48 protein-coding genes and 1 pseudogene (2 of these 49 cut by a window edge) are annotated in these 57,476 nt (G+C 62.1%); 21 read left to right on the forward strand and 28 right to left on the reverse strand.

Annotated elements, in window-relative coordinates; genetic code table 11:
- Positions 1-63, reverse strand: partial view of a sugar-binding transcriptional regulator gene (locus tag P2T68_RS21480; RefSeq protein ID WP_024075078.1) — the start only. 918 nt of this gene lie to the left of the window's left edge; the window shows 63 of its 981 coding nt (coding positions 1-63); it begins with the start codon at positions 61-63; the stop codon falls past the left edge of the window.
- A 63-nt stretch (positions 64-126) separates the two neighbouring features.
- Positions 127-588 carry a ribose 5-phosphate isomerase B gene (gene rpiB / locus P2T68_RS21485; RefSeq protein ID WP_016969738.1) on the reverse strand — a complete coding sequence of 154 codons (462 nt, stop codon included), beginning with the start codon at positions 586-588 and terminating at the stop codon, positions 127-129.
- Between the two features lie 283 nt (positions 589-871).
- On the opposite strand from rpiB, the gene P2T68_RS21490 reads away from it, so the two are divergent.
- From P2T68_RS21490 to dhaL, 7 genes are all read left to right on the forward strand, one after another.
- Positions 872-2,359 carry a sugar ABC transporter ATP-binding protein gene (locus tag P2T68_RS21490; RefSeq protein WP_168233106.1) on the forward strand — a complete coding sequence of 496 codons (1,488 nt, stop codon included), beginning with the start codon at positions 872-874 and terminating at the stop codon, positions 2,357-2,359.
- Entirely contained in the window at positions 2,356-3,333 is a 978-nt protein-coding gene (locus P2T68_RS21495; protein WP_024075075.1) for an ABC transporter permease, read from the forward strand. The genes P2T68_RS21490 and P2T68_RS21495 overlap by 4 nt, the downstream gene beginning before the upstream one ends.
- A gap of 36 nt (positions 3,334-3,369) precedes the next feature.
- The gene (locus P2T68_RS21500) at positions 3,370-4,377 is read left to right on the forward strand and encodes a substrate-binding domain-containing protein (protein WP_024075074.1); all 1,008 of its coding nucleotides are present in this window, start codon (positions 3,370-3,372) and stop codon (positions 4,375-4,377) included.
- A gap of 149 nt (positions 4,378-4,526) precedes the next feature.
- Positions 4,527-5,282, forward strand: coding sequence for an SDR family oxidoreductase (locus tag P2T68_RS21505; RefSeq protein WP_069076369.1), 756 nt, complete (start codon positions 4,527-4,529; stop codon positions 5,280-5,282).
- A 26-nt stretch (positions 5,283-5,308) separates the two neighbouring features.
- On the forward strand, positions 5,309-6,424 hold the full coding sequence (locus P2T68_RS21510) for an alcohol dehydrogenase catalytic domain-containing protein (RefSeq protein WP_024075072.1): 1,116 nt from the start codon (positions 5,309-5,311) through the stop codon (positions 6,422-6,424).
- Positions 6,425-6,489: 65 nt separating this feature from the next.
- Entirely contained in the window at positions 6,490-7,491 is a 1,002-nt protein-coding gene (locus tag P2T68_RS21515) for a dihydroxyacetone kinase subunit DhaK (protein WP_277378252.1), read from the forward strand.
- A gap of 3 nt (positions 7,492-7,494) precedes the next feature.
- The gene (gene dhaL / locus P2T68_RS21520) at positions 7,495-8,142 is read left to right on the forward strand and encodes a dihydroxyacetone kinase subunit DhaL (RefSeq protein ID WP_024075070.1); all 648 of its coding nucleotides are present in this window, start codon (positions 7,495-7,497) and stop codon (positions 8,140-8,142) included.
- On the opposite strand, the gene P2T68_RS21525 is transcribed toward dhaL, so the two are convergent.
- On the reverse strand, positions 8,099-8,995 hold the full coding sequence (locus tag P2T68_RS21525) for a LysR substrate-binding domain-containing protein (RefSeq protein WP_277379767.1): 897 nt from the start codon (positions 8,993-8,995) through the stop codon (positions 8,099-8,101). The genes dhaL and P2T68_RS21525 overlap by 44 nt on opposite strands.
- 150 nt (positions 8,996-9,145) lie before the next feature.
- On the opposite strand from P2T68_RS21525, the gene P2T68_RS21530 reads away from it, so the two are divergent.
- A complete protein-coding gene (locus tag P2T68_RS21530) occupies positions 9,146-10,654 on the forward strand; it encodes an MFS transporter (RefSeq protein WP_193690555.1) in 1,509 nt (502 codons plus the stop codon).
- Positions 10,655-10,767: 113 nt separating this feature from the next.
- Here the strand turns inward: P2T68_RS21530 and sohB are convergent, their stop codons facing one another.
- Positions 10,768-11,793, reverse strand: a complete 1,026-nt coding sequence (gene sohB, locus P2T68_RS21535; RefSeq protein ID WP_024075067.1) for a protease SohB — start codon at positions 11,791-11,793, stop codon at positions 10,768-10,770.
- Positions 11,794-11,988: 195 nt separating this feature from the next.
- On the opposite strand from sohB, the gene P2T68_RS21540 reads away from it, so the two are divergent.
- Both P2T68_RS21540 and P2T68_RS21545 read left to right on the forward strand, forming a co-directional pair.
- A complete protein-coding gene (locus P2T68_RS21540; RefSeq protein ID WP_024075066.1) occupies positions 11,989-12,699 on the forward strand; it encodes a histidine phosphatase family protein in 711 nt (236 codons plus the stop codon).
- 56 nt (positions 12,700-12,755) lie between these two features.
- A complete protein-coding gene (locus tag P2T68_RS21545; protein ID WP_024075065.1) occupies positions 12,756-13,070 on the forward strand; it encodes an SCP2 sterol-binding domain-containing protein in 315 nt (104 codons plus the stop codon).
- A gap of 129 nt (positions 13,071-13,199) precedes the next feature.
- Here the strand turns inward: P2T68_RS21545 and P2T68_RS21550 are convergent, their stop codons facing one another.
- Both P2T68_RS21550 and P2T68_RS21555 read right to left on the reverse strand, forming a co-directional pair.
- Positions 13,200-15,836 (reverse strand): glucosidase, encoded by a 2,637-nt coding sequence (locus tag P2T68_RS21550; protein ID WP_277378253.1) that lies wholly within the window; start codon positions 15,834-15,836, stop codon positions 13,200-13,202.
- Between the two features lie 68 nt (positions 15,837-15,904).
- A complete protein-coding gene (locus P2T68_RS21555; protein ID WP_069076364.1) occupies positions 15,905-17,314 on the reverse strand; it encodes an OprD family outer membrane porin in 1,410 nt (469 codons plus the stop codon).
- A 289-nt stretch (positions 17,315-17,603) separates the two neighbouring features.
- Between P2T68_RS21555 and P2T68_RS21560 the strand changes: the two genes are divergently transcribed.
- Positions 17,604-18,980: a VOC family protein gene (locus P2T68_RS21560; RefSeq protein ID WP_069076363.1), complete on the forward strand. Its 1,377-nt coding sequence runs from the start codon at positions 17,604-17,606 to the stop codon at positions 18,978-18,980.
- 167 nt (positions 18,981-19,147) lie between these two features.
- Here P2T68_RS21560 and P2T68_RS21565 read toward each other — a convergent pair whose 3' ends face one another.
- Complete coding sequence (locus P2T68_RS21565; protein WP_024075060.1) at positions 19,148-19,372, reverse strand: DUF465 domain-containing protein; 225 nt, start codon at positions 19,370-19,372, stop codon at positions 19,148-19,150.
- Positions 19,373-19,545: 173 nt separating this feature from the next.
- On the opposite strand from P2T68_RS21565, the gene tkt reads away from it, so the two are divergent.
- Complete coding sequence (gene tkt, locus P2T68_RS21570; RefSeq protein WP_277378254.1) at positions 19,546-21,609, forward strand: transketolase; 2,064 nt, start codon at positions 19,546-19,548, stop codon at positions 21,607-21,609.
- A 351-nt stretch (positions 21,610-21,960) separates the two neighbouring features.
- Here the strand turns inward: tkt and uvrA are convergent, their stop codons facing one another.
- From uvrA to lexA, 6 genes are all read right to left on the reverse strand, one after another.
- On the reverse strand, positions 21,961-24,480 hold the full coding sequence (gene uvrA, locus P2T68_RS21575; RefSeq protein WP_168233118.1) for an excinuclease ABC subunit UvrA: 2,520 nt from the start codon (positions 24,478-24,480) through the stop codon (positions 21,961-21,963).
- A gap of 55 nt (positions 24,481-24,535) precedes the next feature.
- Positions 24,536-26,251: an ATP-binding protein gene (locus P2T68_RS21580; protein ID WP_069076374.1), complete on the reverse strand. Its 1,716-nt coding sequence runs from the start codon at positions 26,249-26,251 to the stop codon at positions 24,536-24,538.
- Between the two features lie 126 nt (positions 26,252-26,377).
- Positions 26,378-29,449, reverse strand: coding sequence for an error-prone DNA polymerase (locus P2T68_RS21585; protein WP_277378255.1), 3,072 nt, complete (start codon positions 29,447-29,449; stop codon positions 26,378-26,380).
- Between the two features lie 43 nt (positions 29,450-29,492).
- Positions 29,493-30,905, reverse strand: coding sequence for a DNA polymerase Y family protein (locus P2T68_RS21590; RefSeq protein WP_150054571.1), 1,413 nt, complete (start codon positions 30,903-30,905; stop codon positions 29,493-29,495).
- A 7-nt stretch (positions 30,906-30,912) separates the two neighbouring features.
- Entirely contained in the window at positions 30,913-31,527 is a 615-nt protein-coding gene (gene imuA / locus P2T68_RS21595) for a translesion DNA synthesis-associated protein ImuA (RefSeq protein ID WP_024075054.1), read from the reverse strand.
- Positions 31,527-32,144 carry a transcriptional repressor LexA gene (gene lexA, locus P2T68_RS21600; protein ID WP_024075053.1) on the reverse strand — a complete coding sequence of 206 codons (618 nt, stop codon included), beginning with the start codon at positions 32,142-32,144 and terminating at the stop codon, positions 31,527-31,529. Before lexA ends, imuA begins: the two co-directional genes overlap by 1 nt.
- A gap of 494 nt (positions 32,145-32,638) precedes the next feature.
- Here lexA and P2T68_RS21605 point away from each other — a divergent pair, with 494 nt between their 5' ends.
- Positions 32,639-33,889 carry an IS256 family transposase gene (locus tag P2T68_RS21605; protein WP_102625793.1) on the forward strand — a complete coding sequence of 417 codons (1,251 nt, stop codon included), beginning with the start codon at positions 32,639-32,641 and terminating at the stop codon, positions 33,887-33,889.
- 127 nt (positions 33,890-34,016) lie between these two features.
- On the opposite strand, the gene P2T68_RS21610 is transcribed toward P2T68_RS21605, so the two are convergent.
- The gene (locus P2T68_RS21610) at positions 34,017-34,604 is read right to left on the reverse strand and encodes an NUDIX domain-containing protein (RefSeq protein ID WP_024075052.1); all 588 of its coding nucleotides are present in this window, start codon (positions 34,602-34,604) and stop codon (positions 34,017-34,019) included.
- Positions 34,605-34,767: 163 nt separating this feature from the next.
- Between P2T68_RS21610 and P2T68_RS21615 the strand changes: the two are divergent.
- Positions 34,768-34,929: pseudogene (locus P2T68_RS21615) on the forward strand (diguanylate cyclase); the annotation flags it as partial.
- Between the two features lie 113 nt (positions 34,930-35,042).
- On the forward strand, positions 35,043-35,969 hold the full coding sequence (locus P2T68_RS21620) for an alpha/beta hydrolase (RefSeq protein WP_024075050.1): 927 nt from the start codon (positions 35,043-35,045) through the stop codon (positions 35,967-35,969).
- A 177-nt stretch (positions 35,970-36,146) separates the two neighbouring features.
- Here P2T68_RS21620 and P2T68_RS21625 read toward each other — a convergent pair whose 3' ends face one another.
- Entirely contained in the window at positions 36,147-37,322 is a 1,176-nt protein-coding gene (locus P2T68_RS21625) for an alpha-hydroxy acid oxidase (protein WP_024075049.1), read from the reverse strand.
- Between the two features lie 121 nt (positions 37,323-37,443).
- Here P2T68_RS21625 and P2T68_RS21630 point away from each other — a divergent pair, with 121 nt between their 5' ends.
- Positions 37,444-38,229, forward strand: coding sequence for a DeoR/GlpR family DNA-binding transcription regulator (locus tag P2T68_RS21630; RefSeq protein WP_069076378.1), 786 nt, complete (start codon positions 37,444-37,446; stop codon positions 38,227-38,229).
- Positions 38,230-38,584: 355 nt separating this feature from the next.
- On the opposite strand, the gene P2T68_RS21635 is transcribed toward P2T68_RS21630, so the two are convergent.
- Positions 38,585-38,791: a PLD nuclease N-terminal domain-containing protein gene (locus P2T68_RS21635; RefSeq protein ID WP_024075047.1), complete on the reverse strand. Its 207-nt coding sequence runs from the start codon at positions 38,789-38,791 to the stop codon at positions 38,585-38,587.
- A gap of 430 nt (positions 38,792-39,221) precedes the next feature.
- Between P2T68_RS21635 and P2T68_RS21640 the strand changes: the two genes are divergently transcribed.
- The gene (locus P2T68_RS21640; protein WP_024075046.1) at positions 39,222-39,698 is read left to right on the forward strand and encodes a hemerythrin domain-containing protein; all 477 of its coding nucleotides are present in this window, start codon (positions 39,222-39,224) and stop codon (positions 39,696-39,698) included.
- Here the strand turns inward: P2T68_RS21640 and P2T68_RS21645 are convergent.
- Entirely contained in the window at positions 39,679-39,912 is a 234-nt protein-coding gene (locus P2T68_RS21645) for a DUF3079 domain-containing protein (protein WP_041161182.1), read from the reverse strand. The genes P2T68_RS21640 and P2T68_RS21645 overlap by 20 nt on opposite strands.
- A 179-nt stretch (positions 39,913-40,091) precedes the next feature.
- Between P2T68_RS21645 and P2T68_RS21650 the strand changes: the two genes are divergently transcribed.
- Genes P2T68_RS21650 through P2T68_RS21665 form a run of 4 tightly spaced genes read left to right on the forward strand, consistent with a single transcriptional unit; the run spans position 40,092 to position 43,143 of the window.
- Positions 40,092-40,622, forward strand: coding sequence for an iron transporter (locus tag P2T68_RS21650; RefSeq protein ID WP_024075044.1), 531 nt, complete (start codon positions 40,092-40,094; stop codon positions 40,620-40,622).
- Positions 40,622-40,945, forward strand: a complete 324-nt coding sequence (locus P2T68_RS21655) for a cupredoxin domain-containing protein (RefSeq protein WP_277378256.1) — start codon at positions 40,622-40,624, stop codon at positions 40,943-40,945. Before P2T68_RS21650 ends, P2T68_RS21655 begins: the two co-directional genes overlap by 1 nt.
- 9 nt (positions 40,946-40,954) lie before the next feature.
- The gene (locus P2T68_RS21660; RefSeq protein WP_193690552.1) at positions 40,955-41,794 is read left to right on the forward strand and encodes an FTR1 family protein; all 840 of its coding nucleotides are present in this window, start codon (positions 40,955-40,957) and stop codon (positions 41,792-41,794) included.
- Positions 41,791-43,143 (forward strand): 4Fe-4S binding protein, encoded by a 1,353-nt coding sequence (locus tag P2T68_RS21665; protein WP_277378257.1) that lies wholly within the window; start codon positions 41,791-41,793, stop codon positions 43,141-43,143. The genes P2T68_RS21660 and P2T68_RS21665 overlap by 4 nt, the downstream gene beginning before the upstream one ends.
- Positions 43,144-43,801: 658 nt before the next feature.
- Here the strand turns inward: P2T68_RS21665 and P2T68_RS21670 are convergent.
- The 11 genes from P2T68_RS21670 to P2T68_RS21720 form a co-directional block, all read right to left on the reverse strand.
- Positions 43,802-45,421, reverse strand: a complete 1,620-nt coding sequence (locus P2T68_RS21670; RefSeq protein ID WP_277378258.1) for a methyl-accepting chemotaxis protein — start codon at positions 45,419-45,421, stop codon at positions 43,802-43,804.
- A 70-nt stretch (positions 45,422-45,491) separates the two neighbouring features.
- Positions 45,492-46,187 (reverse strand): anaerobic ribonucleoside-triphosphate reductase activating protein, encoded by a 696-nt coding sequence (locus P2T68_RS21675; protein ID WP_024075038.1) that lies wholly within the window; start codon positions 46,185-46,187, stop codon positions 45,492-45,494.
- Positions 46,184-46,339, reverse strand: coding sequence for an anaerobic ribonucleoside-triphosphate reductase (nrdD, locus tag P2T68_RS21680; protein WP_024075037.1), 156 nt, complete (start codon positions 46,337-46,339; stop codon positions 46,184-46,186). Before nrdD ends, P2T68_RS21675 begins: the two co-directional genes overlap by 4 nt.
- A 31-nt stretch (positions 46,340-46,370) precedes the next feature.
- Positions 46,371-48,371 (reverse strand): ribonucleoside triphosphate reductase, encoded by a 2,001-nt coding sequence (locus tag P2T68_RS21685; protein WP_024075036.1) that lies wholly within the window; start codon positions 48,369-48,371, stop codon positions 46,371-46,373.
- A 294-nt stretch (positions 48,372-48,665) separates the two neighbouring features.
- The gene (moaA, locus tag P2T68_RS21690; RefSeq protein WP_277378259.1) at positions 48,666-49,652 is read right to left on the reverse strand and encodes a GTP 3',8-cyclase MoaA; all 987 of its coding nucleotides are present in this window, start codon (positions 49,650-49,652) and stop codon (positions 48,666-48,668) included.
- Between the two features lies 1 nt (position 49,653).
- Positions 49,654-50,580, reverse strand: coding sequence for a peptidylprolyl isomerase (locus P2T68_RS21695; protein WP_150293730.1), 927 nt, complete (start codon positions 50,578-50,580; stop codon positions 49,654-49,656).
- A gap of 10 nt (positions 50,581-50,590) precedes the next feature.
- The gene (narI, locus tag P2T68_RS21700) at positions 50,591-51,271 is read right to left on the reverse strand and encodes a respiratory nitrate reductase subunit gamma (RefSeq protein WP_277378260.1); all 681 of its coding nucleotides are present in this window, start codon (positions 51,269-51,271) and stop codon (positions 50,591-50,593) included.
- Entirely contained in the window at positions 51,264-52,019 is a 756-nt protein-coding gene (gene narJ / locus P2T68_RS21705) for a nitrate reductase molybdenum cofactor assembly chaperone (RefSeq protein ID WP_150293726.1), read from the reverse strand. Before narJ ends, narI begins: the two co-directional genes overlap by 8 nt.
- 2 nt (positions 52,020-52,021) lie before the next feature.
- The gene (gene narH / locus P2T68_RS21710; protein WP_277378261.1) at positions 52,022-53,560 is read right to left on the reverse strand and encodes a nitrate reductase subunit beta; all 1,539 of its coding nucleotides are present in this window, start codon (positions 53,558-53,560) and stop codon (positions 52,022-52,024) included.
- 1 nt (position 53,561) lies between these two features.
- Entirely contained in the window at positions 53,562-57,335 is a 3,774-nt protein-coding gene (locus P2T68_RS21715; protein WP_024075030.1) for a nitrate reductase subunit alpha, read from the reverse strand.
- A gap of 58 nt (positions 57,336-57,393) precedes the next feature.
- Positions 57,394-57,476, reverse strand: the 3' portion of a protein-coding gene (locus tag P2T68_RS21720; protein WP_024075029.1) for a NarK family nitrate/nitrite MFS transporter. The gene runs 1,315 nt beyond the window's last position; only the last 83 of its 1,398 coding nucleotides appear in the window; its start codon lies off the right edge, out of view; it ends in the stop codon at positions 57,394-57,396.

Here is a 57,476-nt window from a genome sequence, read left to right on the forward strand (position 1 = left end):
GAGCATCGCCACTTCGGTCATCTGATCGATATCGCTGGCAATACGCTGGGTGCTGTCACTCATGGGGACGGGCTTCCGTTTCGGCGTCAAAGGCGCATTCTCCCGACTCTTGCCCCGTCACGTCCACTACTGATGCCCATCGCGCTCGATCGCATTGATGCGCTCGACCTTGGCCCCGGAACGTGCCGCTTCGAACTCCGACTCCAGGAACGACTTGACGATGCTTTTCGCCAGCTCGGCGCCGATCACCCGTGCGCCGATGGACAGGATCTGCGCATCGTTGCTCTTGCGTGCACGCTCGGCCGAATAGGTGTCATGGGCCTGGGCCGCACGAATGCCCAACACCTTGTTGGCGGAAATCGCCATGCCGATCCCGGTACCGCACACCAGTACGCCCAGGCGCTGTTGCCCGGCATTGATCGCGGTGGCCACCGCCAGAGCGATGTCGGGGTACAGCACCGGCGCGGTGGAATGGGTGCCGAAGTCGGTCACCGGGTAACCCAGCGCTTCGATATGGCGCTTTAACAACTCCTTGAGCTCAAAACCCGCTTCATCGCATCCGATAGCCACCGGAAAAGGTGTGTTCATGGCGTCTGGCTCCGCTGCCGTGATCGTACTGATGACTGATCATATGATCAGCCAGTGAAATTTTGCCCAGTCATTTCTCTGACATCACACCCTTTCTGTCAAGCATGTTTTAACTGACTCGCCAGTCAAAGCCGCCTAAAAAGCCATTATTTGGGCTAAAGATGAGAATCAGCGCTTTTACATGAAAGATATTGACTGATCAGAATTTCATTTGATACACATATGATCACAGCGAAACATGACTGTGCGACCTAATAAGAATTCACAGCACGAGGACACGCCGATGGCTACGCCATTACTGCTCCAGGCTGAACACGTCGCCAAGGCTTACGCCGGGGTTCCCGCCCTGCGTGACGGGCGCCTCTCTCTGCGGTCCGGCAGCGTCCACGCCCTGTGCGGCGGTAATGGCGCAGGCAAGTCGACTTTCCTGAGCATCCTGATGGGCATCACCCCGCGCGACGCCGGCACCATCCTGCTCAATGGCACCCCGGTGCAGTTCAATCGCCCGAGTGAAGCCCTCGCGGCAGGGATCGCGATGATCACCCAGGAGCTGGAACCCATCCCCTACATGACCGTTGCCGAAAACATCTGGCTGGGCCGCGAACCGCGCCGTGCCGGCTGCATCGTCGACAGCAAGGCCCTGAACCGGCGCACCCGCGAACTGCTGGACAGCCTGGAATTCGACGTCGAGGCCACCAGCCCCATGCATCGCCTCAGCGTCGCGCAAATCCAATTGGTGGAAATCGCCAAGGCGTTCAGCCATGACTGCCAGGTGATGATCATGGACGAGCCCACCTCGGCCATCGGCGAGCGCGAAGCCGAAACCCTGTTCAAGGCGATCCGCCGCCTTACCGCGCGTGGCGCCGGCATCGTGTATGTGTCGCACCGGTTGAGCGAGCTGGCGCAGATCGCCGATGACTACAGCATCTTCCGCGACGGCGCCTTTGTCGAAAGTGGGCGCATGGCCGATATTGACCGACAGCACCTGGTACGCGGCATCGTCGGCCAGGAGCTGGTACGCATCGACCACAAGGTCGGCCGCGAATGTGCCGCCGACACCTGCCTGCAAGTCGACAACCTGAGCCGCGCCGGCGAATTCCATGACATCAGCCTGCAACTGCGCCAGGGTGAAATCCTCGGCATCTATGGCCTGATGGGGTCAGGGCGCAGCGAGTTCCTCAATTGCATCTATGGGCTGACGGTCGCCGATTCCGGCAGCGTCACCCTGCAAGGCAAGCCCCTGCCGATCGGGGTGCCCAAGGCGACGATCAACGCGGGCATGTCACTAGTCACCGAAGACCGAAAGGACAGCGGCCTGGTGCTCAGTTCCAGCATTCTTTCCAACATTGCACTGTCGGCCTACAAGCGCCTGTCGAGCTGGTCACTGATCAACGCACGCAAGGAAACCCAACTGGCCCAGGACATGGTCAAGCGCCTGCAGATCAAGACCACCTCCCTGGAACTGCCGGTGGCCTCCATGAGCGGCGGTAACCAGCAGAAGGTGGTGCTCGCCAAGTGCCTGTCGACCGAACCGGTGTGCCTGCTGTGCGACGAACCCACTCGCGGCATCGACGAAGGCGCCAAGCAGGAGATCTACCACCTGCTCGACCAGTTCGTGCGCGCCGGCGGCGCCGCCATCGTGGTGTCGTCGGAGGCCCCGGAACTGCTGCACCTGAGTGATCGCATCGCTGTATTCAAAGGCGGCCGGCTGGTGACCATCAGCACCGACACCGCCCTTTCCCAGGAAGCCTTGTTGAGTCTTGCCTCATGAATGCCAAAACCATAGCCGCCCCCATCACTGCCGCGCCACGCAGCCACCTGCGCCTGACCCTCGACCGCTTCGGCCTGCCGCTGGTGTTTATCCTGCTGTGCGTGGTGATGGCGTTTTCCAGCGAATACTTCATGACCTGGCGCAACTGGATGGACATCCTGCGCCAGACCTCCATCAACGGCATCCTTGCCGTGGGCATGACCTACGTGATCCTGACCAAAGGCATTGACCTGTCCGTGGGCTCGATCCTGGCGTTTGCCGGGCTGTGCAGCGCGATGGTCGCAACCCAAGGCTACGGCCTGCTGGCGGCGGTGAGCGCCGGGATGTTCGCCGGGGCGATGCTCGGCGTGGTGAATGGCTTCATGGTCGCCAACCTGTCGATCCCGCCGTTCGTGGCCACCCTCGGCATGCTCAGCGTGGCGCGAGGCATGACGTTCATCCTCAATGACGGCAGCCCGATCACCGACCTGCCCGACGCCTACCTCGCCCTGGGCATCGGCAAGATCGGCCCGATTGGCGTGCCGATCATCATCTTCGCGGTGGTCGCGCTGATCTTCTGGATGGTGCTGCGCTACACCACCTACGGCCGCTATGTGTACGCCGTGGGCGGCAATGAAAAGAGCGCGCGCACCTCCGGCATTGGCGTGCGCAAAGTGATGTTTTCGGTGTACGTGGTCTCGGGCCTGCTCGCCGGCCTGGCCGGCGTGGTGCTGTCGGCACGCACGACCTCTGCCCTGCCCCAGGCCGGGGTTTCCTATGAGCTGGACGCGATTGCCGCAGTGGTGATCGGTGGCACCAGCCTGTCCGGCGGCACTGGCAGCATTGTCGGCACGCTGTTCGGCGCGCTGTTGATCGGCGTGATCAACAACGGGCTCAACCTGCTCGGCGTGTCCTCGTATTACCAGCAGGTCGCCAAGGGCCTGATCATCGTGTTTGCAGTACTGATCGACGTGTGGCGCAAGAAAAAACGCTAGAGAACGAACCACTACAACAATAACGGAGTTCAACTCATGAAAATTGGTATGCCCTTCGCCGCGGTCGCGGCGCTCTCCCTGCTCGCCAGCAGTATCGCCCTGGCCGCCGATGGCAAGACCTACAAGGTCGGCGCTGCTGTCTACGGGCTCAAGGGCCAGTTCATGCAGAACTGGGTCCGCGAGCTCAAGGAGCACCCGGCCGTCAAGGATGGCACCGTGCAGTTGACCGTATTCGACGGCAACTACGATGCCCTGACCCAGAACAACCAGATCGAAAACATGGTGACCCAGCACTACGACGCCATCCTGTTCGTGCCAATCGACACCAAGGCCGGCGTCGGTACGGTGAAACAGGCCATGAGCAACGACGTAGTGGTCATCGCCTCCAATACGAAAGTAGCCGATGCCGCCGTCCCTTACGTGGGTAACGATGATGTGGAAGGCGGCCGCCTGCAGGCCCAGGCCATGGTCGACAAGCTCAACGGCAAGGGCAACGTGGTGATCATCCAGGGGCCGATTGGCCAGTCGGCGCAGATCGACCGGGAAAAAGGCGAGCTGGAAGTGCTGGGCAAACACCCCGACATCAAGATCATCGAGAAAAAGACCGCCAACTGGGACCGCGCCCAGGCCCTGGCACTGACTGAAGACTGGCTCAACGCTCACCCCAAAGGCATCAACGGCGTGATCGCGCAAAACGACGACATGGCCCTCGGCGCCGTACAGGCCCTGAAGTCCCATGGCTTGACCTCCAAGGACGTACCCGTCACCTCCATCGACGGCATGCCGGATGCGATCCAGGCCGCGAAGAAAGACGAAGTCACCACCTTCCTGCAGGACGCCCAGGCCCAGTCCCAAGGCGCCCTGGACGTGGCCCTGCGTGCGCTTGCCGGCAAGGACTACAAGCCGCAGTCGGTGATCTGGGAGCGCTATGCCAAGGACGTGAAATGGGGTGATGGCACCGCCAAGACCTACATCCTGCCGTGGGTGCCAGTGACTAACGCCAACGCCGATGCGCTGTACAAGCAAGTCAGCGGCGGCAAGTAGTTATTGACTTGAAATACTGTCAAATGTGGGAGGGGGCTTGCTCCCGATGGCGGTGTAACAGTGGTAGATCAGGTGACTGACACACCGCCATCGGGAGCAAGCCCCCTCCCACACGTTGATCTCCACCCTATTCAAAAATGGAGTCATGCATGTCTGGATTCTGGAACCAAGCCTTCGACCTCAGCGGCCGTTGCGCGGTGATCACCGGTGGTGCCGCCGGGATCGGCCTGGCCTGTGCCAACCTGCTGGTGGAGCGTGGTGCCCGCGTAGCATTGCTGGATCGCGACCCGGCGGTGGTCGACGTCGCCGCCAGCCTCGGTGCCGGGCACCTGGGCATTGCCGTCGACCTCAGCCGGATCGGCGAGGTGCAACACACCATCGACCAGGTCGTCGAACGCTTCCAGCGCCTGGACTACCTGATCAACAGCGCGGGTGTCGTCCTGCTGGACAAGGCTGTCGATGTCAGCGAAAGCGCCTGGGACACCACCCTGGACATCAACCTCAAGGCCAGCTTCTTCGTGGCCCAGGCCTGCGCCAGGCACATGCTCGCCCAAGGCCGCGGGCGTATCGTCAACCTCGCCTCCCAGGCCGCCGTAATCGGCCTGGATCGTCATGTCGCCTACTGCGCGAGCAAGGCAGCCATCGTCGGCATGACCAAGGTGCTGGCCATGGAATGGGCACCGCACATCTCCGTCAACGCCATCTCCCCCACCATCGTCGAGACCGCCCTGGGCAAGAAGGCGTGGGCCGGAGAAGTGGGTGAGCGGGCCAAATTGCAGATCCCGGCGGGCCGCTTTGCCCAGCCGGAAGAAATCGCCGGGCTGGCGTTGTACCTGCTCAGCGACGCCGCCCAGATGATCACCGGCGCGAACATGGTGATCGACGGCGGCTACAGCATTCAGTAATTCATTTTTTGTCGTGAGGTTCTGTCATGTCCACCGTCATCGAACGCACACCTGAACAACTCTCCCCGAGCATCCCGAAAACCATGCAGGCCGTGGTCTGCCATGGCCCGGAAGACTATCGCCTGGAAACGGTCGAGGTGCCCACCCCCGGCCCCGAGGAAATCCTCACCAAGGTCGAGCTGTGCGGTATTTGCATGGGCGACATCAAGACCTACCGCGGCGCACCGTCATTCTGGGGCGATGCCGAGCAACCGCGCTATGTGAAACCACCGATGATTCCCGGGCATGAGTTCGTCTGTCGCGTGGTCGCCCTCGGCCCCGGCGCAGAGAAACGCGGAGTGAAGGTCGGCGACCGGGTGATCTCCGAGCAGATCGTGCCGTGCTGGGGTTGCCGTTTCTGTAATCACGGCCAGTACTGGATGTGCCAGAAGCATGACCTGTATGGCTTCCAGAACAACGTGCAGGGGGCCATGGCCCAATACATGATCTTCACCAAGGAAGGCATCATCCATAAAGTGCCGGATTCGATAGCACCGGACGAAGCCATCCTGATCGAACCGCTGGCCTGCTCGCTGCATGCGGCCGAGCGCGCCAACGTGGATTTCGATGACGTGGTGGTGGTTGCCGGCGCCGGCACCCTGGGCCTGGGCATCATCGGCGCGGTGCGCATGCGCAACCCGAAAAAGCTGATCGTGCTGGACATGAAACCCGAACGCGCCGCCCTCGCCCTACGCATGGGCGCCGACGAAGTATGGAACCCCGCCGAGGTGGACGTGCTGGCGAAGATCCGCGAGATCACCGAGGGCTACGGCTGCGACATCTATATCGAGGCCACCGGTCATCACAAGGCCGTCAACCAGGGCCTGGCGATGCTGCGCAAACTCGGGCGCTTCGTTGAGTTCAGCGTGTTCAACGACGAGGCCACGGTGGATTGGTCGATTATTGGCGACCGCAAGGAACTCGATGTACTCGGCTCGCACCTGGGGCCGTATATGTACCCGAGGGCCATCGACTTTATCGGCAGCCGCAAGATCGACATGCGTGACGTGGTGACCCACACGTTCGCCCTGGCGGATTTCAAGGAGGCGTTTGCGGTGATGGAGCGTGGCGACAAGTCGCTCAAAGTTGTACTGCAACCTTAGGCACATCACACCTCCCACACTGAATGGCTGTGAATCCATAGAACAAGAACACAGGAACCCGCGTTATGAATCGAGTCATCAACGATCCAGACCAAGTGGTAGAGGACATGCTGCGCGGCATCCTCGTCGCGCACCCGCAGTTGCGTCAATACGAAACCAATCCACGGGTCATCGTCAAAGCCAGGACTTCGGCGCAAGGCCGCGTCGGCATTGTCACGGGCGGCGGCTCGGGCCATGAGCCGGCCTTCCTCGGCTACGTCGGGCCCGGCCTGGTCGACGCCGTGGCTGTCGGTGAGATTTTTTCCTCACCGACCGCCAAAAGTTTCTTCGATGCCTTCCGCGCCGCCGACCACGGCGCGGGCGTGGCCTGCCTGTACGGTAACTATGCCGGCGACAACATGAACGTGAAGCTGGCGATGAAAATGGCCGCCAGCAAAGACATGCGCATCCGTACCGTGGTCGCCAACGACGACGTCGCCTCTGCGCCCAAGGCTGAGATTGCCAAGCGGCGCGGCGTGGCCGGGGAAATCTTCATGTGGAAGATCGGCGGGGCCGCAGCCGCCCAGCATTACGACCTGGACGGGGTGATCCGCGTCGCACAAAAAGCCGTCGACCATTGCCGCTCCATTGGCATCGGCCTCACGCCGTGCACCATTGCCGCCGTGGGCAAGCCGAACTTCCAGATCCCCGACGGCCAGATGGAACTGGGCATCGGCCATCACGGTGAGCCGGGCATCGAAGTGATCCCCATCGAATCCGCCGCCGCCATGGCCGAACGCATGCTCGCGCCGATCCTCGCCGACCGCGATTTCAGCCAGGACGACAGTGTGGTGGTGCTGGTCTCCGGTCTTGGCGCCACGCCGGTGATGGAGTTGTACATTTTCTACGCCGAGGTGGAACGCCAACTCACGGCCAAGGGCTTGAAGATCCACCGTTGCTACGTGGGCAACTACTTCACCTCCCTGGAAATGATGGGCGTGACCCTGACCCTGCTCGGCCTCGACGCCGAGCTGAAAACCCTGATCGACCAACCCTGCCGCTCCATCGGCATGACCCAGGCGGAGTGAACCATGAGCCAGCATTTTTCCACCCGCGATGGCAGCGCCATCGTCACCGACCTGGTCAGTGTGATCGTGGCCAACCGTGAATACCTCAGCGCAGTCGACGGCGCCATTGGCGATGGCGACCACGGCATCAATATGGCCAAGGGCTTTGCCCATTGCGGGCGCACGATCGAAGGTCGCCAACTGAGCCTGGCCGAAGCACTGGATGAATTGACCCTGAGCCTGATGGAAGGGATTGGCGGCTCCATGGGGCCCCTGTACGGCAGCCTGTTTATCGGCATGGCCGACGAAGTGCGCGGCTGTGAAGAGATTGACGCGGCCACCTTCGCCCACTTGCTGCGCGGCGGCCTGACCTCGTTGCAGGACATCACTGAAGCCGGCGTGGGCGACAAATGCCTGATGGACACCTTGATCCCGGCGGTCGAAGCGTTCGAGCAGGCGCATGCCGCGGGGTCGTCCTTCAACGATGCGCTCGAGGCAATGAAAGCCGCCGCGTCCCAAGGGCGCGATTCGACCAAGGACCTGGTGGCGAAGATCGGCCGCGCCAGTCGCTTGGGCGAGCGCTCACTGGGCGTGCTGGATGCCGGGGCGGTGTCGTGCTGCCTGATCCTTACGCGCCTGGCGGACTCGGTGCAGCCGCGACTGAGTGCTTGACCTGCTGGACATACCGCGCCACCGCCGGCGCCTGCTCAAAGCGCCGGTGAATCAATGACAGCCACGACGACGCATCACTGCCCTGGATGCTGCGGTACACCACGCCCGGCAAACTCACATGCCCCATCACCGATGTCGGCACCACCGCGACACCCTGGCCCAACGACACTAACGCCAACACCGCAACCAACCCACCGGGCTGTGGCCCCAGGCGCGGCGCGTAGCCGCCTTGCGCCGCCACTTGCAAGGTGCCGCTGATCTGCTCCGGCAGGATAAACGTCTCGTTTTGCAGGTGTTCGCAGCCGATGGCCTTGAGCCCCAGCAGCCAGGAAGCCTGGGGCAGCGCCAACACAAAGCCCTCACTGTCCAGGCGCACCGCCTCGACCCCTTCGGGCAGGGGCATCGGCGAGCGGATATAGCCAATGTCATAGCGTCCATCGGCCACCGCACTTGGCAAGGTGGCCATGGGGCATTCGCGCACATTCACGCTCACATCGGGAAACGTTTGGCTGAACGCCTGCATTTGCCGCTGCAATAACCCCGAATACACCGCCGAAGCGACGTAACCCAACTCGAGGTGGCCGATCTCCCCACGCCCGGCACGCTGGGCGTTGCGCTGGGCAAATTCGAACTGGCGCACGGTGGCTTCGGCCTCGCCCAGCAAGGCGGAACCGGCCTCGGTCAGGCTCACTTCGCGCTGCCGGCGAATGAACAGGCGCGTGCCCAGGCTGGTTTCCATGTCCTGGATCTGCCGGCTCAACGTCGGTGGCGCGATGCCCAGTTGCTCGGCGGCGCGGGTGAAATTGCGCTGCCAGGCAACCGCCAGGAAGTAGCGAAAGTGGCGTATTTCCATCACAGGATTAGCTCAAAGGTAACAAAGTGCTCCACAACGGCTAACAAGACCATTGCGTGGCGCAGATAATCTTGCAGCAGATCAACACTAGAGAGACCTTGCGATGCCCGTCAACTGCTATTTCCATATTACCCGTAAGGTAATTTCATTATGAAACCGGCCAGCCAGCGCCTCACGTTACTGACCGCCTCTGGCGTCTGTTCGCTGATCGTGCTCGACACCAATATCGTCGCCGTGACCCTGCCGAGCATCGCCCGTGACCTGGGGGCGAACTTTGCCGATATCGAGTGGGTGGTCAGCGCCTATATGCTGGCTTTCGCCGCCCTCTTGTTGCCGGCAGGCAGCGTTGCCGACCGTTTCGGGCGCAAGAAAACCCTGGTCTGGGGCCTGGGCATTTTCATCCTGGCCTCCCTCGGCTGCGGCGCCGCACCCAACGCGCTGTTCCTCGATATCGCCCGCGCACTGAAAGGCGTCGGCGCGGCGCTGTTGCTGACCTCGGCCCTGGCGTCCATCGGCCACACGTTCCACGATGAAGGAGAACGCGCCAAGGCCTGGGCGTTCTGGGGGGCGTGCATGGGCGTGGCGATGACCGCCGCGCCGACCCTCGGCGGGCTGATCACCGAGTACTTGGGCTGGCGCTGGATCTTCTACCTGAACCTGCCCGTGGGCCTGGGGCTGATGGCCTTGGTGCTGCGTGTCATCCCGGAATCTCGCGACACCCAGTCGGCACGGCTCGACCCATGGGGCAGCCTGGCCTTCAGTGCCAGCCTGCTGTGCTTGATCTGGGGTTTGATCGAGGCCAACCGCATCGGCTGGGACAATCCGCTGACCTTTGCGCGCCTGAGCGCTGGCGCACTGTTGCTGGGCGTGTTTGTGTGGGTCGAGCGCGTGCAGCGGCGGCCGATGGTCGACCTGCAACTGCTGCGTCACCCGCGCTTTATTGGCGCCTTGCTGGGCATGTTCGCCTATGCCGGCTGCGCCCAGGTGATGATGACGCTGCTACCGTTTTACCTGCAAAACGGCCTGGGGTTCTCTGCCATTGCCTCGGGCCTGGGCATGTTGCCATTTGCCCTGACCATGCTGATTTGCCCACGCATCGGTGCGCGCCTGGCAGGCCGCTTTGCGCCGGCGACGATGATGGCGGCCGGCTTGACGCTGGTCGGCAGCGGCAACCTGTTGAGCGCGTGGGCGGTGAATGTGGGCGGCTACCTGCCCTTCGCCCTGGCCATTGCGGTCACCGGCGCGGGAGCAGGGTTCCTCAATGGCGACACACAGAAAAACATCATGGCCTGCGTACCGAGGGATCGCGCGGGGATGGCCTCGGGCATGAGCACCACCATGCGGTTCAGCGCGATCATGCTGGCGATCGGCGTGTACGGGGCGCTGTTGAACAGCCATAGCGAACAGTTGTTGCGCGCCAGCCTCGACGCACAGTGGCAAGGCCAGGCAGCCGACATTGCTTCACGGGTGGTGGCCGGGGATATGTCAGCGGCGTTGGGCCGGTTGCCGGAGGCGGCACGGGCGGCGGTGCAACCGCTGGCGCGGCAGGCGTTTGTGGGTGGGTTCAGCAAGGTGTTGTGGGTGGCAGGGTTATTGGGGCTGCTCGGGGCGCTGGTGGTAGGAAGGTTGATGCGCAAGCCGATACCCACACCGAACTGAATGTGGGAGGGGCTTGCCGCCGATGAGGGTGTGTCAGTAAATGCAACTGTGACTGAACCACCGCCATCGGGGGCAAGCCCCCTCCCACAGGTATTACCTATCCCCTAAGAGGCTTACCAGAAACGTTGCTGGGTCAGGCGGTTCCACCAGGTCAGCAGCACACGGTCCACCGAGCCGCTGGCGGCCAGGCCGACGCGTTCTTGCAGGCTCTTGCGCTCGGCGTAGTGCAAGTGGAACACCTCGGCCGTCTTGGCCTTGGTCGCCAGGTATTCGTCGCTGGTTTGCAGCTCGTCGACCAGTTGCTTGTCGAGCGCTGCAACACCCAGCCACACCTCTCCGGTCGCCACTTCATCAATCGCCAGTTGCGGGCGATAGCGCGACACGAAGTTCTTGAACAACTGATGGGTGATGTCCAGGTCTTCCTGGAACTTCTCGCGGCCCTTCTCGGTGTTTTCGCCAAACACGGTGAGGGTGCGCTTGTATTCGCCGGCGGTCAGTACTTCAAAGTCTATGTCGTGCTTTTTCAGCAGGCGGTTGACGTTGGGCAACTGCGCCACCACACCGATGGAGCCAAGGATGGCAAAGGGGGCGCTGATGATCTTCTCGCCGATGCACGCCATCATGTAGCCGCCGCTGGCCGCGACCTTGTCGATGCACACGGTCAACGGCACGCCCGCCTGGCGAATCCGCGCCAGTTGCGACGACGCCAGGCCGTAGCTGTGTACCATGCCGCCGCCGCTTTCCAGGCGCAGTACCACTTCGTCCTTGGGCGTGGCCAGGCTCAGCAATGCGGTGATTTCATGGCGCAGGCTCTCGGTGGCCGAGGCCTTGATGTCGCCGTCGAAATCCAGCACGAATACCCGTGGCTTGGCCTCAGGGGCCTTCTTGCCCTTCTTCTTTTCGGCTTTGCTTTCGGACTTGCGCAGGGCTTTGAGCTGGTCCTTGTCGAGCAGGGTCGACTCCAGGCGCTCACGCAACCCCTTGTAGAAATCATTCAGTTTGCTGACGTGCAACTGGCCGGCGGACTTGCGACGGCCTTTGCTGCGCAGTGCCGCGAAGCTGATCAGTACCACCAGGATCGCGACCACCAGGGTGACGGTCTTCGCCAGAAAGCTTGCGTATTCAGCCAGAAAATCCATGTGTCTCCTTAAAAATGCACTGCGCCAGGCGCTGATTGCCCAAGCATACCGACGGGACCGCCGGGGAGCCAGTGCTCAAACCGCCAGCAGCGCGGTGCTCTAACGCACTTTTAAAACAAGCGTATGTTTTTTCATTGACAGCTCGAAGCCATCCTCATAACCTCGCCAGACTTTCAACGTACCGGGAAAACGGACGTGGGCAGCATCTATCTGATTCGACATGGCCAAGCCTCCTTCGGTGCAGACGACTATGACGTGCTGTCGCCCGTCGGCGTGGAGCAGGCGCAAGTACTCGGTCGCCACCTGGCGGACATGGGCCTGGTGTTCGACCGCTGCATAGCCGGCGACCTGCGCCGCCAACAGCACACGGCCACTGCTGCCTTCGATCAATACAGCACCCTCGGCCTGCCTGTCCCTGCTGTGGAAACCGACAGCGCCTTCAACGAATTCGACGCCGACGCGATCATCCGTGCCCTGCTGCCCGACCTGCTCGGCAGCGAACCCGACGCCCTGGAAATCCTGCGCAACGCGGCACAGAACCGCAGCGAGTTCCAACGCATCTTCGCCCTGATCATCGAGCGCTGGCTGGCCGGCACGTATGACACGCCGGGGCTGGAAAGCTGGTTGGGCTTCGTGGAGCGCGTCCAGGGAGGCCTGCAACGCATTCTTGAAGCCGCGGACAACACGCAGAAGATCGCCGTGTTCACCTCCGGCGGCACCATCACCGCCCTGCTCCACCTGATTACCCGGATGCCTGCCGCCCAGGCGTTCGAACTGAACTGGCAAATTGTTAACACCTCGCTCAACCAGCTGAAATTCCGCGGGCGCGAGGTGGCACTGGCTTCCTTCAACAGTCATACCCACTTGCAACTGTTGAAGGCGCCGCAGCTCATCACCTTCCGATGAGTTGTGGCCCACCGTGACCCCAAGGTCACTGGACTCTACCCTAAAGGATCGAAACCATGACTGAAGTAGCTAAAGCCGTAGAAGCAATGAAAGCCAAATTCAACCCAGACGCCGCCAACGGCCTGGACCTGGTATTCGGTTTCCGTATCGACGACACCCAGAACTTCTCGCTGGTGGTGAAGAACAACACCTGCGAACTGCTGGAAGGCGAAAACCCTGAGGCCCAAGTGACCCTGGTCATGGACGGAGAAACCATGAAAGGCATCGTCGACGGCTCCACCGACGGCATGCAGGCCTTCATGAGCGGCAAGCTGCGTACCGAAGGCGACATGATGCTGGCCATGAAGCTGAGCGAGCTGTTCCCTTCCTGATTCACGGGCAATCTTGAATCCCTGTGGGAGGGGGCTTGCTCCCGATAGCGGTTTGTCAGTCGCCTCTCAGTTGACTGTCACACCGCTATCGGGGGCAAGCCCTCTCCCACATTGGGTCTGCGGTGGTATTTAGTTTCTGGGTTGCAGCAGTAGCGCCACCAACGCACTCCACCCCGTCTGATGGGACGCGCCCAACCCACGCCCGGTTTCGCCATGGAAATACTCATGGAACAACACCAGGTCACGGCTGGCCGGGTCCGCCTCCAGCTGCGCGTACCCGACCATCGAGGGCCGCGAACCGTTTTCGTCACGCAGAAACAAGCGCGTCAGCCGCTGGCTGAGGCTGTCGGCGACGTCCTCCAGGGATGACAGGTAACCACTGCCCGTCGGGTACTCCACCGAGAAGTTATCCGCGTAGTACCGATGAAATTCGCGCAGCGATTCGATCAGCATGTAGTTCACCGGCATCCACAACGGCCCGCGCCAGTTGGAGTTGCCGCCATACAAGCGTGAATCGGATTCGCCCGCCTGGTAACGGGCGCACAGCGTGTTGCCATTCATCTTCAATGCCAGGGGTTGTTCGGCGAACGCCTTGGACAAGGAGCGCACGCCAAACGACGAGAGAAATTCATCGTCATCCAGCATGCGCCGCAGCAGGTCCTTGGTACGCTCACCGCGCAGCAACGCCAGCAACAGCCGATTGCCCTGCCCCGGTTCATTCCAGCGCGACACCAGCTTGGCCAGGTCCGGCCGATGGCGCATGAAACCCAGCAAGCGCTCGCGCAAGCCTTCGAGACCCTCATGCTCACGCTGCTCCAGCACCAGCACGGCGAACAATGGCATCAGGCCAACGATGGAGCGCAGGCGCACCGGTTCGTTCTCGCCGTCGGGGCGGTGCAGCACGTCGTAGAAGAACAGGTCCTGCTCATCCCACAGGCCCTCGGCGCTGTCATCGACACGGTTGATGGCACCGGCGATATACAGGAAGTGCTCGAAAAATTTCACCGCGATGTCTACGTACACCCCATTGCGCTTGGCCAGCTCCAGCGCGATCCGCATCAGGTCCAGCGCATAAGCGGCCACCCATGCCGTACCATCGGCCTGGTCCAGCTGGTAACCCGGCGGCAGCGTGGCCGAGCGATCGAACAAGGCGATATTGTCCAACCCCAGGAACCCACCCTGGAACAGGTTGCGCCCCTCGGCATCCTTGCGGTTGACCCACCAGGAAAAATTCAACAGCAGCTTGTGGAAGATCCGTTCCAGGAAGTCCATGTCGCCGACGCCGCTCAACGCCTTGTCCTGCTGATACACGCGCCAGCTGGCCCAGGCATGCACCGGTGGGTTGGCATCATCAAAGCGCCATTCGTAGGCCGGCAACTGGCCGTTGGGGTGCATGAAGCGGTCCTTCACCAGCAACAACAACTGCTGCTTGGCATACCCCGGATCGATCAACGCGATGGCCACGGCCTGAAAGCCCTGGTCCCAGGAGGCGTACCACGGGTATTCCCAGGTGTCGGGCATGGAGAGGATGTCGAAGTTGGACAGGTGCCGCCAATGGGTATTGCGGATATGCAGGCGCTCGGGCGGCGGCGCGGGTTGGGCCGGGTCGCCGTCGAGCCATTGGTTCACGTCGAAATAGTACAGCTGCTTGGACCACAGCAACCCGGCCAGGGCCTGGCGCTGCACGTTGCGCGCGTCTTCATCGGTAATGCCATGTTGCAAGGCGGCATAGAAGTCGTCGGCCTCCTGACGCCGCAGCTCGAACAGCTTGCGGGCGTTGACCTCGGGCGCATCCGTGGGCGCAAAACGCAGATAGAGGGTCTGGCTTTCCAGCCCTGCCAGTTCGAGGATGAAACGCGCGGCCCCCTTGGTACCCGAATCGCGGCGGATCGCTGATTGCACAGCATTCACGACGTAATCATTGATGCCGTCCTTGAATGGCCCCGCCGCCGATTGTCCGTCCAGCTTGGAAACGTTGGTCTCGTTCTCACAAAACACCCATTCGACGCCATCCCGGCCCCAGGCACTGAGATGCCGGTCATCCAGCTCATGATGACGGGCCAGCACACGGTCACCGTCCAGCGTCAACCTTGGCTTGGGCGCACCCAAGGTCCAGCTCCAGTCATTGCGTGCCCATACCTGCGGCAGCACGTGCAGGCGTGTCGGTTGGTCGCAGCGGTTGTGCACGGTGACGCGCATGAAAATGTCGTCGGGCTGGTGCTTGGCGTATTCGACGCTGATGTCGCAATAGTGGTTGTCTTCAAACACGCCGGTATCGAGGATTTCATACTCGGCATCGCCCAACCCGCGCCGCGCGTTTTCGGCGATCAGGTCGGCATAGGGAAAGGCAGCATGGGGGTATTTGTAGAGCATGCGCATATAGGCATGGCTCGGTACGCCGTCGACGAAAAAGTACAGTTCCTTGACGTCTTCACCGTGGTTGCCCTCGGCGTTGTTCAGGCCGAACAGCCGCTCCTTGAGGATGGCGTCGTGCTCGTTCCACAGCGCCAGGCCCAGGCACCAGCGTTGCGCCCTGTCACTGAAACCGGCCAGGCCATCCTCGCCCCACCGGTAGGCGCGGCTGCGGGCATGTTCATGGGGGAAGTAGGCCCAGGCGTCGCCGTCTGCGCTGTAGTCTTCGCGCACCGAGCCCCATTGGCGTTCGCTCAGGTAAGGGCCCCACTCGCGCCAACGCTCGGCATCCTGCGTCGCCAGGCGCTGGCCTTCGATCGTTTCAAGTATCCGGGTGTCGGGTGTCGCCGTCATTGGGTCCTCCATCGCCTGCCAGGTGCACAGCAGTGTAGAACCCAACGACGTGCGGGGCACATGAAGACTTAGAAGATGGCGTACGTGTAGTTGAAGATCAGGCGGGTTTGGTCCTGGTCGGCGGTGCCGGTGTTCTTGCCGTGATAGGTACCGGTACGCAAGGTGGTACCGAAGCCTTTCAGAGGACCCTCCTGTACGACGTAGTCCAGACGGAAGTCGGCTTCGTTTTCTTTCTGGTCAGGGCCACCGGCAACCTTCGACTTGATATCCGAACCGTCCAGGTAAGCCACGGACGCTCGCAAGCCGGGCACGTAGGCCTTGAAGTCATACGAGTACTGGCCAAAGTTGACCTGCTCGCCCGCACGGGAGAACTGGCCAACCACCGCATCGGTAAACAGATAGAAGTCGCTGCCACCGGCACCTTGCGCCTGTGGGTCGGCAAGGCTGCCCTGGTTGACCCACACAAAGCCGCCGTCATCACCCACACCAATGTGCCCAAGCATCAGGCTGCTGCCGCCCAATTGATAGGTGAACGCCGCACTGTAGGTCTTGTTGTCCACTTCGCCGGCGTGCCTGGCGTAGCCGCCGTTGTTGTTGAACTGATAGCCGGTCTCGCCGTTCTTGCCGTCGCTGGAGCTGTCGAAGTAGCGCAGGTCGGTCTTGAACGACTGGTCATTGCCCAAGGGCAGCACGTGGACCAGGCCGACGTAGTTCTGTTTGTAGAAGTCTTGCAGTTGGGCGTAGTAGTACTGAAGCGTCAGGTTTTTTGCGATGACGTTATCGGACGAACCAAACGGTTTGTAGTCCACACCACCGAATTTGAAACTGTCACTGTCGCGTGTCCCACCGGCCACGCTCAGGCCCGTGGAGTTGCTGGAAGCGCGGCCTTCAACGCGGTTCAGCTCACCACCGGTGAAGGTCACGTTGGGAATGTCGTTCGAGGTCAGGATGCCACCGTCAAAGGTTTGCGGGGCAACGCGGCTGTCGTTCGACACCAGGATAGGCAGGATCGGCGCCAAGCCACCACCGACGTGCAACTCGGTCTGGGAGATACGGAATTTCACGTTACCCGCGGCACGACCGAATGAGTCGGCAGGCTCGGTGCCGTTGTTCTTGGTCGGGAAGAAGCTGTTGCCGTTACCAGACAGGCCGGCGCCCGCAGTGTGGCCGTCGCCACCGTCCAGGCGCAGGGCGCCGAAGGCCATGACGTCAAAACCCACACCAACGGTGCCCTGGGTGAAACCGGATTTGTAGTCAAAGCGCAGCGCTGTCGCGGCTTCGCGCAGATCGTTGTTGGTCCCCGAGCGGTTATCCGCGCTGTAGTACATGGTCCGCGAACTGACGGACGCATGGCTGTCTTCGAGAAAGCCGCTATGACCATTGCCGGTTCCCAGGGAACCGAGTCCAAAATCATCGGCGTATGCCTGTTGTGCAAGAACGGCGGCGGTGATCGACAGCGCCAGTGTAGAAATTTTCATTAACTGCGGCCCCTAAATGTTTTTTTATATGTGCGATGTGCGAAATGACGTTTTCATCCTTACAAACGTGACGATTCTTTCACGCCGGCCGGGGCGGACTCCGTGAAGAATTAGTTAGGAAAAACCCTGGAAAATGAAATTTATCCGTTGCTGATTTTTGTCATATTCACGTCATCTCATTCATTTGCAGAATGAAGTCCAGAGGAATCTTCGTTTGCAAGCCTGCCTGCAGCTCAACAAAATCCAGGCAAAGGCCACCCTCATCGCCATAGCCATCAGGAATTTTTCTATGCACACCACCGCACATGTCAGCCCCGACGAGATCCGCAAGGGCTTTTCCAAGGCCATGTCCGATATGTACCGAGATGAAGTTCCGCTGTACGGCGCGCTGATGACGCTGGTGGCCGAGATCAACGCCCGCGTGCTCGACAGCGACCCGGGCCTGGCGCAGCAATTGCAGCGCACCGGGGAAATCCAGCGCCTGGACATGGAGCGCCACGGTGCCATCCGCCTGGGCACCGCCGCGGAACTGGCCACCATCAGCCGCCTGTTCGCGGTGATGGGCATGCAGCCGGTGGGTTACTACGACCTGACCCCGGCCGGCGTGCCGGTGCACTCCACCGCGTTTCGCGCGGTGCATGAAAGCGCGCTGCAAACCAGCCCGTTCCGCGTGTTCACCTCGCTGCTGCGCCTGGAGCTGATCGAAAATCCCGACCTGCGCGCCTTCGCTGAAAGCGCCCTGGCCAAGCGTTCGATCTTCACCCCCGCGGCCCTCGCCCTGATCGAGCAAGCGGAACGGAACGGTGGCCTCGGCGCAGCGGATGCCGACGCATTCATCCGCGAGGCCCTGGAAACCTTCCGCTGGCACCACACCGCCACCGTGACCGCCGCGCAGTACCAGCAACTCAGCGACCAGCACCGCCTGATCGCCGATGTGGTGGCGTTCAAGGGCCCGCACATCAACCACCTGACCCCGCGCACCCTGGACATCGACCAGGTCCAGGCCGCCATGCCTGGCAAGGGCATTACCCCCAAGGCAGTGATCGAAGGCCCACCGCGCCGCCGCTGCCCGATCCTGCTGCGCCAGACCAGCTTCAAGGCCCTCGATGAAGCCATCGCGTTCACCGACGCCCAAGGCAGCCACAGCGCGCGTTTCGGTGAAATTGAACAACGCGGCGTCGCGCTGACGCCCAAAGGTCGCGCCCTGTACGACCAACTGCTGAACGCTGCCCGCGATGAACTCGGCGCATTCCCGAACGAATCCAACGCCGAGCGTTATGTGCAATTGATGGAACAGCACTTCCAGGCCTTCCCCGATGACCACACGCAGATGCGCGAGCAAGGCCTCGCGTACTTCCGCTACTTCGTCACCGACAAGGGCCTGGCGGCACGCGGCCAGGCCGATCAGCCGCGCACGCTGGAAGCATTGGCCAGCGCCGGCCACGTGGCGGTAGAGCCGTTGGTATATGAAGATTTTCTGCCAGTGAGTGCGGCGGGGATCTTTCAATCAAACCTGGGGGATGCGGCGCAGAGTCACTACGCGGCTCATTCGAACCAGGCTGAATTCGAGAAGGCATTGGGGCGCCAGACGATTGATGAGTTGAAGTTGTATGAGGAGACGCAGCAGCGTTCGATGGATGCCTGCACCCAGGCACTGCTGGCATGAAATTAAGCGCCCCCCCGGCCCATCAGCGCAATCCTGCGCCGCAACGGTCCCCGGAGCCGGGAGGGCGAGGGCATCATAGGTAGCGGGGATCGGGATGTCTTCCAGTCAATTCTGAAAAAATGTGCAAGGGAGCGATTGGCTCGCTCCCTCATTGAACGGATCGCCCGTTACTTCAGCAAATCCTTGATCTCATCTTTAACCAACAAGCGTCTTTCCTTCAGCTTCTTTATCTCGTCATCGCTGCCGGCTGCCTTTTCAGCGTTCACCACCAATTCGTCAACATTGTTGTATTTATCAAACAGCGCGTTCAAACGGGCATTTTGTGCCCGGCGCCCGTCGACTTCGTCCTTGCTCAACCCCAAGTCCTGATACAGGTCGTGTTTCACTGGCATGGCCTACCTCCGCAAGTTGATCAATGGCTACGCCCTTGAAGCTAGCCCATTCCAAGGGGTCTTGTCATGTTTGCCGGCAAACCAGTCCCGTTCGTCGCAACCTGGGCAATGGGATCAAACCTTTGCCGCGCCCTGCCCTCCACTGTAGATCGCCACTTGAGGGAGACCGGTTCATGAATCAAGCTGCCAGCGCTGTCGACACCCAATGCATCAACACCCTTCGTACCCTGGCCATGGACGCCGTTCAAAAGGCCAACTCCGGCCATCCGGGCACGCCCATGGGCCTGGCGCCGGTCGGGTATACCTTGTGGAGCCGCTTCCTGCGCTATCACCCCCAGCACCCCGACTGGCCTGGCCGTGACCGCTTTGTGTTATCCGTCGGCCATGCATCGATGTTGCTGTATTCATTGCTGCACTTGGCGGGCGTGGTGGAGATGGATGCCGAGGGCAAGCGTACCGGGCACGCCGCGATCAGTCTGGACGATATCAAGCAGTTTCGGCAGGCGGGCTCCAAGACCCCTGGGCACCCGGAATACCGTATGACTACCGGGGTCGAGACCACCACCGGCCCCCTGGGCCAGGGCTGCGCCAACAGCGTCGGGATGGCAATGGCCGAGCGCTGGCTGGCCACGCGCTTCAATCGCGAAGAAAAAACACTGTTCGATTACAACGTGTACACCTTGTGCGGCGACGGCGACATGATGGAGGGCATCAGTGGCGAAGCGGCATCGATGGCTGGGCATTTGAAGCTGGACAAGCTGTGCTGGATCTATGACAACAACACCATCAGCATCGAGGGCCACACTGAGCTGGCATTCAGCGAAGACGTGATCAAGCGCTTCCAGGCCTATGGCTGGCATACCCTGCACGTGACCGATGCCAATGACTTGCAAGCCCTGACCAATGCCCTGGAGACCTTCCATTGCAACCGGGGCGCGCCGACCCTGATCGTGGTCGACAGTGTGATCGGCTATGGCTCGCCCCATAAGCACAACACCGCCGCCGCCCATGGTGAACCCTTGGGTGAGGAGGAAATCCGCCTGACCAAGGCCGCCTATGGCTGGCCACAGGATGCAAGCTTCCTGGTACCCGATGAAGCCTGCACGGCGTTGCGTGATGCGTTGCTTGAGCGCAGCGAGCCACTGTATGAAAAATGGCTCGAACACCTTTCGCTGCTCGAACAGTATGAGCCCGAGCTGGCCGACGAATTGCACCGCATGCGTGCCGGGCAAATGCCGGAACACTGGCAGAAGCACTTGCCCCACTTCGACAGCGATGCCAAGGGCATCGCCAGCCGTGCCGCCGGCGGCGAAGTATTGAATGCGTTTGCCCAGCAAATCCCCTGGCTGCTCGGCGGCTCGGCGGACTTGTCGCCATCGACCAAGACCAACCTCACCTTCGACGGTGCCGGGCGTTTCAGTGCCGACGACTACAGCGGGTGCAACCTGCATTTCGGCATCCGCGAACACGCCATGGGCGCGATTGCCAATGGCATGGCGCTGTCGTATTTGCGGCCGTATACCTCGACATTCCTGGTGTTCAGCGACTACATGAAACCGCCGATCCGACTGGCGGCAATCATGGAATTGCCGGTGATATTCGTGTTTACCCATGACTCGATCGGCGTCGGTGAAGACGGCCCGACCCACCAGCCCATCGAGCATCTGACCCAACTGCGCGCCACGCCGGGGTTGCTGACCCTACGCCCGGGTGACGCCAATGAAACCCTGGAGCTGTGGAAAGTCGCCCTGGCGCAAACCCATCGGCCGAGCTGCGTGGTGTTGTCGAGACAGCCACTGCCGACGCTGGATCGCAGTAAATATGCGGCGGCGTCCGGCGCGGCCAAAGGCGCGTATGTGTTGGCGGGGGCTGAAGCGCCGGATGTCATCCTGATCGCGACGGGCAGTGAAGTCAGCCTTGCCGTGGAGGCTTATGAACAGCTCAAGGCTGAAGGGATTGCCGCGCAAGTGGTTTCAATGCCCAGTTGGGAGCTGTTCGAAGACCAGGACCAGGCTTATCGCGACAGCGTGCTGCCGCCGGCCGTGAAGGCCAGGGTCGTGGTGGAACAGGCCGGCCCCCTGGGCTGGGATCGCTATGTCGGCCAGACCGGCGCCAAGGTGGTGATGAACAGCTTCGGCGCGTCGGCACCGCTGGCGAAGTTGCAGGAGAAGTTCGGGTTTACTACAGAGAACGTGGTGAAACAGGCCAGAGCGCAGATCCAACTGACGCAACGCTGAACAAAATGTGGGCGGCCCCACGACCTCCTGTGGCGAGCGGGCTTGTTGTGGCGAGCGGGCTTGCCCTAATGCCGTTCAGTTAAGGCTTTTTTGTAGGAGCGAGCTTGCTCGCGAAAAACTCACAGGCGCCGCGTTCATTCAGGAAACACGCGTTATCGTTGACGTTTTTCGCGAGCAAGCTCGCTCCTACAGAAGGCGATGTACTCTTAACTGAACGGCATTAGGGCAAGCCCGCTCGCCACAGCAAGCCCGCTGGCCACAGTTACAGTGTTCCTCCTTAACTGATCGGCATCAGGGCAAGCCCGCTCACCACAAAAATGCGCTCGAAGCGTCGCTCCGCCCCTCCCGCATTCAGGGCAGTTCTTTGGCAAGGAACGGCGCGGTGCGGCTCTTCTTGCTCCTGGCCACCTTCTGCGGTGCGCCGCTGGCGACTACCTTGCCGCCCATGTCCCCTGCCCCCGGCCCGATATCGATCACCCAGTCACTCTGGGCCACCACGCGCATTTCATGCTCCACCACAACCACCGTATGCCCGGCGTCCACCAACTGATTGAGCTGGCTGAGCAAGCGGTCGACATCCCGTGGATGCAAGCCGGTGGTCGGCTCATCCAGCACATACAGGGTGGCGCCACGGGCATTGCGTTGCAGTTCAGTGGCGAGCTTGATGCGTTGCGCTTCACCGCCCGACAGTTCGGTCGCCGGTTGGCCCAGGCGCAAGTAACCCAGGCCGATATCACGCAGTACGTGCAGCGAACGCAGGACGCCCGGTTGTTCGGCAAACACGTCCACCGCCTGCTCCACGGTCAGCCCCAGCACTTGCGCAATGTTCAGGCCTTGCCATTGGATCGCCAGGGTTTCGGGGTTGTAGCGCGCCCCATGGCACGTCGGGCAGGGGGCATACACGCTGGGCATGAACAGTAATTCAACGCTGACAAACCCTTCGCCCTCGCAATGCGCGCAGCGGCCCTTGGCGACGTTGAACGAGAACTGCCCGGCATCGTAATGGCGCTTCTTCGCCGCCGGCGTGGCGGCGAACAGTTTGCGCACGTTGTCGAACAGCCCGGTGTAGGTCGCCAGGTTGGAACGCGGGGTACGGCCGATGGGCTTCTGGTCAACCTGCACCAGACGGCGCAGGTGTTCCAGCCCGACGCTGATATGCCCGCCACTGGTTTGCGGCGCGTCATCTTCCAGGCTGCGTTCCTCGTCATTGTCCGGCACGCGGCCCAGGCCGCTGCCGACCAGTTCCAGCAACGCCTGGCTGACCAGGCTGGACTTGCCCGAGCCAGAAACACCGGTCACCGCCGTGAAGCAGCCCAGTGGGAACGCCACGCTCAAGTCATTGAGGTTATTGCGCGTCACGCCTTCGAGCTGCAACCAACCCTGGGGTGGACGTTGCGACGCCGTCGACGGGCGTCGCTCGGCAAACAGGTACTCGCGGGTCTGCGACGCCTCGACCGCCGCCAAGCCGGCGGGTGGCCCGCTGTACAACACTTGCCCGCCATGTTCACCCGCCGCCGGGCCGACGTCGATCAGCCAGTCAGCGCGGCGCATGGTTTCCAGGTCATGTTCCACCACAAACAATGAGTTGCCCGCCGCTTTCAAACGTTCAAGCGCGGTGAACAACGCCTCACCGTCCGCGGGATGCAGCCCGGCCGACGGCTCATCCAACACATAGATCACACCAAACAACTGTGAGCCCAATTGGGTCGCCAGGCGTAAGCGCTGCAACTCCCCGGACGACAAGGTCGGCGTGCTGCGCTCCAGGGACAGATACCCCAGGCCCAGTTCGATCAAGGTGCTGACCCGCTCCAACAGGTCCTGGGCAATGCGCTGGGCAGCCAGGCGCTTTTCCACCGACAGCTTCATTGTGTCCTGCCCCGCCGCCACCGGCCGCAGCAGCTCGGCCAGTTGTACCAGCGACAGTTGCGACAACTCACCGATATCCACCCCGGCAAACTTTACCGACAACGCTGCCTGGGTCAGCCGCTTGCCAGCGCACAACGGGCAGGCACTGCCTTGCATAAATTGCGCGACGCGCTTTTTCATCAGCGCGCTTTGGGTGTGGGTGAAGGTGTGCAGGATGTAGCGCCGCGCACCACTGAAAGTGCCTTGGTAACTCGGCTCCAGCTTGCGTTTGAGCGCGTCGCGCGTCTGCTCCGGGGTGAAGCCGGCATACACCGGCACGGTCGGGGTTTCTTCGGTGAACAAAATCCAGTCGCGCTGCTTTTTCGGCAGGTCGCGCCAGGGAATGTCGACGTCATAACCCAGGGTCACCAGGATGTCGCGCAGGTTCTGGCCTTGCCATGCCAGCGGCCAGGACGCCACGGCGCGCTGGCGAATGGTCAGCGACGGATCGGGCACCATCAGCGCCTCGGTCACTTCATACACGCGGCCCAGGCCATGGCATTGCGGACAGGCGCCCTGGGGCAGGTTCGGCGAAAAGTCTTCGGCATACAGCATCGCCTGGCCCGGCGGATAGTGGCCAGCGCGGGAATACAGCATGCGGATCAGGCTGGACAAGGTCGTCACGCTGCCCACCGACGAACGCGCACTCGGCGTACCGCGCTGCTGTTGCAGGGCCACAGCCGGAGGCAAGCCTTCGATGGAGTCCACATCGGGTACGCCGACCTGGTCGATCAGGCGCCGTGCATAGGGCGCCACCGACTCGAAATAGCGGCGCTGGGCCTCGGCGTACACCGTGGAAAAGGCCAGCGACGACTTGCCCGAACCCGACACCCCGGTAAACACCACCAGGGCATCCCGTGGAATGTCCACATCGACATTGCGCAGGTTATGTTCGCGGGCGCCGCGAACCCGGACAAACCCGGGCCGTTGAGCAGTGAGCGGAGGGAGGGTGCGCTGTGAAGTCATGGTCAACCTTGTCATGGGCAGGTCCTGGTTCGGAGCCTGCCGGGCGGGGGCTCGTTCAATCGGTCTGAGCCACACGGGCGGTAAGCACGCTGCGCAACCGTTGCGTCAGGGCTTCGGGGCTGTAGGGTTTGCTCAGCAGATGAATGTCGGCACTGAGCAGGTGGTTGGTGGAGAGAATGTCGCGGGTATGCCCCGAGGTGAACAGCACCGCCACCGGCGGCTGCTGGGCGCGGGCCCAGTCGGCCAGGTCGGTACTCTTGACGCGGCCGGGCATCACCACGTCGGTAAAAATAAGATCGGGGCGCATTCCGTCCAACAGCCTCTGCATCGCCCGGTCGCCGTCTTCAGCGGTCAGCACGGTATAGCCAGCCTGCTCCAGCAGCTCCACGACGGTCAATCGCACGCCCTCGTTGTCCTCCACCACCAGAATGGTCTCTTGGCCTGCGGCATGGGATACCGGCTCGGGTTCGATCTCCTGGCACTCCTCGTCCAAGCTGCGCGGGAAATACATTTGCACCACGGTGCCCTTGCCTTCCTCGCTCCACACCTCGACATGGCCGCCACTTTGCCGGACAAACCCGAACACCATGCTCAGGCCCAGGCCCGTACCGTGGCCATCGCGCTTGGTGGTAAAGAACGGCTCGAACACCCGCGACAGAATCGACGCCGGCATACCCACGCCGATATCCGTGACCGCCAGGCGCACATACTCGCCGGGCTGCAGGCTTTTACCGACGCAATCCTTGGGGTTGAGGATGATATTTTCGCCGGTGATGCGAATCACGCCCTCGCCTTTCATGGCATCCCGGGCATTGATCGCCAGGTTCAGCAGTGCGTTTTCCAGTTGGTTGCGGTCGACGTGGATGCACCAGGAATCCTGGGGCAGTTGCACATCGACATGGATGGTTTCACCCAATGCACGTTGCAACAATTCGCCCAGACCGGCGTAGATGCGCTGCGGGTTGTAGACCGCCGGTGACAGCGGTTGGCGACGCGCAAACGCGAGCAATTGCGAGGACAGCTTGGCACCGCGCTCCACCGCCGCAATGGCAGCGTTGACACGTCGCTGCACCTGGGGGTTTTCCGGCTCATGGCGGGCCAACAGGTGCAAATTGCCGGCGATCACTTGCAGCAGGTTATTGAAGTCGTGGGCCACGCCACCGGTCAGGCCGCCAATGGCTTCGAGTTTTTGCGACTGGCGCAGTTGCTCTTCGGCGACGGAGCGCGCCTGCACTTCGGCGGCAACGCGCTGCTCCAGGTTGTGGGTCAGCTCCTGGCGCAAGCGCTCGGAAATCACATGGGCGGTGGTCTCCACCACGATCGCCAAGACCCCGGCCGGCTGCTGGTCATCTCCGGCGACCGGGCTGTAATACAGGTCCAGCCATACGTTTTCCGGCTGGCCGTTGCGCAGCAACACCAGCTCCTTGTTGTGATAGGACAAAGTGCCACCCGCCAGGCAAGTGTCCACGACATGCCGATTGAAGTCGGCGACTTCCGGCCAGCCCAGCTCCACCGGCGTGCCCAGCAAATACGGATGACGGCCACCGGCAAACACGGAATAGCTGTCGTTGTAGATCATGTAGCCGGCCGGCCCCCACAGCATCACCATGGGCACGGGCGACGCCAGCATCATCTGCACGGTGCAGGCCAGGCTGGTGGACCAGCGATCCAGCGGGCCCAGGTCGGTGTGCGACCAGTCGAAGGCACGGATTCGCTGGGCCATTTCACCGCCCCAGCCTTCACAGCCGTGGGTGTTGGATAAAAAAGGCATCGATAGGCTCTTGGTGCAGAGAAACATTGATCGGTGGTGCAGTTCCACTGATAAAAACTTGGAGCCTGACTGTAATAAATCGTTTCATTGCATATAGCTCATCCGTCGTGAACTGGGCAACTCCCCTCAGTGAAAATCCCGGCTGCGCACAGGAATGCCGTCCAACAGCGGCGTCAGGTCGGTCAGGCGCCCGGCGATCAGGTGCCGTACCTCGCCCACCGCTTCCCAGCGCCCGTCCACCTTGAGTAGCCGCGAATTCACCAAGGCTGCGCGCTGGCGTTCTGCCAGATCGCGCCACACCACCACGTTCAGATTGCCGAACTCATCTTCCAGGGTGACGAAGGTCACGCCGCTGGCGGTGCCGGGGCGCTGGCGACCGGTCACCAGCCCGGCGACACTGACATTGCGCCCATGCTCCACCGCCAGCAGTTCGTTCGAGCTGCGACAGCGCCGCTTGCGCAGCTCATCACGCAGCAACGCTAACGGATGGGGGCCTAGGGTGGTGCCGACCGTGACGTAATCGGCCTGCAAGTCCTCCCCCACCGTGGGCACCGGCAACGCCACCCGCGCTTCATCGGGGCTGGGCAAACCGGCAAATAACCCAAGTTGCTTGTGCACCCCCGCCACATCCCAGCGTGCCTGGTGCCGGTTGCCGGCCAACGCGCGCAAGGCACCGGCACCCGCCAGCAAGGCCTCGGCGCGGGCGTCCAGCCCGGCGCGTTCGTCGAGATCGGCCACATCGCTGAAGGCGCGGTGCTGGCGGGCCGCTTCGATACGCCGCCCATCCTCTTCGCGAAACCCGGAAATCATACGCAAGCCCAGGCGGATCGCCGGTTGCTGGCCGTCGATGGGTTCCAGGCTGCACTCCCAGTCACTGGCCTGCACGTCTACCGGACGAATCTGCAAGCGATGGCGGCGGGCGTCCTGCAGGATCTGGTCCGGGCTGTAGAACCCCATGGGCCAGCTGTTGATCAGCGCACAGGCGAACGCCGCCGGCTCATGGCATTTGAGCCAGCAACTGGCGTAGGTCAGCAAGGCGAAACTGGCCGCGTGGGACTCGGGGAACCCGTAGCTGCCAAAGCCCTTGATCTGCTCGAAGATCTGCGCGGCAAAGGCTTCGCTGTAGCCATTTTTCAGCATGCCGTTGCGCAGGCGCACTTGATGGGGTTCCAGCCCGCCGTGACGTTTCCAGGCGGCCATGGAACGGCGCAACTGGTCGGCCTCGCCGGGGGTATAGTCGGCGGCGACGATGGCGATTTGCATCACCTGCTCCTGGAACAGCGGCACGCCCAATGTTCGTTCCAACACCGTCTTGAGCTGCGGCGACGGGTAGGTGGTGGGCTCTTCTTTGTTACGCCGACGCAGGTACGGATGCACCATGCCGCCCTGGATCGGCCCAGGGCGCACGATGGCAACCTCGATCACCAGGTCATAAAAGTTCTGCGGCTTGAGCCGGGGCAACATCGACATTTGCGCCCGCGACTCGATCTGGAACACACCGATGGTGTCGGCCTTGCTGATCATTGCGTAGGTGGCCGGGTCTTCCTTGGGGATCGTCGCCAACGACAGGTCGCGGTGGCGATGGCGGCGCAGCAGGTCGAAACAACGACGGATCGCGCTGAGCATGCCCAAGGCGAGGATATCCACCTTGAGCAGGCCGACGGCGTCGAGGTCATCCTTGTCCCACTGGATGATCGTGCGATCGGCCATGGCGGCATTTTCCACCGGCACCAACGTATCCAGCGGGTGTTCGGAAATCACGAAACCACCGGGGTGCTGGGACAGGTGCCGGGGGAAGCCGATCAGTTGCCGGGTCAACGTAAGTACCCGGCGCAGCGCTGGGCTTTCAGGGTCGAAACCACTTTCACGCAGGCGCTCCAGCAGCGGTGCCTCATCACTCCAGCGCCCGCAGCATTCGGCCAGGGCGTTGACCTGGTCGGGCGGCAACCCCAGGGCCTTGGCCACGTCGCGCACCGCGCCGGCTGCGTGGTAACTGCTGACCACCGCCGTGAGGGCCGCGCGCGTACGGCCATAGCGCTGGAACACGTATTGCAGCACTTCTTCGCGGCGTTCGTGTTCGAAGTCCACGTCGATGTCCGGCGGCTCATTGCGCTCCTTGGACAGGAAGCGCTCGAACAGCATGTTCATCAGGCTCGGGTTGATCTCGGTAATGCCTAAAGCAAAACACACCGCCGAGTTGGCCGCCGAGCCGCGCCCCTGGCACAGGATCGAACGGCTACGGGCGAAGCGCACGATGTCATGCACCGTGAGGAAATAGCTTTCGTAACCCAGCTCACTGATCAGCTGCAGCTCGTGGTTGATCTGCTGCAAGGTCTTGGCGTCGACACCCTCTGGCCAGCGCTGGGCAATGCCTTCTTCGGTGAGGGTGCGCAGCCAGGTTTTCGCGCTTTGGCCTTCGGGCACCAGTTCGCGCGGGTATTGGTAGCGCAACTGGCCGAGGTCGAAGGTGCAGCGGCGGGCAATCGCCTGGGTTTCGTCAAGCAGGGCTTGCGGGTACAACGCGGCCAAGGCCTCCAGGCTGCGCAAATGCCGCTCGCCATTGGGGTGCAACCGCGTACCCGCTTCGGCCACCGGCACGTGATAGCGGATGGCGGTCATGGTGTCTTGCAGGGCGCGGCGGCCGCGCGCATGCATATGCACATCGCCGCAGGCCACTGCGGGAAGTTGCAGGCTGGCGGCCAGGTGCAGGCGTTGTTCCAGGAGGCGCGCATCGTCCTGGCCACAATGCAGATGCACCGCCAGCCACAGGCGCTCGGCGAAGGTGCGGCGCAACCATTGGATCGAGGCCTGGGTGTCGCTGTCTGCGGGGACCCATAGCGCCAGTAACCCAGGCAGGGGTTGCTCGAAGTCCTCTTGCAGCAGGCGATAGCGCCCCTTTTCCGCCCGCCGTCGGGCCAGGGTGATCAAACGGCACAAGTGCTGGTAGCCGCTGAGGTTTTCCACCAGCAGCACCAGCTTCGGGCCGTTTTCAATGCGCATCTCGCTGCCGATAATCAACGGCAACTCCACCGCCTTAGCCGCCTGCCAGGCCCGCACGATACCCGCCAGGGTGCACTCGTCGGTGATCGCCAGCGCGCTGTAGCCCTGACGCTTGGCCCGCTCGAACAACTCCAGCGCGCTGGAGGCGCCGCGCTGGAAACTGAAGTTGGACAGGCAGTGCAGTTCGGCGTAGCTCATGCTTGCAGCTCACGGTGGGAAGGTGGCGACAGCCTGCGGTGGTTCATGCGAACCAGCCTTGCAGCCACAACCCATCGTGTTGCCCCACGGTGCGGTAGGCCCAGCCTTGCTGGCCGGCGCGGGTCTGGATCAGGTAGTAGTCGCGACGGATATCGGCGCCATCCCACCAGCCGGATTCGATACGCTCCGGCCCCATCAAGACCTGCACGCCCTGCTCGGCCAGCAAGATCGGTTCGTTGAGCAACCAGCCGGGGCGCTGCACCTTGTCCAGGCTTGGGCACGGGCGGCTGTCGGCGGCCGCTTGCCAGGCGCATTCGGGGCGGTGGTCGGCGTGAAAACGCAGGCCTTGCACCGCATCATCCCCCAGCCGTGCACGCAAGCGTTCGCGCAACTGTTCCCAGGGCAGGGTCTGCTGCGGGCGGTCGTCGAACAGGTCCTTGCGTTGCGGCACGAACACCGGCAGGTCCTGGGCCACCAGGCGAAAGCCGCGCACCGGTGACGTGACCTGCACGTGCTCGAGGCGACCGCGGGCCAGTTCGAAGAGCATCGCCGGCTCACGTTCGGCGCTGAGCAGGCCAACCTTGATCACGCTGTCCGGCGCCTGGGCGTGCTCCAGGTGCAGGTCAAAACGCTGTACGCCGCTGTCGCGGCCGCAGAGGAAAGCCGACAGGTCACCGGTCAGCCGGCGCAAGGGGAATAGCAACGCCTGGTGGGATTGCACGTCGAAGTTCAGCTCGATGCGTACATCGAAGCGGTCCGGCGGTTGATAGAACGCCAGGGCCAGCGGCCGATATCCGCCAAGAGCATCCAGGTGCTTGAGCACGCTGGCCTCAAAGCGCCGCGCCAGGGTATGCCGGGGCAACGCCTGCACCTGGGCCAAGGTGCGCAGTCCCATGCGTGACAAGGCCATGGCGGCCTGCGGCTCGAGGCCGGCGCGGTCGATAGGCAACGGCGCCAGGGCCTGCATCAAGGCGTCATCGTCTACGGCCAACCCATCGTAGAGATTGGCCAGCACGCGCGCCGCCGCCGGGTTGGGCGCGGCGACGATGCGGTGACGAAAGCCCAGCTCGTTCAGTTCCTTGCGCAAGCGCGCTTCGAAACGCGGCCATGGCCCGAACAGCCCCAGGCTCGATTCGATTTCAAACAGCAGCGCGCGGGGGTAGAACACACTGACCTGGGAACTGAACTGGTAGGCCCAGGCCGCGAGAAACTGCTGCCAACGCTCGATCTCCACCGGGTCGTACTCGGCGCAGGCAAAACCCTTGGCCAGGGCCTGCGCCGCCGTCAGCGACTGGCCGGGGCGCAGGCCCAATGCACGGGCGGCCGCGTTGACGGTTTGCAACACGCGCCGCTGCGGCGTACCGGCCAGTAACGCCAAGGGCTGATCCGCCTCGGGATGCAGGCGCTGCACCCCGTCCAGCGCCAATTGCGGGAAGACAATACACACCCAGCGCATATCAACCTCAGTGCCCGGCCAGCGCAATCGGCGCCGGATGAGCAAGCCCGCCTCGACACTTGAGCACCCGCACTTGCGCGGGCTTGGCCTCCACGGCCAGGCGCAGGGCCGCAGGCGACGCATTGATCGCCTCGCTCAAGGCGCGCCAGGCAAACGCCAGGGTCTGCCCGGTTTCGGCCGCCACCTGCAAACGGCGCAATGCCCGGTCATCGGCCTTGCGCGGCCAGCACAACACGGCGCCGCAACTGCCGGAACGCAGGCACTGCTCCACCGCCCACAAGGCGTCGCGCTCTTCGGCCTGGACCACCGAAAGCTGACGCAAATCCACCCCGGCGTTCTGCCAGGCGTGGGGGTACGGCGTGTAGGGCGGCGCCACCAGCACAATGCGTTCCCCGGCGGCCGATAAGCGCGCCAGGGTGGGCAGCACCAGTTGCAACTCGCCCACACCGTCCTTGGCCATGAGGATTTCGCTCAGGGCCGACTCCGGCCAGCCGCCCGTGGGCAGCACCGCATCCAGCGCCGCCAGCCCCGTGGGGTGCACACTGGCCGGAGGCACGGCGGGCCGGCCCTTCCAGACGCGGCCGCCATTGAACAGCGAGTCCAGTGCTACGACGGCGCCCATCAGCCTTGCCTCACCAGGCCGCAGAACACCCCTTCGATAGCCAGGTCCTGGTCGGGGCCTACCACGATGGGTTGATACGCCGGGTTGCGGGGCAGCAGGCGGACATGGTCGCCGTGACGTTCGAAGCGTTTGATGGTGACTTCACCGTCCAGGCGCGCGACCACAATCTGGCCGTTCAACGCTTCGGCACTGCGGCGCACGCCGACCAGGTCACCGTCGAGGATGCCGTCTTCGATCATCGAATCGCCCTGGACCCGCAGCAGGTAATCCGGGGTTTTCGCAAAGGTGGCAGGGTCGAGTTGCAGGCGGTTGTGGACTTCGGCATCGGTGCCGATGGGCAAGCCTGCAGCGACTCGACCGAGAACGGGGACGTCCAGCCATTCGGGGCGGGCGGGTTGGTTGAGCAAGCGAATACCACGGGCCTGGTTGGGGTTGACCTCGATGAAGCCGGCTTCAGTCAGGGCCACCACATGTTTGCGTGCGACGCTGCGGGAGGCGAAGCCAAACGCCTCGGCGATCTCGGCGAGGCTGGGGGGTTGGCCTTGCTGCGCGATGCGGTCGCGGATGAAGGTCAGGATGGCGGTACGGCGGGGGGTCAGGTTTGTCATGGAGTACATTTGTACTCCTGCGGGAAATTTCTGACAATAGCCGGTAGTCGGGGGGAGTGTTAGTGGAGGCATCTGGTGGCTGATCCACCGCCATCGGGGGCAAGCCCCCTCCCACATTTTTTACCGAGTACACCAGTCACAACTCCGGTCGGCTCCAAGGCAGCCAAAGCCAGAGCAAAAGCAGACTCAGATTTACCTGATGCATGCAGATCCAAATGTGGGAGAGGGCTTGCCCCCGATGGCGGTGGGTCAGCCATAGATGCATCCACTGACACTCCCTCATCGGGGGCAAGCCCCCTCCCACATTTTACCGAGTACACCAGGCACAGCACGGGTTGGCTCCAAGGCAGAAAAAGCTAGAACAAAACCAGATTGAGGTTTACCTGATGTATGCAGATCCAAATGTGGGAGGGGGCTTGCCCCCGATGGCGGTGGGTCAGCCATAGATGCAGGGGGTGTCAGAAATTTTGTGTTCGGGCATAACATGAGTAAGAGGTGCATGTATGCCAACCAAAAAGAAACCTGCGTTGCGAGAGCTGCCGAAAATCCCGAAAGAGCTGCTCGAGCAATTCACCGATGGACCGATGACCGCTGAAGCCATCGAGGACGCGTCTGCGGCGTTCAAGAAGGCTTTGATCGAGCGAGCGCTGAGTGCAGAGCTAGGTCACCACTTGGGCTATCCGCCGGGCGCGCAGCGCCCAGAGGATGAAACCAACCAGCGCAATGGCAAAAGCGGCAAGACGGTTCTAACCGGCGACGGTCCGCTCCGACTGGATATTCCCCGCGACCGGGACGGCAGTTTTTCGCCCATTTTGATCCCCAAGCACGAACGCCGCTACACCGGTTTCGACGACAAGATCATCGCCATGTATGCCCGTGGAATGACGGTCAGAGAGATCCGAGCGTTTCTTTCCGAGCAGTACGGTACTGACGTTTCTCCCGACTTCATCAGCTCTGTAACCGACGAGGTCATGGCAGAGATCGGTGCATGGCAACAGCGGCCTTTGGAGCCGATGTATCCGGTTATTTTCTTCGATGCTCTACGGGTCAAAATTCGCGAAGAGGGGCTGGTTCGCAACAAGGCGATTTACTTGGCCCTGGGCGTTTTGCCTGACGGAACACGCGATATTCTCGGCATCTGGATAGAAAATACCGAGGGCGCCAAGTTCTGGATGAAAGTTTTCAACGACCTCAAGACACGCGGCGTCGAAGACGTGTTGATTGCTGTGACCGATGGACTGAAAGGCATGCCAGAGGCTCTCAACGCCGTATTTCCAGACACGACACTGCAAACATGCATTGTTCATCTGATCCGCAACAGTCTTGATTACGCGGCCTGGGACAAGCGTCGCGAACTGGCCAAGGCGCTCAAACCGATCTATCAGGCGGTGACCGCCGAAGCGGCCGAGCAGGCACTGGATGCGTTTGAAAGCGGGCCATGGGGCAAGCAGTATCCGACGGTAGTGGCTGCCTGGCGCCGCGCTTGGGATCGTGTGATCCCATTTTTCGTGTTCCCGCCGGCGATTCGAAAAGTGATCTACACGACCAACGCCATTGAGAGCATCAACGCTCAGTTGCGCAAGATCATCAAGACCCGAGGTCACTTCCCGACCGACGATGCGGCGACAAAACTGATCTGGCTTGGACTGCGCAATATCACCGCAAACTGGGGCTCCGCGGCACATGACTGGAAAAGTGCGATGAATCAATTTGCGATTCTGTACGGAGATCGATTTATCAGGCCAACCTGGTAAAGCATGGCCTGCCTGACGGCAGGCCATTACCGGCCCGCACACAAAATATCTGACAGTCCCTAGATGCATCCACTGACACTCCCTCATCGGGGGCAAGCCCCCTCCCACATTTTCAACCGAGATCTCCTCACCAGCCCTCTTTCAACATCCGCAACTCCAAATGCTGCAGCAACATAATGGTCTTCCCATCCACAATCTCCCCCCTCGCCACCATCGCCAGCGCCCGCTCAAACCCCAGCTCCAGCACCTCGATATCCTCCCCCTCCTCTTCGAGCCCGCCGCCGGTCCCTACCCGATCCCCCGCCTGGTACTCACCGATAAAAAAGTGAATCCGCTCCGTCACCGACCCCGGGCTCATGAACGCTGCGTAGATCTTCTCTACGTGCCCCACCCGATACCCCGTCTCTTCCTCGGCTTCCAGGCGAATGCGCTCTTCTGGGCTGGCGTTGTCCAGCAACCCGGCCGCCGCTTCGATCAGGTAACCGTGGTAATCGTTGACGAAGGTGGGCATGCGGAACTGACGAATCAGCAGCACCGTGCGCTGTGTGCGGTTGTACAGCAGGATGGTCGCGCCATTGCCCCGGTCGTACACCTCGCGGGTCTGGGCCTGCCAGCTGCCATCCCGGCGGCGCAGGTCGAAGCTGTACTTCTTCAAAACATACCAATTGTCAGAGAGGGTCTCTTCGGCAGTGATGCGAACGGGACTGTTATCCATGGTCAGGCCTTAGCTCAAAGGAGCGTGAGCATGTCGTGATGGCAACACCAGCGTCAAGCGCGTCGCATACCGCTACAATCGCGCGCGGGGTGGGGATGGACTTTGTCGCGCTGCTCCTGGGCAATGGGGTATTGCTGCTCAGCGCGGCGATGAACTGGACCGCCTGGACCTGCTCGCACCGGGCTTCCTCAGCGTGAGTATCGGGATCGTGACCACCCGCACCGCAGGCGATGACCTTTCGCACTTGCTGTCCCAGGCCGACCAGGCGCTGTACCTGGCCAAGGCGCGGGGGCGTAATCGGGTGCAAGTGGTCGAGACGGCCTGAGCACCATGCTGTAACACTTTGCAAGCAATCGCCCTTCGCGGCTGTCGAATTAATTCCTGTACCGACAAGCCTTCTGTTAAAAACCGTCCTTCACCTTTGCCTTGGAACCTTCGATGTCATCTCGTTTTATGTCGCGCCTGGGCCTACGCTGGTTTCCCCTGCTGTGCATGCTCCTGTTGATCGTAGGTTTACCCGTGGGCTGCTCGGTGCTGCAGCACAAGGAGCGCGAGCTGGTGTTTCGCATCGAGCCCGGTACCGCCAGTTGGTACAGCGGCTTGCCCAGGGCGGTGCAGGAATTCGAACTCAAGCCCACCCGTTTCAAATCAGGGCAGAACATTCATGGCTGGTGGTACCCGGCAGAGCACAAGGATGCTCCGGCGATCCTGTACCTGCACGGCGTGCGCTGGAACCTCACCGGGCAGTTGTTTCGCATCGAGCAATTACATGCGTTGGGCTTCTCGGTGCTGGCTATCGACTATCGCGGTTTTGGCCAGAGCCACGGTGACCTGCCTTCGGAAACCACGGTATACGAGGACGCGCGCATTGCGTGGGAACGCTTCCAGGTGTTGCAGCCCGACCCGAACAAACGCCTGATCTACGGGCACTCCCTGGGTGGCGCGGTGGCGATCGACCTGGCGGCCGAGCTGGGCAGGCAAACGCCGCTGCCGGTGCGCGGGCTGGTGGTCGAGTCCACCTTCACCTCCCTGGCGGATGTGGCCACGGCCGTGGCGAACACGTCGTTGCCCGTGCGCTGGTTGCTCTCGCAGAAATTCGACTCCATCGACAAGATTGCCGACATCCATATGCCGCTGCTGGTGGTCCATGGCCTGGACGATCGCTACGTGCCCCCGCGTTTCAGCCAGCAACTATTTGACGCGGCCCAAGAGCCCAAACGGTTGCTGCTGGTGCCCGGCGCCAGCCATAACAACAGCATGAGCCTGGCCGGCCGCAGCTATCGCCAGGCGCTGGACAACCTGATGCGGGCGAAGATGCCGGCACAGGTTGTCACCCACGCCACAGGGCGCAATAACGAGTCATAAAAAAGGTTTTCGGCACTGGGTTCGCGCGAGCCTGTCAAGCGCAAACCCAGCCCATGCTGGCCCTCGCCACAAGTTGATCAAATATTAACCTTGGGTTAAATCGCCAACCCTGCCGGGCCCCGGCAAAGTTATCCACAGAGATACCCACGGTTTTCGTGGACAACTCTTTTCACTTTTTTATGATTTTTTTGCGCAGCCTACCCCTTCGGGAAAGGACCCTGGCAGCAGAATCTCGCGATTCACATCGCGTATATCGTTATACCCGCACAGCGCCATCGACACGTCCAACTCACGGGCAATGATGTCCAGTGCCTTGGTCACCCCCGCTTCGCCCATGGCGCCCAAGCCATACAAATGCGGACGACCGATCATGGTGCCCTTGGCGCCCAAGGCCATCGCCTTGAGCACGTCCTGACCGGAACGAATGCCGCCGTCGAGCCACACTTCAATGCGCTCGCCCACCGCGTCGACAATCGCCGGCAACTGGCTGATGCTCGATGGAGCCCCGTCCAGCTGGCGCCCGCCGTGGTTGCTCACCACCAGCGCATCGGCGCCGGAATTGGCGGCCAGGCGCGCATCTTCCACATCGAGGATGCCCTTGATAATCAACTTGCCGCCCCAGCACTTCTTGATCCATTCCACGTCGTCCCAACTCAGGCGCGGGTCGAATTGCTGGGCGGTCCACGACGACAGCGAACTCATGTCCGCCACGCCCTTCACATGCCCCACGATATTGCCGAAGCCATGGCGCTTGGTACCGAGCATGCCCATCACCCAGCGCGGCTTGGTCATCATGTTGAGGATATTTGGCAGGGTCAGTTTGGGCGGTGCAGACAGACCGTTGACCAGGTCCTTGTGGCGTTGCCCGAGTATCTGCAGGTCCAGGGTCAACACCAGCGCATCCACGCCGGCCGCCTTGGCGCGCTCGATCAATTGCTCGATAAACCCACGGTCGCGCATCACATACAACTGGAACCAGAACGGTTGGCCGACCTGTTCGGCGATGTCTTCCAGGGAGCAGATGCTCATGGTCGACAGGGTATAGCGCAAGCCAAAAGCGGCCGCAGCGCGGGCGGTGAGAATCTCGCCATCGGCATGCTGCATGCCGGCCAGGCCAGTGGGCGCCAGGGCGACCGGCATGGCCATGTCCTGGCCGATCATGGTGGCGCGGATCGAGCGCTCATCGATGTTGCGCGCCACACGCTGGCGGAATTTGATGCGGGCAAAATCGCTTTCATTGGCCCGGTAGGTGCTCTCAGTCCAGGAGCCGGAATCGGCGTAGTCGTAAAACATCCTGGGGACACGTTTCTGCGCCAGCTTGCGTAAGTCTTCGATGGTTGTGATCAACGACATCGGGGTCACCTCTCCCTGAACTGAACGTCGAGAGTAACCGCCCATCGCCCGCGCAACCAGCCATTACGTTTATATCGACAGGCGACTAATCTCGCACAAACACGCAAAAAGACGCACAAACATGCACAACACCCATCAAGCCGTTGACCTGCCTTCGTTGCGCAAACAAAAGATCCTGTTATTGCTGGAACGTGACGGCAAAGTCACGGCCTCCGACTTGGTGGAACACTTTGCCGTCTCCCACGACACCATCCGCCGTGACCTCGGCGAACTGGCCGCGGCCGGCCTGTTGCAACGCGTGCACGGCGGCGCCCTGCCCCGGCCCAAGGACAGCGGCAAGGACTTCTTCACCCGTGTCGGCGAGACCAACGAGGCCAAGCACCACCTGGCGCAACTGGCGGCCGATCGTGTGGAAGACGGCCAGATCGTGCTGTTCGATTCCGGCTCCACCACACTGCGCATCGCCCAGGCCTTGCCGCACTCGATCCGCCTGACCGTGGTCACCCCGTCACCGATGATCGCCATCGCCCTGGCCGATCATCCCCAGGTGAAAATCATCCTCGCCGGCGGCCAACTCAACCCTGCGACCTTGTCCACCAGCGGCCAGGAAACCGTGCGCCTGATCCAGGGCATCAAGGCCGACCTGCTGTTTACCGGGGTGTGCGCGCTGCATCCGCAGGTCGGCATCAGCTCGCTGCATTTTGATGAAGTGGCGGTCAAGCAAGCGTTGCTCGACAGCGCGTCCCATGTGGTGGCGGTGACCATGGCGGACAAACTCGGTGCCGTGGAACCTTTTGTGGTGGCGCCGTGCAACCGTATCCATACGCTGATTACCGAATGGCACGTGCCGGGTATCGAGGCGTATGAGCAGCTAGGGCTGGAAGTGATACGGGTCGAGGTCGAGTAGGAACAGGGGCACCCAATAGCACGGTGGCGAACGGGCCGTTGTGGCGAGCGGGCTTGCCCCGCGTTGGGCTGCGCAGCAGCCCCAAAAAACTGCCCCGGAGCTGCCTGGCACACTGCAGCGCTCTTATTGGGGCTGCTTCGCAGCCCAACGCGGGGCAAGCCCTAATGCCGTTCAGTTAAGGCTTTTTTGTAGGAGCGAGCTTGCTCGCGAAGAACTTACAGGCGCCGCGTTCATTCAGGAAACACGCGTTATCGTTGACGTTTTTCGCGAGCAAGAACTAGGCGTCCCCCTCGCTCCTACAGAAGGCGATGTACGCTTAACTGAATGGCATTAGGGCAAGCCCGCTCGCCACAGGTTACTGTTTGTGCTGCTCCGGCATCTCCCGCTTGGGCCCGAACATCGCCCAGGCAATCAGCCCCAGCAGCGGCACGAAAATCAGAATGACCAGCCACAGCCCCTTGGTCTCCCAGCCACTGGTACTGCGCAATACGATATTGATCGCCCACAATTCCAACAGCAGTAGAATCACCGCCAACGCGATCCAGATATATTCAATTTGCATGGTTCACCTCCTGAGGTCCATGCATTAGGTCAAGCATCTACCCCGAGGGTTCCATCGGATTTCGTGCAGCCGCTCACGCCCAACGGTTATGGCGCACTGGAGCCCCCCTGACTCAACCTCCGCTCCCTTCTTACTGGAAATGCCAAACGCTCAGGACGACCGGGTATCCCTGCAGGCGTAAACCCAGTTGGCAATCTTCCAGTGCCTGGCCACCGAGAACTTCAAACACCGGAAAGTCAGGGACGGTGTAATGCAACCCGCTGAGGGCCCGACCATGCAAGCTGCACGATAAGCCGACGCATAAAACATACTCAACTAACTGATTAATAAGAAAATTAACTAATCGTCCATGTTGGTACAGCTGATGCAATATCCCACTGGACGAGGCGCGCATGTCGACGCGCCCGAGCGCTATCCGTGAGGTTTCAACATGAATGCCATTGACCTTCTCAAGGCTGACCATGAACGCGTCAAAGCACTGCTGACTCAACTGAGCGAATCCACCGAGCGTGGCGTCAAGAAGCGCACCGAATTGCTGGCCAAACTGGAGATGGAAATCAGCCTGCACACCAAGCTGGAGGAGGAGATTCTGTACCCAGCCTTCCGCAAAGCCGGTGGCAAGGAACAGGACATCATGTACCACGAAGCCAAGGAAGAGCACCGCACAGTCGATGCCCTGGTATTGCCCGACCTGAAACAGACCGAGCCTTCCACCACTGAGTTTTCCGGCCGCGTCAAAGTGGTCAAGGAGCTGCTGGAGCACCATATCGAAGAAGAGGAAACCGAGATGTTCCCTCAAGCGAAGAAGCTGTTGGGCAAAGCTGTCCTCGAGGAGCTAGGCGCCGAAATGGAAGCCATGAAAGCCGCCTACAAAAAGTCGATGCAGACTAAACCCCTCGCAGCCTGAGCACTGTGGCCCCTGACGGCTCGTCCGCGGCGGCGGGCTCCGGGGTAACGCCCCAATCGCCATGTTCGTACCAGTCATCACCGATCATCTCGGCCGGGTGCATGGTACGGTCGGCACCGTTGCCGCAGGCCAGGTCGGTGGCGGCGCAATAGCGGTCGCACCCCCAGCAGATGCGCTCGGGGTGCTTGGGGTGCAGTGGAAAAGGCTTGGCCATGACGAGGTTCCCTACCGGCGAACGATAGGTCCAACCTACGCCGATCACAGGTGCCTGGCCTTGACCGATATCAAGCCTGGCCAACATGAAATATCATCGAAACTTGACAAGAATCATTATTATTTACCCCTGACCTTCCTAGACTCGGGCTCTCTCCCCTCACCCGTCAGGAAGCCTCCATGCGTATCCCTTCTGCACTGCCCCTCATCCTGCTGTTGTCCACTTCTGCGGCGTTCGCCAAGGAATATCCCATCGGCGAACCGCAACACTGCCCAGGGCTGGAAATCGGCGCGGTGTACCTGCAACCCATCGAGATGGCCCCCGCCGGCATGATGCGCGCCACCACCGATTCCGACGTGCACCTGGAGGCCGATGTACGCGCCACGGCGGACAACGCCCAAGGCTTCCAGGAAGGCAGTTTCGTGCCCTACCTGAACCTGTCGTTCTCCCTGAAAAAACAAGGCAGCGAGACGCCGATCAACGGCGACTTCCACGCCATGGTCGCCAATGACGGGCCGCACTATGGCGACAACGTCAAGCTGCAAGGCCCTGGCAAATACACCCTCACCTTCAGCGTATTGCCGCCCACCGGCCACCACTCCCTGGGCCGCCACACCGACAAGGAAACCGGCGTCGCGCCCTGGTTCGAACGCTGCGAAGTGCATTACGAATTTGTCTACGCCGGTATCGGCAAAAAAGGCGGCTACTGATGCGCCGCGCCCTGCTGCTGGGCAGCATGCTGCTGAGCGGCACAGCCCTGGCGGCGCCGTTGCCCACGTATGAACTGAGCCTGCAAGACGGCCATTTCGACCCGCCGCAATTGGTGGTCAAGGCCGATGAGCGCTTCAAGATCGTGCTCAACAACATCGGCCAAGGCCCGGCCGAATTCGAAAGCACGCCGTTGCGGGTGGAGAAGGTGCTGTCCCCTGGCGTGACCACTTTTGTGGTCATCCATCCGCTCAAGCCGGGGTTGTACCCGTTCTTCGACGAATTCAACCCACAGTTGCCCGAAGGCAGCATCCTCGCGCAATAGGAGCCGTTGATGAATCAATCGATGTTTATCGTCTGGCGTGAAAGCGTCGAGGCGTTGTTGGTGATCGGCATTCTTCAGGTGTGGATCAGCCGCCAGGCCGAACACTCACGCCTGGCGCGTTTCCTGTGGGCCGGGGTGTTGCTCGGGCTGCTGTGCTCCGCCGGGTTGGCCGGCTTGATGCTGTGGGCCGGCGAAGCCATGAGCGGCTCCCAGGGTGAATGGGCACAAGCGGCGCTGACGTTACTGGCCAGCGGCTTGATGGTGCAGATGGTGTTCTGGATGCATCGCCACGGCGCCACGCTCAAACACAGCCTGGTGCGCGAAGCCGATCAGCGCCTGGCCCGCCAGGGTGGTTGGGGGGTGCTGTTGTTAGCGCTGTTGGCAGTCAGCCGTGAAGGCAGTGAAACCGTGGTGTTTTTGTATGGCGCCGGGGCGCGCCTTAACGGTCCGGCACTGAGCCTGTTCGCCATCGGCGGCCTGTTGGGCCTGGTACTGGCGGGCCTGACGGTGGTGGTGCTGCGGGGCAGTCGACGCTTTATCTCCTGGTCGCTGTTTTTTGCCCTCAGCGAAGCACTGCTGTTGCTATTGGGTGGGGCCTTGCTGGTGGCCGCCGTGGACCGTATCAGCGGACAACTGCTGGGCATGGACCTGCCCGAATGGGTGTATGGCGCCTTCGGTGAAAGCCGCTGGGACAGCAGCGCCCTGCTCAGCGACAGCCACGGCCTGGGGTCGTTGCTGGCCGATTTTGCCGGCTACCGTGCCGCGCCGAGCCTGGTCACCGTGCTGGTGCTGCTCGGCTATTGGCTGTGGGTCGGCAACGGCCTGCGTCGCTCGCGGCCAGCGGCATGACCTGGCTGCAGCGCCTGGGCGATGGCATGCGGCGCCATGGGCGGTTAATCCGTACCGTGCAATGGCTGGTGGTGCTGGTTTACGCCGTGCTGTTGGTGTTGCCGGCGCTGCTGCCCTTGCCGAGCAGCCAGGCGCGCCTGGTGAACAACCTGACACTGCTCGCGCAATTTATCTTCTGGGGCCTCTGGTGGCCGTTCGTGTTGCTGTCGATGGTGCTGTTCGGGCGCCTGTGGTGCGGGGTGCTTTGCCCAGAAGGTTCGTTGAGCGAATGGGCCAGCCAACACGGGCGCGGCCTGGGCATTCCGCGCTGGGTGCGCTGGGGCGGCTGGCCGACGCTGGGCTTTTGCCTGACGACCCTGTATGGCCAGTTGATCAGTGTGTATGACTACGCCCAGGCCGCCTTGCTGATCCTCGGCGGCTCGACCCTGGCGGCCATGGTCGTCGGCCTGTTGTTCGTGCGCGGTAAACGCGTGTGGTGCCGTTACCTGTGCCCGGTCAGCGGCGTCTTCGCCCTGCTCGCCCGCCTGGCGCCGGTGCATTTCGCGGTGGATGAGCAACGCTGGAAGGCCAACACCGCACCGCGCCTGCCGCTGCCCAACTGCGCGCCGCTGCTGGATATCCGCCGCTTGCAAGGGGCCAGCGAGTGCCATGCCTGTGGCCGTTGCAGCGGACAACGCGGGGCCGTGCAATTGATCGCCCGGTCGTCCAATACGGAGATCCTTCAGGCACCTCGCCAACCCGGCTCGGCATGGGATGCGCGCCTGTTGTTGTTTGGCGTGATCGGCCTGGCAATGGGGGCGTTTCAATGGACGGTCAGCCCATGGTTTATCGCGCTCAAGCAAACCCTGGCGACGTGGCTGGTGAGTCATGACTGGCTGTGGCCCCTGCAAGACACTGCGCCCTGGTGGCTGCTCACTCACTACCCGCAACTCAATGACAGCTTCAGCTGGCTCGATGGCCTGTGCATCGTGCTGTACCTGTGTGGCAGCGCACTGTTGTTCGGTGGTGGCTGCTGGCTGCTGCTGCGCCTGGCCGCCTGGGTGGCGGGGGATCGCGCACTGTTTCGGCCCTTGGCGCTGACACTGACGCCCCTCGGTGGTGCGGGGTTGTTCCTGGGGTTGTCGGCGACCACGGTGAAGTTGCTGCGTTATGAGGGGTTGGGGTTGGGTTGGGTGCAGTCGGCGCGGGCGGTGTTGCTGGTTGGGGCGGTTGGGTGGTGCTTGTGGTTGGGGTGGCGGCAGCTTCGGGGGGTTGGGGGGGTGTTACGTGGGGGGGCTTGGTTTTTTGTGGTGTTGAGTAATGGGTTGGTGGGGGTTGGGTGGTGGTTGCAGTTTTGGGGGTGGGGTTGATTGGGGGGCGGGTCTGGGTCCGTGTACATATCCGTTGCTGCGGTAACGGCGGCTGGCGGGTTGGGGTACATATCCGTTGCTGCGGGAATGGCGGCTAGCGGGTTGGTGTACATATCCGTTGCTGCGGTAACGGCTACTGGCGTTTCCGCCCTTACGGCGGGTCACTTTTGGAAAAGAGCCCCAAAAGTAACCAAAAGGGCTCTTGCCCCACCACTCGGCACCTCGCTTAGGCTCGGTGTGCCCGAACGCAGGCTTGAATCCGTGGGCCGCCGTCATGGGCCATCCCTGGCCCAGGACGGCTAACCCGGCGTCCTGCCGGGTTACCCACGGATTCAAGCCTGCGTTCGGCCAGCGTGGTTTAACGGGGCGCCTAAGATCAAGATCAAAAGCCAGAGCAAAAGCAGAGCAAAAGCAGAGCAAAACCAGGCCAAGGTCTACCTGACCTATGGAGATCTCTGACTTATGGAGATCCAAATGTGGGAGGGGCGGTGCGACGATTCGACTTGCCCCCGATGGCGCCGGGTCAGTGAACAAATAAGTGACTGACACGCCCTCATCGGGGGCAAGCCCCCTCCCACATTTTTTACCGAGTACACCAGACCCGACACCGGTCGGCTCTATGGCTGCCGCGCTTTGGCTTTTGATCTAAGCCACCCCGTTAAACCTTGAACCGCGCCACGGTCTGATGCAGCGCTCCGGCCATCCCTGCCAGGTCATGCCCCGCGGTTTCCGTATGCAAGGCCCCCTGCAATACCTGCTGCGACAAATTCCGAATCCCCACCAGGTTCCGATCCACTTCTCGCGCCACCAGGGCCTGTTCTTCAGTGGCGCTGGCAATCATCAAGTTGCGCTCGTTGATCTGCGAAATCGACCGGGTAATCTCCGCCAACGCCTCTCCCGACCGCTGGGCCACACCCAAGGTTGCCTGTACCCGCTCGCTGCTGCTGTGCATGGCGGCCACGGCGTGTTCGGTGTCCTGGCGGATATTGCCAATCATCTGTTCGATCTCCTGGGTCGAAGACTGGGTGCGATGGGCCAGTGCGCGCACTTCATCGGCCACCACCGCAAACCCGCGTCCGGCATCGCCGGCCCGGGCGGCTTCGATAGCGGCGTTCAGCGCCAGCAAATTGGTCTGGTCGGCAATGCTGCGGATCACTTCCAGCACACCGCTGATGTCTTGCACGCGGCCCGCCAGTTGCTGGATACGCTCCGAGGTCTCCACCACGCCGGTGGCCAGGGTGTTGATCGAGGCCACGGTTTCCTGCACCTGGGCCTGCCCGCGCTGGGCGGTCTGCTCCGACAGGTGCGAGGCTTCGCTGGTGCTCACGGCATTGCGCGCCACTTCGTCGACGGCGGCGGTCATTTCATTGACCGCCGTGGCAGCCTGTTCGATTTCCTGGCCCTGCAGCTGCAAGCTGCTGCTGGTCTGGCTACTGACCGCGCTCAACTCTTCCGACGAGCTGGCCACGCCGTCCACCGACACGGCGATGTGCCGGACCATCTGGTTCAGACTCTGCTGCATCAGGTGCAGGTTGCGCATCACGCTGCCGTCGGCACTGTTGCCCAGCGGTACCTCGATGGTCAGATCACCATTGGCGATATGCTTGAGCACCCGTGCCACCTCGTCCGGCTCGCCGCCCAATGGCCGGGTGACGCTACGGGTGACGATCACGGCGGCGGCCACCACCAGGGTCAGGCACAGCAGGAACAGCCCGATCATCGTGCGACGCGCGTCGTCATACAGGGTTTGCGCCGCCTGCTCACGCTCGGTGAACAGCCGGCCTTGCATGGCCATCAACGCATCGAGGCTCTTGAACACGTCCAGCTCGGCCGGCATCACCTGCTGTTTGAGCTGGGCCAGGCCCTGTTCGCGGGCACCCTGCTTGATCAGCGCCTGCACCTGGGTGAAGGCCGCCACGTAGGCTTCGCGATGGGATTTCAAGGTGGCATAGGCGGCCTTGCCTTCGGCGGTATCGAACAGCGGCTCCAGGGTTGCGAAGGCCTGGGTAATGCGCTCGCGCGTCGTGCCGATAGAGGCCTGCGCCTGTTGGTTATCCTGGTCGATCAGCAGGTCACGGGTGTTGCGGCCGTTGTCACGCACGCCGGTGGCAATCACCATGATCGGCGCGATGCGAGGCCAGTCCTGTTGTACGATTTGTTCGGATTGCTGCTTGAGCGTTGCCAGGTCGTGCAAGGCATAAAACACCAGACCGACCAGGGCCAACGGCGCGATCGCGAAGCCGATGACAATGCGTTGCGCCGTGGTTAACTGCTTCATTCCATTATTCCTTGATGAAAGCCTGCCCAAAACGGACAGCATCTTTAAAAATCCTGACGGGGGTGATCGGTCACCCTCGCAATACAAATGCCGGGAACAACTCCCGCAAACGGCCCCACAACTCTGGCAACGCCATCTGTACGGAGACACTGGGCAGTTGCGCATCGAGCATCGTCGCCGTGCGCACCATCTGCACGGCAAAGCGCTTGACACCATTGGCTTGCAAACGCTGGGCCAGCAGCAGCAACCGGGGTGGGTCAATCAGGTGCCAATGCACCGTGGTGCGGCATTCATAATCCACGCCACTGGCCAGCAAGGTGTCCAGGCTGCGCCAGTTGGCGGCACCGCTGCCCTTGACCTGGGTGATCAATTGGCAGTCCTCGGCCAGGGCCTTCACATCGAAGCCCACCCAGTCGGCATGGCGCAACGCATTGGCGAAGCCCGCCGGCTTGATCCCGGCACTGTGCAGGCCGACCCGAAAGCCCATCGCGCGCACTTCATCCATGGCCGCCGGCAAGCCTTCCTGCAAGGTCGGTTCACCGCCGCTGAACACCACCGCGTCCAACAGGTCCTGGCGCCGCTGCAAAAACAACAACACCCGGCGCCAATCGATCTCGGCGCTACCGCGCGGTGCGATCAGGTCCGGGTTGTGGCAGTAACGACAGCGCCAGGCACAGCCCTGGCAAAACAGCACACAGGCGAGCATGCCGGGGTAGTCGAGGGTGGTCAGGGGCACCATGCCCCCGACCCGTAGCGCTCGACTCATTGGCGCCCGGCCAGGGCGGCCGTTTCAGTGAAGTGCACACGCTCTTTGTGCTCGGACTGTTTGCCAGGGTTGAACGCCGACACCGGCCGGTGGTAACCCATCACTCGGGTCCAGACTTCGCAGCGCTGACGTTGTGGCTGGGATGCTTGCATGGTGGAGCTCCTTGCGAGTTGATAAATCGGTTCAAGAACGGGCCGCGAGCGCGAGGACTTCATCGCACTTGGGGCAGAACTCATGTTCGCCGGCGAGGTAGCCGTGGACCGGGCAGATCGAAAAGGTCGGGGTCACCGTCAAGTACGGCAGGCGGAAACGCCCCAAGGCTTTGCGCACCAGTTGCTTGCACGCCTGGGCCGAGGAAATCTGCTCGGCCATGTACAGGTGCAACACGGTGCCGCCGGTGTATTTGCATTGCAGTTCGTCTTGCAGCTCCAGGGCTTCGAAAGGGTCTTCGGTAAAGCCAACCGGCAACTGCGACGAGTTGGTGTAGTACGGTGCGTCCACGCTGCCGGCTTGCAGAATGTCCGGGTAGCGCTTGCGGTCTTCCTTGGCGAAACGGTAGGTGGTGCCTTCGGCCGGCGTGGCTTCGAGGTTGTAGAGGTGGCCGGTCTCTTCCTGGAAGCGCAGCAAGGTGGCGCGCACGTGGTCGAGCAACTTGAGCGCGAACGCACGGCCTTCAGCGGTGTGCATACCCTGCTCGTCCCCGGTGAAGTTGCGCAGCATCTCGTGCATGCCATTGAGGCCGATGGTGGAGAAGTGATTGCGCAAGGTGCCCAGGTAGCGCTTGGTATAGGGGTACAGCCCGGCATCCATATGGTGCTGGATCACCTTGCGCTTGACCTCCAGGCTTTCCATCGCCATGTCCATCAGGCTGTCCAGGCGTTGCAGCAAGCCAGAGGTGTCGCCCTTGAACAGGTAACCCAGGCGCGCGCAGTTGATCGTCACCACGCCCAGGCTGCCGGTCTGCTCCGCCGAACCGAACAACCCACCGCCGCGTTTGAGCAGCTCGCGCACGTCCAGTTGCAGGCGGCAGCACATCGAGCGCACCTGGTTGGGCTGCATATCAGAATTGAGGAAATTCTGGAAATACGGCAGGCCATAGCGCGCAGTCATCTCGAACAGACGGTCGGCGTTCTCGCTGTCCCAGGGGAAATCGTGGGTGATGTTGTAGGTGGGGATCGGGAAGGTGAACACCCGGCCCTTGGCATCGCCGGCCTGCATCACTTCGATGTAGGCCCGGTTGATCAGCTCCATTTCCGTTTGCAGATCGCCATAGGCGAACGGCATTTCCTCACCGCCGATCACCGGCACCTGCTCACGCAAATCTTCCGGGCATACCCAGTCGAAGGTCAGGTTGGTAAACGGCGTCTGGGTGCCCCAGCGCGACGGCACGTTGAGGTTGTAGATGAACTCCTGCACCGCCTGGCGCACTTCGGGGTAGCTCAGTTGGTCCTTGCGCACATAGGGCGCCAGGTACGTATCGAATGAACTGAACGCCTGGGCGCCGGCCCATTCGTTTTGCAGGGTGCCGAGGAAATTGACCATCTGCCCCAGGGCGCTGCTCAAGTGCTTGGGCGGCCCGGCTTCGACACGCCCCGGCACGCCGTTGAGGCCCTCGTGCAGCAGCGAGCGCAACGACCAGCCGGCACAATAGCCGGCGAGCATGTCCAGGTCATGGATATGCAGGTCCGCCTCACGGTGGGCGCGGCCGATCTGCTGGCTGTAGACCTCGTCCAGCCAATAGTTGGCGGTGACCTTGCCCGACACGTTCAACACCAGCCCACCGAGGGAATAGCCTTGGTTGGCATTGGCCTGCACGCGCCAGTCTTCACGGTCGAGGTATTCGTTCATCGAGGTGGCGACTTCCACCAGGGTCTTGCGGTCGCGGCGCAGGCGGCCGTGTTGTTCGCGATAGACGATATAGGCGCGCATCGACAGGAAGTAGCCGGCGTCCATCAGCACGCGTTCGACGCTGTCCTGGATCTGTTCGACATCCAGCTGTTCGATACCCCTCAGGCGGGCCAGGACGGCGCCCAATAACAGGTCGACATCGGCGGCTTGGTACTCGCCGGTAGCGGTGCCGGCGGCGATCAGCGCCTGACGGATTTTTTCGGCATCGAAGGGGACCAGGCTGCCGTCGCGTTTGTGTAGGCGGGTGCTGACCAGCGGGGTGAGCGTGTTTTGCATTTCCGGGCTCCAGACACTACATATAGATGTTTTTAGGTTTTAATACACAAGATGCAGTGAGGTTACGGAGAATGGGGTGGGTTTCCCTTGATCGGGGTCAAGGTTTTTTGATTGGGGAGGCATATCCGTTTTTGTGGGAGGGGGCTTGCCCCCGATGGCGGTGGGTCAGCCATAGATGCATCCACTGACACTCCCTCATCGGGGGGCAAGCCCCCTCCCACATTTTTTACCGAGTACACCAGACCCGACACCGGTCGGCTCTATGGCCGCCGCGCTTTGGCTTTTGATCTCAAATCAGCCTCCACTCATATTCATAAACCGCACCACCTGCACCTCCCCTGCCCCCGTGAAATCATGGCGCAGCGGCTTGCCTTTCAACCCCTTGTGCAACGCCGCGATCAACGGCCCGTCATCCAGCGGATAGCGCCGCAGCAAAGCGCGAAAATCCAGCGCATCCTCCTGCCCCAGACACAACAGCAACTGCCCCTCCACCGTCATCCGTACCCGATTACAACTCCCACAAAAATTATGCGAATTAGGCGAAATAAACCCCACCCGGGTGCCCGGATGCCCCGCCAACCGCACATACCGCGCGGGGCCTCCGCTGTTCTCGGTGCTATCAATCAACCCATGCTCACGGGCAATCACCGTTCGCACTTCATCACTGGAGCAGAACGTCTCGCCCCGCGAGCGCCCCACATCCCCCAGGGGCATTTCCTCGATAAAACTGATGTCGATGCCCTGGTCGATGGCGAACTGCACCAGCGCCGGCACCTCGTCGAAGTTGCGTCCCTTCATCACCACGCAATTGAGCTTGACCCGTTCGAACCCCGCTTGGCTGGCCGCCTTGATCCCCGCGAGCACCTGCTGCAAGTCGCCATTGCGGGTAATCGCACGAAACCGCGCGTCATCCAGACTGTCGAGGCTGATGTTCATGCGCTTGACCCCCGCCTCCACCAACGGCTGTGCGAGTCGCGCCAGCTGCGAGCCGTTGCTGGTCATCACCAGTTCGCGCAAGCCCGGCAGTGCCGCGATGTTGCGGCACAGCCCGACAATGCCCGGGCGGATCAACGGCTCGCCGCCGGTGAGGCGGATCTTGCGCACGCCTTGGCGGACAAACAGCGCCGCCAGGCGTTCCAGCTCTTCCAGGGTCAACACCTGCTGGCGCGGCAGGAACGTCATGGTTTTGGCCATGCAATACACACAGCGAAAATCACAGCGGTCGGTCACCGACAAGCGCAGGTAATCGATCGAACGGCCCACCCCATCCACCAGGCTCATGTCACTGCACCAACGGCGAGTCGGCGCCCTGCAGCGCGATGCCGCGGATGTCCGCCGCGCCGATCAGGGTTTGCAGGTACTGCACCAATGCCTTCTGCCACACGCCCTGCTGCAACTGGGTGCGGATCGCGACCGCCACCGCTTCATACGGCAGCGGCTGGCCTTCGATACGTTGGTCGACACTGATCACATGCCAGCCATAACGACTCTCCAGCGGTTTGCCGGCCAGGCCCGGGGCCAGGGTGAACAGCTGGCGCTCCAGTTCGGGCACGGTTTGCCCCTTGCTCACCTGGCCCAACGAACCACCCTGGGCCTTGGACGGGCACGCCGAATACTTGAGGGCCAGCTCGGCAAATTGGCCAGGCTGCTCTTCCAGGGTCAGCAACAGGATTTCCGCCTGGGTGTGCGCCAGGTGGCGTGCGTCGGCATCGTCCGGCGCGCATTCAAGCAGAATGTGCCGCACCGCCAGCAGCGGCGCGCTGTGAAAGCGCCCGCGGTTGTTCTCGAAGTAGCGCACACAGGTGGCCTCGTCACACTCAGGCACCTTGACCTCACGCTCCAGCAACAGGCGCGTGGCCGCTTCTTCTTCGTTCTCGCCGGCGGCGATCTCCACCGCCAGGCCCAGCTCGGCGATCCGCTGCTGCAACAGCTCGCGGATCACCAGTGCGCGGGCGGCCAGGTACACCGCTTCCTCGCGACTTTCAGCCGGGTGATATTGCAATTCCAGGGCCATGGCCTCGGGCGTGACTGGCACGCCGTTGACGCTGACGATCGGCCATTCCTGTTCACTGCTGGCGATCAATTCCGGCGCCTTGAGCTCCTCGAACGAAGCCTGGGCCGCCACCTCGGCAATCACCGGTTCCTTGACCGACGAGCCGCAACCACCGCTGCCGCCATTCCCGCCACCACATCCGCATCCTGTAGTCATGACGTTCTCCTCAATACTTCTGCCGCACGATTTGATAACGACGCCCCAGGTACCAGATCGGCGCGCTGACCATGTGCACCAAGCGGGTAAACGGGAACAGCACGAACAGGGTCAAGCCCAACGCCACATGCGCCTTGTAGATCAGGCTGACCGGCTCGATCGAAGCCGCCGCGTCCATCGGCCGCAACAGCACCACGTTCTGCGCCCAGTCGGCGAGCATCACCATCACCGAACCGTCCATATGCCCGGTGGAGGCGACAATGGTCAGCAAGCCGAGCACCAACTGCGCGAGCAACACCAGCAGGATCAGGATGTCCGACGGGCTTGACGTGGCCCGTACACGCGGGTCACCTAGGCGACGCTTGACCAGCATCAGCAGGCCCACCAGGCACAGCAGGCCGAAGAAGCCACCGGAGACCATCGCCAGCAACTGCTTTTGCTCGGTGCTGATCACATGGTGATAGACCGACGCCGGGGTCAACAGGCCGACAAAATGCCCGGCCAGCACGAACAGCACGCCAATGTGGAAGAAGTTGCTCGCCACGCGCATGCCACGGTTGTTGAGCATCTGGCTGGAGCCGGCCTTCCAGGTGTACTGCGACAGGTCGAACCGCGCCCAGCTGCCCAACAGGCAGATCGCCAGGGCGACATAGGGATAGATCCCGAATACCAGCAAATTCCACTTAGACATTACCCACCTCCCCGGCCGGCACTGCGGCCCGCCCTTCTTGCTGAAAATCCACCCAGTGCAACGGCACCGCGCTTTCTTCGCGGGCCTTGCCTGGTGCGCTGGGCATCGAACTGCAACGGTCCTGCTGCTCGGCCTGCATGAAGTCCACCGCTTCCTCTTCCCAGATTTTGTCCAGGGCTTCGAGGGAGTCGTCACGCGGTTCGGCGGCGACCTGGGCACGCAGCTCGGCCACGGCCTGGTGCGGCTCGGCGCCGGCAATCTGCAACAGCGCACGGAAGCAACTGGCATAGCCGCTCTCGCGCTCTTCCAGCCGCGCGGCGAGCAAGGCCAACAGGTGCGCCACATCCGCCAGGCCCTCGCGGGCCTCGATGTCTTCACGGGTGGAGAGGAACTCCAGGTACAACGGGATGTAGTCCGGCAGCTCCTTGACACCGATGGCAAACCCGGCCTCTTCGTACTGGGCCATCATGTCGACCATGGCCTGGCCGCGGTCGCGGGACTCGCCATGCACGTGCTCGAACAACAGCAACGACAGCGAACGCCCCCGGCCAAACAGCGCACCGTAGTGTTCCTGACCGTCCATCAAGTCATTGGCGCAGATCAGCTCCAGCAACTCGAACAATGCGCCGCGCTGCTTGGGGCTGATTTCCCGCGATTCGATGATCGCCTGTTCCAGTTCGTCGCGGCCGTTCACCAGGGTGTCGGTGGGGTAGTCCAGCAGCAACGAAATCACTTTAAGAATGCGCATGCTCAGTCCTCCCAGATTTGTACGGTTTTCAGCACGTCGCGGCGGTTGGCCTTCTTGGCGCCGAACATGTTGGTGTCGGAGCTGCCGCTGCAACCGCTGCCAAAGCTGAAACCACAGCCGGAGCGCTCGGCGAACGCATCGCTCATGGCGTCTTCACGGTGCGCACTCGGCACCACAAAGCGGTCTTCGTAGTTGGCGATCGCCAGGTAGCGGTACATCTCTTCCACCTGTTCCACGCTCAGGCCGACGTCTTCGAGCACTTGCAGGTCCTGCACGCCGTCGACTTGCTGGGAGCGTTTGTAGGCACGCATCGCCAACAGGCGCTTGAGCGCACGCTTGACCGGCTTCTCGTCGCCCGCGGTGAGCAGGTTGGCCAGGTAACGCAGCGGAATGCGCAGGCTGTCGACATCCGGGATCACCCCGTTCATGCCCACGGTGCCAGCCGCCGCGGCGTTCTGGATCGGCGACAGCGGCGGCACGTACCAGACCATCGGCAAGGTGCGGTATTCCGGGTGCAGCGGCAGCGCGAGTTTCCAATCAACGGCCATTTTGTACACCGGCGAACGCTGCGCCGAGTCGATCACCGACTGTGGCACGCCATCGGCCAGGGCCTGGCGAATCACCGCCGGGTCATTCGGGTCGAGGAAGATTTCCAGCTGTTTCTCGTAGAGGTCCTGCTCATTGGCCGTGCTCGCCACTTCGCTGATGCGGTCGGCGTCGTACAACAGCACGCCGAGGTAGCGAATCCGCCCCACACAGGTTTCGGCGCACACAGTCGGCATACCGGCTTCGATACGCGGGTAGCAGAAGATGCACTTCTCGGACTTGCCGCTCTTCCAGTTGAAGTAGATCTTCTTGTACGGGCAGCCGCTGATGCACATGCGCCAGCCCCGGCACTTTTCCTGGTCGATCAGCACGATGCCGTCTTCTTCACGCTTGTAGATCGCGCCACTCGGGCACGATGCCGCGCACGCCGGGTTGAGGCAGTGCTCGCACAGGCGCGGCAGGTACATCATGAAAGTGTTTTCGTACTCGCCATAAATGTCGGCCTGGATCTGGTCGAAGTTCTTGTCCTTGCGGCGCTTGGCGAATTCGGTGCCGAGGATTTCCTCCCAGTTGGGGCCCCACTCGATCTTTTCCATACGCTTGCCAGACACCAGCGAACGTGGGCGTGCGGTCGGCTGGTGCTCACCCAACGGTGCGGTGTGCAGGTGCTGATAATCGAAGTCGAACGGTTCGTAGTAGTCGTCCAGGCTCGGCAGGTCGGGGTTGGCGAAGATGTTCGCCAACACGCGGAACTTGCCGCCGATGCGTGGGTTGATCGAGCCGTTGGCGTGGCGAATCCAGCCGCCCTTCCACTTGTCCTGGTTTTCCCACTCTTTCGGGTAGCCGATACCGGGTTTGGATTCGACGTTGTTGAACCAGGCGTATTCCATGCCTTCACGGCTGGTCCACACGTTTTTGCAGGTGATGGAACAGGTGTGGCAACCGATGCATTTGTCCAGGTTGAGGACCATGCCGATCTGTGAGCGAATCTTCATCTCAGTTCTCCTCGATATCAGTCGGCAATGGGCGCGGCAGGTCATTGCCGGTGGAGCCATCGAGCCAGTCGACCTTGGCCATCTTGCGCACCACGACAAACTCGTCGCGGTTGCAACCGACCGTGCCGTAATAGTTGAAACCGTAGGCCTGCTGGGCATAGCCGCCGATCATGTGCGTCGGCTTGAGCACCACGCGGGTCACCGAGTTGTGGTGGCCGCCACGGGTCTTGGTGGTTTCCGAACCGGGCACGTTCACGATGCGTTCCTGGGCGTGGTACATCATCACCATGCCTTCCTTCACGCGCTGGCTGACCACCGCACGGGCAGTCAAGGCGCCGTTGACGTTGAAGCATTCGATCCAGTCGTTGTCTTCGATGCCGGCGCGCTTGGCGTCGATTTCCGAGAGCCACACGATCGGGCCGCCACGACTCAGGGTGAGCATCAGCAGGTTGTCGCTGTAGGTGCTGTGGATGCCCCACTTCTGGTGCGGGGTGATCCAGTTCAGCACGATCTCGGTCTCGCCGTTGCTGCGCTTGCCCTTCACCCCTTCGATGGTGCGGGTGTTGACCGGTGGCCGGTAGCTCATCAACTGCTCGCCGAACGCCTGCATCCACGGGTGATCCTGGTAGAACTGCTGGCGGCCGGTGATGGTGCGCCATGGGATGTTTTCATGCACGTTGGTGTAGCCGGCGTTATAGCTCACGTGCTCGTCTTCCAGGCCCGACCAGGTCGGGCTGGAGATGATCTTGCGTGGCTGCGCCTGGATGTCGCGGAAGCGAATCGCTTCGTGGGCCTTGGAGATCGCCAGGTGGCTGTGGTCGATGCCGGTGAACTCCGACAGCGCGGCCCAGGCTTTCACGGCGACCTTGCCGTTGGTTTCCGGGGCCAGGGACAGGATCACCTCGGCCGCGTCGATGGCGGTGTCGATCTTCGGCCGACCGTGGCTGATGCCCGCGTCGTTTTCGTGGTGGTTGAGTTCACCGAGGAACTCGACTTCCTCGTCGGTGTTCCAGTTGATGCCCTTGCCGCCGTTGCCGAGTTTTTCCAGCATCGGGCCCAGGGACGAGAACTGCTTGTAGATGTTCGGGTAGTCGCGTTCCACCACCGCCATGTTCGGCGCGTTCTTGCCCGGCACCGGCGCCACACCGGCGCTTTTCCAGTCGGTGCCGCCAAATGGCTGGGCCAGTTCGCCGACGCTGTCGTGCATCAACGGTACGGTGACCAGGTCTTGTTCCACGCCCAGGTGGCCGACCGACATGGCCGAGAACGCCTTGGCGATGCCCTTGTAGATTTCCCAGTCGGAGCGCGACTCCCACGCCGGGTCGATGGCGGCCGACAACGGATGGATGAACGGGTGCATGTCCGAGGTGTTCATGTCGTCTTTTTCGTACCAGGTGGCGGTCGGCAAGACGATGTCGGAATACACGCAGGTGGAGGACATGCGGAAGTCCAGGGTGGTCACCAGGTCGAGCTTGCCGATGGCGCCGTCTTCGACCCATTCGGCCTCGGTGGGCTTGCATTCGGTGCTGTGGCCGATGTCTTCGTTCATCACGCCGTTCTTGGTGCCCAGCAGGTACTTGAGCATGTACTCATGGCCCTTGCCCGACGAGCCGAGCAGGTTGGAGCGCCAGATAAACATGTTGCGCGGGAAGTTCACCGGGCTGTCCGGCTGTTCGCAGGCAAAGCGCAGGCTGCCGTCCTGCCAGGATTGGACCACGTAGTCTTTCGGCGTCATGCCGGCGGCAGCCGCCTCACGGCAGATGTGCAGCGGGTTGGTGTTGAGCTGCGGCGCACTCGGCAACCAGCCGGCGCGTTCGGCGCGGATGTTGTAGTCCAGGGCGTGTTCCGGGAACTGCGATTTATCGGCCAGAGGCGAGAGCACATCGTGCATGCTCATCTTCTCGTGGCGCCATTGCGAGCTGTGGCCGTAGAAGAAGCTGGTGCCGTTCATCTGGCGTGGCGGGCGGTTCCAGTCCAGGCCGAAGGCCAGGGGCAGCCAACCGCATTGCGGGCGCAGTTTTTCCTGGCCTACGTAGTGGGCCCAGCCGCCGCCGGTCTGGCCGACGCAACCGCAGAGCATGAGCATGTTGATCAGCCCGCGGTAGTTCATGTCCATGTGGTACCAGTGGTTCATCGCCGCGCCGACGATGATCATCGAGCGCCCCTTGGTCTTGTCGGCGTTGTCGGCGAACTCACGGGCGATCTGGATGGCTTTCTCGCGGCTGACGCCGGTGATCGCTTCCTGCCACGCCGGGGTGCCCGGCACGCTGGCGTCGTCGTAGTCCTTGGCCACGTTCTGGCCGCCCAGGCCACGGTCGATGGCCAGGTTGGCGGCGGACAAGTCGAACACCGTCGCCACTTTGGCCACGCTGCCGTCGGCCAGGGTCACGCTGTGCACCGGCACGCGGCGGAACTGCACGGCATCGCCGGCCACGTGCTGGAAGTGTTCGTGGGCTTCGCCGGCAAAATACGGGAACGCCACTTCGGCGACGTCGTCACCGATCAGGCTGAGTTTCAGGTCGATGGCGCGGCCTTCACCGCCTTCCTTCGCGAGGATGTTCCACTTGCCCTTCTCGCCCCAGCGGTAGCCGATGGAACCTTGTGGCGAGACCAGTTCGCCGCTTTCGTCGAGGGCGATGGTTTTCCATTCCGGATTGTTGTCCTGGCCGAGGTTGCCGGTCAGGTCCGAGGCCCGCAGGAAGCGGTCAGGCTGGAAGCCGGCGCCGGGGGCAAAACCGGTCATCGGCTTGAGCATCACCAGCACCGGCAAGTCGGTGAAGCGCTTGGCGTAGTCGGTGAAGTAGGCGCTCGGTTTGTCCAGGTGAAATTCCTTGAAGATCACATGGTTGAAGGCCTGGGCCAACGCGGCGTCGGTGCCCTGCTTGGGGTTGAGCCACAGGTCGGTGAGCTTGGCCACTTCCGAATAGTCGGGGGTGATGGCCACGGTCTTGGTGCCCTTGTAACGCACCTCGGTGAAGAAGTGCGCATCCGGGGTACGGGTCTGCGGGACGTTGGAACCCCAGGCGATGATGTAGTTGGAGTTGTACCAATCGGCCGATTCCGGCACGTCGGTCTGCTCGCCCCAGACCATCGGCGAGGCCGGTGGCAAGTCGCAGTACCAGTCGTAGAAGCTCAGGCACACGCCGCCGATCAGCGACAGGTAACGCGAACCCGCCGCGTAGCTGACCATGGACATGGCCGGGATCGGCGAGAAACCGACGATGCGGTCCGGGCCGTATTGCTTGATGGTGTAGACGTTGGAGGCAGCGATGATCTCGTTGACCTCCTCCCAGTTCGAGCGAATGAAACCGCCCATGCCGCGCTTGCTCTTGTACGAGTCGGCCTTGACCTTGTCCTCGACAATGCTCGCCCACGCCTCGACCGGTGGCAGGGTCAGGCGCGCTTCACGCCATAGCTTGAGCAACGGCTTGCGGATCTTCGGGTACTTGAGGCGGTTGGCGCTGTAGATGTACCAGCTGTAGCTGGCACCCCGAGGGCAGCCGCGCGGCTCATGGTTGGGCAAGTCGTTGCGGGTGCGCGGGTAGTCGGTCTGCTGGGTTTCCCAGGTGATCAGGCCGTTCTTCACGTAGATCTTCCACGAGCAGGAGCCGGTGCAGTTCACGCCGTGGGTGGAGCGTACGATCTTGTCGTACTGCCAGCGCGAGCGATAGACGTTCTCCCAGTCGCGGGACTCCTTGCGGGTCTCGCCGTGACCCTCGGAGAATTCGTTTTGCTTACGGTTGAAGAACCGCAGTTGATCCAGCAAGTGACTCATGATGTTTTCCTCATCAGGCGTGCCGTGGGGTACGTTGCCCCGGCGAATTCGTGGTCGATCAGCAGGGAGTGGCGCAGCCTTTGCGGGCGTACCACCACCAGGTCACGACAATGCAGCTCAGGTAGAAACCGACAAACATGT

This window comes from Pseudomonas sp. G11, assembly GCF_029457515.1.
Lineage (GTDB): Bacteria > Pseudomonadota > Gammaproteobacteria > Pseudomonadales > Pseudomonadaceae > Aquipseudomonas > Aquipseudomonas gorinensis.

What these genes read in the sequence shown, in the direction of transcription:
- rpiB (WP_016969738.1), bottom strand. Translation starts at nt 588, where the DNA reads ATGAACACACCTTTTCCGGTGGCTATCGGATGCGATGAAGCGGGTTTT.
- P2T68_RS21490 (WP_168233106.1), top strand. Translation starts at nt 872, where the DNA reads ATGGCTACGCCATTACTGCTCCAGGCTGAACACGTCGCCAAGGCTTAC.
- P2T68_RS21495 (WP_024075075.1), top strand. Translation starts at nt 2,356, where the DNA reads ATGAATGCCAAAACCATAGCCGCCCCCATCACTGCCGCGCCACGCAGC.
- P2T68_RS21500 (WP_024075074.1), top strand. Translation starts at nt 3,370, where the DNA reads ATGAAAATTGGTATGCCCTTCGCCGCGGTCGCGGCGCTCTCCCTGCTC.
- P2T68_RS21505 (WP_069076369.1), top strand. Translation starts at nt 4,527, where the DNA reads ATGTCTGGATTCTGGAACCAAGCCTTCGACCTCAGCGGCCGTTGCGCG.
- P2T68_RS21510 (WP_024075072.1), top strand. Translation starts at nt 5,309, where the DNA reads ATGTCCACCGTCATCGAACGCACACCTGAACAACTCTCCCCGAGCATC.
- P2T68_RS21515 (WP_277378252.1), top strand. Translation starts at nt 6,490, where the DNA reads ATGAATCGAGTCATCAACGATCCAGACCAAGTGGTAGAGGACATGCTG.
- dhaL (WP_024075070.1), top strand. Translation starts at nt 7,495, where the DNA reads ATGAGCCAGCATTTTTCCACCCGCGATGGCAGCGCCATCGTCACCGAC.
- P2T68_RS21525 (WP_277379767.1), bottom strand. Translation starts at nt 8,995, where the DNA reads ATGGAAATACGCCACTTTCGCTACTTCCTGGCGGTTGCCTGGCAGCGC.
- P2T68_RS21530 (WP_193690555.1), top strand. Translation starts at nt 9,146, where the DNA reads ATGAAACCGGCCAGCCAGCGCCTCACGTTACTGACCGCCTCTGGCGTC.
- sohB (WP_024075067.1), bottom strand. Translation starts at nt 11,793, where the DNA reads ATGGATTTTCTGGCTGAATACGCAAGCTTTCTGGCGAAGACCGTCACC.
- P2T68_RS21545 (WP_024075065.1), top strand. Translation starts at nt 12,756, where the DNA reads ATGACTGAAGTAGCTAAAGCCGTAGAAGCAATGAAAGCCAAATTCAAC.
- P2T68_RS21550 (WP_277378253.1), bottom strand. Translation starts at nt 15,836, where the DNA reads ATGACGGCGACACCCGACACCCGGATACTTGAAACGATCGAAGGCCAG.
- P2T68_RS21555 (WP_069076364.1), bottom strand. Translation starts at nt 17,314, where the DNA reads ATGAAAATTTCTACACTGGCGCTGTCGATCACCGCCGCCGTTCTTGCA.
- P2T68_RS21560 (WP_069076363.1), top strand. Translation starts at nt 17,604, where the DNA reads ATGCACACCACCGCACATGTCAGCCCCGACGAGATCCGCAAGGGCTTT.
- P2T68_RS21565 (WP_024075060.1), bottom strand. Translation starts at nt 19,372, where the DNA reads ATGCCAGTGAAACACGACCTGTATCAGGACTTGGGGTTGAGCAAGGAC.
- tkt (WP_277378254.1), top strand. Translation starts at nt 19,546, where the DNA reads ATGAATCAAGCTGCCAGCGCTGTCGACACCCAATGCATCAACACCCTT.
- uvrA (WP_168233118.1), bottom strand. Translation starts at nt 24,480, where the DNA reads ATGACTTCACAGCGCACCCTCCCTCCGCTCACTGCTCAACGGCCCGGG.
- P2T68_RS21580 (WP_069076374.1), bottom strand. Translation starts at nt 26,251, where the DNA reads ATGCCTTTTTTATCCAACACCCACGGCTGTGAAGGCTGGGGCGGTGAA.
- P2T68_RS21585 (WP_277378255.1), bottom strand. Translation starts at nt 29,449, where the DNA reads ATGAGCTACGCCGAACTGCACTGCCTGTCCAACTTCAGTTTCCAGCGC.
- P2T68_RS21590 (WP_150054571.1), bottom strand. Translation starts at nt 30,905, where the DNA reads ATGCGCTGGGTGTGTATTGTCTTCCCGCAATTGGCGCTGGACGGGGTG.
- imuA (WP_024075054.1), bottom strand. Translation starts at nt 31,527, where the DNA reads ATGGGCGCCGTCGTAGCACTGGACTCGCTGTTCAATGGCGGCCGCGTC.
- lexA (WP_024075053.1), bottom strand. Translation starts at nt 32,144, where the DNA reads ATGTACTCCATGACAAACCTGACCCCCCGCCGTACCGCCATCCTGACC.
- P2T68_RS21605 (WP_102625793.1), top strand. Translation starts at nt 32,639, where the DNA reads ATGCCAACCAAAAAGAAACCTGCGTTGCGAGAGCTGCCGAAAATCCCG.
- P2T68_RS21610 (WP_024075052.1), bottom strand. Translation starts at nt 34,604, where the DNA reads ATGGATAACAGTCCCGTTCGCATCACTGCCGAAGAGACCCTCTCTGAC.
- P2T68_RS21620 (WP_024075050.1), top strand. Translation starts at nt 35,043, where the DNA reads ATGTCATCTCGTTTTATGTCGCGCCTGGGCCTACGCTGGTTTCCCCTG.
- P2T68_RS21625 (WP_024075049.1), bottom strand. Translation starts at nt 37,322, where the DNA reads ATGTCGTTGATCACAACCATCGAAGACTTACGCAAGCTGGCGCAGAAA.
- P2T68_RS21630 (WP_069076378.1), top strand. Translation starts at nt 37,444, where the DNA reads ATGCACAACACCCATCAAGCCGTTGACCTGCCTTCGTTGCGCAAACAA.
- P2T68_RS21635 (WP_024075047.1), bottom strand. Translation starts at nt 38,791, where the DNA reads ATGCAAATTGAATATATCTGGATCGCGTTGGCGGTGATTCTACTGCTG.
- P2T68_RS21640 (WP_024075046.1), top strand. Translation starts at nt 39,222, where the DNA reads ATGAATGCCATTGACCTTCTCAAGGCTGACCATGAACGCGTCAAAGCA.
- P2T68_RS21645 (WP_041161182.1), bottom strand. Translation starts at nt 39,912, where the DNA reads ATGGCCAAGCCTTTTCCACTGCACCCCAAGCACCCCGAGCGCATCTGC.
- P2T68_RS21650 (WP_024075044.1), top strand. Translation starts at nt 40,092, where the DNA reads ATGCGTATCCCTTCTGCACTGCCCCTCATCCTGCTGTTGTCCACTTCT.
- P2T68_RS21655 (WP_277378256.1), top strand. Translation starts at nt 40,622, where the DNA reads ATGCGCCGCGCCCTGCTGCTGGGCAGCATGCTGCTGAGCGGCACAGCC.
- P2T68_RS21660 (WP_193690552.1), top strand. Translation starts at nt 40,955, where the DNA reads ATGAATCAATCGATGTTTATCGTCTGGCGTGAAAGCGTCGAGGCGTTG.
- P2T68_RS21665 (WP_277378257.1), top strand. Translation starts at nt 41,791, where the DNA reads ATGACCTGGCTGCAGCGCCTGGGCGATGGCATGCGGCGCCATGGGCGG.
- P2T68_RS21670 (WP_277378258.1), bottom strand. Translation starts at nt 45,421, where the DNA reads ATGAAGCAGTTAACCACGGCGCAACGCATTGTCATCGGCTTCGCGATC.
- P2T68_RS21675 (WP_024075038.1), bottom strand. Translation starts at nt 46,187, where the DNA reads ATGAGTCGAGCGCTACGGGTCGGGGGCATGGTGCCCCTGACCACCCTC.
- nrdD (WP_024075037.1), bottom strand. Translation starts at nt 46,339, where the DNA reads ATGCAAGCATCCCAGCCACAACGTCAGCGCTGCGAAGTCTGGACCCGA.
- P2T68_RS21685 (WP_024075036.1), bottom strand. Translation starts at nt 48,371, where the DNA reads ATGCAAAACACGCTCACCCCGCTGGTCAGCACCCGCCTACACAAACGC.
- moaA (WP_277378259.1), bottom strand. Translation starts at nt 49,652, where the DNA reads ATGAGCCTGGTGGATGGGGTGGGCCGTTCGATCGATTACCTGCGCTTG.
- P2T68_RS21695 (WP_150293730.1), bottom strand. Translation starts at nt 50,580, where the DNA reads ATGACTACAGGATGCGGATGTGGTGGCGGGAATGGCGGCAGCGGTGGT.
- narI (WP_277378260.1), bottom strand. Translation starts at nt 51,271, where the DNA reads ATGTCTAAGTGGAATTTGCTGGTATTCGGGATCTATCCCTATGTCGCC.
- narJ (WP_150293726.1), bottom strand. Translation starts at nt 52,019, where the DNA reads ATGCGCATTCTTAAAGTGATTTCGTTGCTGCTGGACTACCCCACCGAC.
- narH (WP_277378261.1), bottom strand. Translation starts at nt 53,560, where the DNA reads ATGAAGATTCGCTCACAGATCGGCATGGTCCTCAACCTGGACAAATGC.
- P2T68_RS21715 (WP_024075030.1), bottom strand. Translation starts at nt 57,335, where the DNA reads ATGAGTCACTTGCTGGATCAACTGCGGTTCTTCAACCGTAAGCAAAAC.